This window comes from Fibrobacterota bacterium, assembly GCA_019509785.1.
GTDB lineage: Bacteria > Fibrobacterota > Fibrobacteria > UBA11236 > UBA11236 > Chersky-265.
Genome location: JAEKLQ010000036.1, coordinates 61,974 through 119,644 on the forward strand (window position 1 = coordinate 61,974; position 57,671 = coordinate 119,644).

General features: G+C 63.3%; 44 protein-coding genes and 1 riboswitch (2 of these 45 cut by a window edge). Of the genes, 27 read left to right on the top strand and 17 right to left on the bottom strand.

The window, feature by feature from the left end:
* A protein-coding gene (locus tag JF616_10070) for a fibro-slime domain-containing protein (protein MBW8888088.1) crosses the window boundary here: on the bottom strand, positions 1-32 show its start. The gene continues 1,948 nt to the left of window position 1, outside the view; 32 of the gene's 1,980 nt are visible here — the first part of the coding sequence; the start codon lies at positions 30-32; its stop codon lies beyond the left edge, outside the window.
* Between JF616_10070 and JF616_10075 the strand changes: the two genes are divergently transcribed.
* Complete coding sequence (locus JF616_10075) at positions 3-1,352, top strand: peptidylprolyl isomerase (protein MBW8888089.1); 1,350 nt, start codon at positions 3-5, stop codon at positions 1,350-1,352. The two genes, JF616_10070 and JF616_10075, sit on opposite strands and share 30 nt — an antisense overlap.
* A 238-nt stretch (positions 1,353-1,590) precedes the next feature.
* Here the strand turns inward: JF616_10075 and JF616_10080 are convergent, their stop codons facing one another.
* On the bottom strand, positions 1,591-2,517 hold the full coding sequence (locus JF616_10080) for a hypothetical protein (protein MBW8888090.1): 927 nt from the start codon (positions 2,515-2,517) through the stop codon (positions 1,591-1,593).
* Between the two features lie 564 nt (positions 2,518-3,081).
* Here JF616_10080 and JF616_10085 point away from each other — a divergent pair.
* A complete protein-coding gene (locus tag JF616_10085; GenBank protein ID MBW8888091.1) occupies positions 3,082-3,183 on the top strand; it encodes an FKBP-type peptidyl-prolyl cis-trans isomerase in 102 nt (33 codons plus the stop codon).
* A gap of 64 nt (positions 3,184-3,247) precedes the next feature.
* Here the strand turns inward: JF616_10085 and JF616_10090 are convergent, their stop codons facing one another.
* A complete protein-coding gene (locus tag JF616_10090; GenBank protein MBW8888092.1) occupies positions 3,248-4,315 on the bottom strand; it encodes a methyltransferase in 1,068 nt (355 codons plus the stop codon).
* A 106-nt stretch (positions 4,316-4,421) separates the two neighbouring features.
* Entirely contained in the window at positions 4,422-5,024 is a 603-nt protein-coding gene (locus JF616_10095) for a Crp/Fnr family transcriptional regulator (GenBank protein MBW8888093.1), read from the bottom strand.
* A 126-nt stretch (positions 5,025-5,150) separates the two neighbouring features.
* Here JF616_10095 and JF616_10100 point away from each other — a divergent pair, with 126 nt between their 5' ends.
* The 3 genes from JF616_10100 (at position 5,151) to JF616_10110 (ending at position 9,342) form a co-directional block, all read left to right on the top strand.
* Positions 5,151-6,197 carry a hypothetical protein gene (locus tag JF616_10100; protein MBW8888094.1) on the top strand — a complete coding sequence of 349 codons (1,047 nt, stop codon included), beginning with the start codon at positions 5,151-5,153 and terminating at the stop codon, positions 6,195-6,197.
* A gap of 40 nt (positions 6,198-6,237) precedes the next feature.
* The gene (locus JF616_10105; protein ID MBW8888095.1) at positions 6,238-7,815 is read left to right on the top strand and encodes a hypothetical protein; all 1,578 of its coding nucleotides are present in this window, start codon (positions 6,238-6,240) and stop codon (positions 7,813-7,815) included.
* Positions 7,816-8,022: 207 nt separating this feature from the next.
* The gene (locus JF616_10110) at positions 8,023-9,342 is read left to right on the top strand and encodes a hypothetical protein (protein ID MBW8888096.1); all 1,320 of its coding nucleotides are present in this window, start codon (positions 8,023-8,025) and stop codon (positions 9,340-9,342) included.
* Positions 9,343-9,393: 51 nt separating this feature from the next.
* Here JF616_10110 and JF616_10115 read toward each other — a convergent pair whose 3' ends face one another.
* Positions 9,394-9,786, bottom strand: coding sequence for a response regulator (locus JF616_10115; GenBank protein ID MBW8888097.1), 393 nt, complete (start codon positions 9,784-9,786; stop codon positions 9,394-9,396).
* A 149-nt stretch (positions 9,787-9,935) separates the two neighbouring features.
* On the opposite strand from JF616_10115, the gene JF616_10120 reads away from it, so the two are divergent.
* Both JF616_10120 and JF616_10125 read left to right on the top strand, forming a co-directional pair.
* Complete coding sequence (locus tag JF616_10120) at positions 9,936-10,784, top strand: TIGR02147 family protein (GenBank protein ID MBW8888098.1); 849 nt, start codon at positions 9,936-9,938, stop codon at positions 10,782-10,784.
* Positions 10,781-12,658: a carboxypeptidase regulatory-like domain-containing protein gene (locus JF616_10125; protein ID MBW8888099.1), complete on the top strand. Its 1,878-nt coding sequence runs from the start codon at positions 10,781-10,783 to the stop codon at positions 12,656-12,658. The genes JF616_10120 and JF616_10125 overlap by 4 nt, the downstream gene beginning before the upstream one ends.
* A 35-nt stretch (positions 12,659-12,693) precedes the next feature.
* On the opposite strand, the gene JF616_10130 is transcribed toward JF616_10125, so the two are convergent.
* Positions 12,694-13,215, bottom strand: coding sequence for a hypothetical protein (locus JF616_10130; GenBank protein ID MBW8888100.1), 522 nt, complete (start codon positions 13,213-13,215; stop codon positions 12,694-12,696).
* A 152-nt stretch (positions 13,216-13,367) separates the two neighbouring features.
* Here JF616_10130 and JF616_10135 point away from each other — a divergent pair, with 152 nt between their 5' ends.
* The gene (locus JF616_10135; protein MBW8888101.1) at positions 13,368-14,219 is read left to right on the top strand and encodes a GTP cyclohydrolase I FolE2; all 852 of its coding nucleotides are present in this window, start codon (positions 13,368-13,370) and stop codon (positions 14,217-14,219) included.
* Between the two features lie 143 nt (positions 14,220-14,362).
* On the opposite strand, the gene JF616_10140 is transcribed toward JF616_10135, so the two are convergent.
* Complete coding sequence (locus tag JF616_10140; GenBank protein MBW8888102.1) at positions 14,363-17,293, bottom strand: PAS domain S-box protein; 2,931 nt, start codon at positions 17,291-17,293, stop codon at positions 14,363-14,365.
* 199 nt (positions 17,294-17,492) lie between these two features.
* Positions 17,493-17,729: riboswitch (cobalamin riboswitch) on the top strand.
* Positions 17,730-17,902: 173 nt separating this feature from the next.
* Between JF616_10140 and JF616_10145 the strand changes: the two genes are divergently transcribed.
* From JF616_10145 to JF616_10155, 3 genes are all read left to right on the top strand, one after another.
* Positions 17,903-20,020 carry a TonB-dependent receptor plug domain-containing protein gene (locus JF616_10145; GenBank protein ID MBW8888103.1) on the top strand — a complete coding sequence of 706 codons (2,118 nt, stop codon included), beginning with the start codon at positions 17,903-17,905 and terminating at the stop codon, positions 20,018-20,020.
* A gap of 25 nt (positions 20,021-20,045) precedes the next feature.
* The gene (locus JF616_10150; protein ID MBW8888104.1) at positions 20,046-21,149 is read left to right on the top strand and encodes a hypothetical protein; all 1,104 of its coding nucleotides are present in this window, start codon (positions 20,046-20,048) and stop codon (positions 21,147-21,149) included.
* A 147-nt stretch (positions 21,150-21,296) separates the two neighbouring features.
* A complete protein-coding gene (locus JF616_10155) occupies positions 21,297-23,126 on the top strand; it encodes a DUF2341 domain-containing protein (GenBank protein MBW8888105.1) in 1,830 nt (609 codons plus the stop codon).
* Here the strand turns inward: JF616_10155 and cobD are convergent.
* Positions 23,051-24,028, bottom strand: a complete 978-nt coding sequence (gene cobD, locus JF616_10160; protein ID MBW8888106.1) for a cobalamin biosynthesis protein CobD — start codon at positions 24,026-24,028, stop codon at positions 23,051-23,053. The two genes, JF616_10155 and cobD, sit on opposite strands and share 76 nt — an antisense overlap.
* A gap of 31 nt (positions 24,029-24,059) precedes the next feature.
* Positions 24,060-25,247: an adenosylcobinamide amidohydrolase gene (locus JF616_10165; GenBank protein ID MBW8888107.1), complete on the bottom strand. Its 1,188-nt coding sequence runs from the start codon at positions 25,245-25,247 to the stop codon at positions 24,060-24,062.
* Positions 25,248-25,639: 392 nt separating this feature from the next.
* Here JF616_10165 and JF616_10170 point away from each other — a divergent pair, with 392 nt between their 5' ends.
* The 3 genes from JF616_10170 to JF616_10180 all read left to right on the top strand — a co-directional run bounded on the left by JF616_10170 (position 25,640) and on the right by JF616_10180 (position 27,845).
* Positions 25,640-25,960 carry a hypothetical protein gene (locus JF616_10170; GenBank protein MBW8888108.1) on the top strand — a complete coding sequence of 107 codons (321 nt, stop codon included), beginning with the start codon at positions 25,640-25,642 and terminating at the stop codon, positions 25,958-25,960.
* On the top strand, positions 25,957-26,955 hold the full coding sequence (locus tag JF616_10175) for a cadherin-like beta sandwich domain-containing protein (protein ID MBW8888109.1): 999 nt from the start codon (positions 25,957-25,959) through the stop codon (positions 26,953-26,955). Before JF616_10170 ends, JF616_10175 begins: the two co-directional genes overlap by 4 nt.
* A gap of 128 nt (positions 26,956-27,083) precedes the next feature.
* Positions 27,084-27,845: a hypothetical protein gene (locus JF616_10180; protein ID MBW8888110.1), complete on the top strand. Its 762-nt coding sequence runs from the start codon at positions 27,084-27,086 to the stop codon at positions 27,843-27,845.
* A gap of 4 nt (positions 27,846-27,849) precedes the next feature.
* On the opposite strand, the gene rlmD is transcribed toward JF616_10180, so the two are convergent.
* The 4 genes from rlmD to JF616_10200 form a co-directional block, all read right to left on the bottom strand.
* Positions 27,850-29,058 (bottom strand): 23S rRNA (uracil(1939)-C(5))-methyltransferase RlmD, encoded by a 1,209-nt coding sequence (gene rlmD, locus JF616_10185; GenBank protein MBW8888111.1) that lies wholly within the window; start codon positions 29,056-29,058, stop codon positions 27,850-27,852.
* Between the two features lie 106 nt (positions 29,059-29,164).
* Positions 29,165-30,247, bottom strand: coding sequence for a fibro-slime domain-containing protein (locus JF616_10190; protein ID MBW8888112.1), 1,083 nt, complete (start codon positions 30,245-30,247; stop codon positions 29,165-29,167).
* Positions 30,248-30,403: 156 nt separating this feature from the next.
* Positions 30,404-32,353: a response regulator gene (locus JF616_10195; protein ID MBW8888113.1), complete on the bottom strand. Its 1,950-nt coding sequence runs from the start codon at positions 32,351-32,353 to the stop codon at positions 30,404-30,406.
* 161 nt (positions 32,354-32,514) lie between these two features.
* The gene (locus tag JF616_10200; GenBank protein MBW8888114.1) at positions 32,515-35,127 is read right to left on the bottom strand and encodes a hypothetical protein; all 2,613 of its coding nucleotides are present in this window, start codon (positions 35,125-35,127) and stop codon (positions 32,515-32,517) included.
* A gap of 202 nt (positions 35,128-35,329) precedes the next feature.
* On the opposite strand from JF616_10200, the gene JF616_10205 reads away from it, so the two are divergent.
* Together JF616_10205 and JF616_10210 are read left to right on the top strand one after the other, a co-directional pair.
* Positions 35,330-36,100: a flagellar motor protein gene (locus JF616_10205; protein ID MBW8888115.1), complete on the top strand. Its 771-nt coding sequence runs from the start codon at positions 35,330-35,332 to the stop codon at positions 36,098-36,100.
* 21 nt (positions 36,101-36,121) lie between these two features.
* Entirely contained in the window at positions 36,122-36,988 is an 867-nt protein-coding gene (locus tag JF616_10210; protein ID MBW8888116.1) for an OmpA family protein, read from the top strand.
* A gap of 38 nt (positions 36,989-37,026) precedes the next feature.
* Here the strand turns inward: JF616_10210 and JF616_10215 are convergent, their stop codons facing one another.
* Both JF616_10215 and JF616_10220 read right to left on the bottom strand, forming a co-directional pair.
* Positions 37,027-38,517 carry a response regulator gene (locus JF616_10215; protein ID MBW8888117.1) on the bottom strand — a complete coding sequence of 497 codons (1,491 nt, stop codon included), beginning with the start codon at positions 38,515-38,517 and terminating at the stop codon, positions 37,027-37,029.
* Between the two features lie 92 nt (positions 38,518-38,609).
* On the bottom strand, positions 38,610-42,572 hold the full coding sequence (locus JF616_10220; protein ID MBW8888118.1) for an immunoglobulin domain-containing protein: 3,963 nt from the start codon (positions 42,570-42,572) through the stop codon (positions 38,610-38,612).
* A gap of 248 nt (positions 42,573-42,820) precedes the next feature.
* Between JF616_10220 and JF616_10225 the strand changes: the two genes are divergently transcribed.
* From JF616_10225 to JF616_10240, 4 genes are all read left to right on the top strand, one after another.
* The gene (locus JF616_10225; protein MBW8888119.1) at positions 42,821-43,786 is read left to right on the top strand and encodes a DMT family transporter; all 966 of its coding nucleotides are present in this window, start codon (positions 42,821-42,823) and stop codon (positions 43,784-43,786) included.
* A 181-nt stretch (positions 43,787-43,967) separates the two neighbouring features.
* Positions 43,968-44,648: an OmpA family protein gene (locus tag JF616_10230; protein MBW8888120.1), complete on the top strand. Its 681-nt coding sequence runs from the start codon at positions 43,968-43,970 to the stop codon at positions 44,646-44,648.
* A gap of 205 nt (positions 44,649-44,853) precedes the next feature.
* Entirely contained in the window at positions 44,854-45,591 is a 738-nt protein-coding gene (locus JF616_10235) for a hypothetical protein (protein MBW8888121.1), read from the top strand.
* Between the two features lie 138 nt (positions 45,592-45,729).
* On the top strand, positions 45,730-46,896 hold the full coding sequence (locus tag JF616_10240; protein ID MBW8888122.1) for a hypothetical protein: 1,167 nt from the start codon (positions 45,730-45,732) through the stop codon (positions 46,894-46,896).
* A gap of 33 nt (positions 46,897-46,929) precedes the next feature.
* Here the strand turns inward: JF616_10240 and JF616_10245 are convergent, their stop codons facing one another.
* Positions 46,930-48,372 carry a methyl-accepting chemotaxis protein gene (locus JF616_10245; protein MBW8888123.1) on the bottom strand — a complete coding sequence of 481 codons (1,443 nt, stop codon included), beginning with the start codon at positions 48,370-48,372 and terminating at the stop codon, positions 46,930-46,932.
* A 407-nt stretch (positions 48,373-48,779) separates the two neighbouring features.
* Between JF616_10245 and JF616_10250 the strand changes: the two genes are divergently transcribed.
* The 7 genes from JF616_10250 (at position 48,780) to JF616_10280 (ending at position 56,579) form a co-directional block, all read left to right on the top strand.
* Positions 48,780-49,037: a hypothetical protein gene (locus JF616_10250; protein ID MBW8888124.1), complete on the top strand. Its 258-nt coding sequence runs from the start codon at positions 48,780-48,782 to the stop codon at positions 49,035-49,037.
* A gap of 334 nt (positions 49,038-49,371) precedes the next feature.
* Positions 49,372-49,875 carry a hypothetical protein gene (locus tag JF616_10255; GenBank protein ID MBW8888125.1) on the top strand — a complete coding sequence of 168 codons (504 nt, stop codon included), beginning with the start codon at positions 49,372-49,374 and terminating at the stop codon, positions 49,873-49,875.
* Positions 49,865-50,401, top strand: a complete 537-nt coding sequence (locus JF616_10260) for a hypothetical protein (protein MBW8888126.1) — start codon at positions 49,865-49,867, stop codon at positions 50,399-50,401. Before JF616_10255 ends, JF616_10260 begins: the two co-directional genes overlap by 11 nt.
* 93 nt (positions 50,402-50,494) lie before the next feature.
* On the top strand, positions 50,495-51,658 hold the full coding sequence (locus tag JF616_10265; protein ID MBW8888127.1) for a hypothetical protein: 1,164 nt from the start codon (positions 50,495-50,497) through the stop codon (positions 51,656-51,658).
* A gap of 164 nt (positions 51,659-51,822) precedes the next feature.
* Positions 51,823-52,464: a hypothetical protein gene (locus JF616_10270; GenBank protein MBW8888128.1), complete on the top strand. Its 642-nt coding sequence runs from the start codon at positions 51,823-51,825 to the stop codon at positions 52,462-52,464.
* A gap of 175 nt (positions 52,465-52,639) precedes the next feature.
* The gene (locus JF616_10275; GenBank protein ID MBW8888129.1) at positions 52,640-55,084 is read left to right on the top strand and encodes a VCBS repeat-containing protein; all 2,445 of its coding nucleotides are present in this window, start codon (positions 52,640-52,642) and stop codon (positions 55,082-55,084) included.
* 13 nt (positions 55,085-55,097) lie between these two features.
* Positions 55,098-56,579 carry a sigma-54-dependent Fis family transcriptional regulator gene (locus JF616_10280; GenBank protein ID MBW8888130.1) on the top strand — a complete coding sequence of 494 codons (1,482 nt, stop codon included), beginning with the start codon at positions 55,098-55,100 and terminating at the stop codon, positions 56,577-56,579.
* 57 nt (positions 56,580-56,636) lie between these two features.
* Here the strand turns inward: JF616_10280 and JF616_10285 are convergent, their stop codons facing one another.
* Positions 56,637-57,671, bottom strand: partial view of a PD40 domain-containing protein gene (locus tag JF616_10285; protein ID MBW8888131.1) — the 3' portion only. Its footprint extends 2,046 nt past the window's final position; 1,035 of the gene's 3,081 nt are visible here — the last part of the coding sequence; its start codon lies beyond the right edge, outside the window — the gene reads right to left on this strand; it ends in the stop codon at positions 56,637-56,639.

Sequence of the window (57,671 nt, forward strand, 5' to 3'; positions counted from 1 at the left end):
GGATGCCCCCCCGTGGCCTGCCCTTCTTGCAACTCCGCGAAATCCCGCACCACCCCGGTCAGGGTAAGCGCATCCTGCCCCCAAGCCGCCGCGACCATCAGAACGGCCGTCATGAAAGCCCGCCCACCGAATCCAGTCCTCATCCTCTTCCCCTATTCCGTCCGGCCGAAGTTGCTAATTTCACCGCTCATACGTCCCGGATCCGCCATCGGAATCCGGGCCATGCAAAGGAGCATCCCTTGGCCATTGGCAAATCCAGAATCCCCTTGGCGGCGTTACCGCTCGTCTTCGCAGTTTGCGTTCCGGGCCTATCAACTGGCGCAGGTTCCGCGGGAACCCCCTCGTCCGAAGCCGCGCCCGCCAGCGACACGGCCCATACCGCGGCCGTAGCCAAGGCCGCCCCCGAATCGAAGGGTCCCTTGGCTCCCGGCCTCTATGCCGCGATTTTCACGGCGAAGGGAAAAATAACTACACAGTTGGAGCCGGAGAAAGCCCCTCTGACGGTAATCAACTTCGTCGCCCTCGCCGAAGGCGCCAAGTCGACCAATAAACCCGCGGGAACGCGTTTTTACGATGGATTGACCTTCCATCGGGTCGTCCCTAATTTCATGATTCAAGGCGGCGACCCCGATGGGAACGGCTCCGGCGGGCCCGGGTACCAGTTCGCCGACGAGTTCGACCCCTCCTTGAGGTTCGATCGCCCGGGCATCCTGGCCATGGCCAACGCGGGTCCCGGCACCAACGGCAGCCAATTCTTCATCACCCACGTGCCCACCCCCCACCTCAACGATCACCACACCATTTTCGGCCACGTGGTGGAAGGCCAGGACGTGGTGAACGCGGTGGTGGTCGGCACCGTCATCGATAGCATCCGCATCATTCGCGAAGGCGCGAAGGCGAAGAAGTTCAAGGCCGATGAAGCGGCCTTCCAGGCGCTGGAGAAAAAGACGGCCGCCCTGAACGAGGCCAAGAAGAAGAAGGCCGTGGCGGGAGACGAGGCCTTGCGGAAGAAGGCAATCAAAACCCCTTCGGGCCTCATGTACGTCGTGACCCGCCCCGGGGCCGGTCCCAAGCCCGCTCCGGGCGCCAAGGTAAAGGTCCACTATGCCGGCCGCCTCACCGATGGTACCGAGTTCGACAACAGCTACACGCGCGGGCAACCCATCGAAATCCAAATCGGCTCGGGCATGGTCATTCCCGGCTGGGACGAAGGCATCATGATGATGCAGAAGGGCGAGAAGCGGACCCTGTTCATCCCGGGCGAACTCGGCTACGGCCCCCAAGGCTATCCGCCCCGGATTCCCCCGAACGCAACCCTCGTGTTCGACGTGGAGTTGGTCGACTTCCAATAAGCTCGGAAGGTGCGATATCGGCTGACGCCCGCGCGGACGCGGGCGTCAGCCCGCAGAGTTCGCGCCATGGCGAAGCGGCTTTTCAGGGCTGGCCTGCTACGCGAGGACAGGCGCGAAGTGGAGAGGGCCGACTCCCGGAGCGCTCGCCCGCAGCGTAAAGCGAAAGCCCATTTCAGAGCAAGCAGGGCTCACCAGAGCAGATTAAGGAATTAATCCAAGGGTGCGTTTGGTTCGGAAATTAGAGCTTCGTCCTTTGTTTTTTTTGCTTTGATTCGTACTCCGCGCGTGCTTTATATGCTACAGCATTCTCGATGAGCAATACGCCCCAGGCCTGCTCATCGTCCTGCTTCTGATCGAGAACGAATTGCACGTGCAGGTCATTGGATTTCCACTCCATTTCAGGGGCTGTCCATGCTTTACCATATGTGTTCCGGAACGAAGTCTTTATTTCCCGGGTGGGAGGACCGAACTTCTCGACGAGGTCCTCGCGGAAATTTGCATCTCTTGCCGATGCTCGCACTTGAACCGCAACGAGCATGGAATTCCAAATCTGACCCACCATCGGGGTGGCCGACGCGACCCAGTCCGGAACGGAAACTCCGACGAGTTTTACCGCGTCGCCGAGCAAATCCGGCTGCCATGCGCCCGCCGCGGCCGCTAGGCTCCCGAATAACATATTGGAAAAATCATCGCCTTCGCTGGAGTTTTTATTTCGCATCTCCTGGAAGCAAAGTCCCGAGCTCTGATTTGCGCAATTCGGCATCTGCTCGATAAGTTGGCCCCCTAGGACCAGGCCAAACACCTTGGGCAAATCGCGTTTGGCCTGTTCTGCCTCCATAACAAGGCGCGTTAGTGACTCGTGGAATTGGGGCGAATTGCGGTAGAATTCCACCGAAGCAGGGGTTAAGAACCGTGATAAAACCTCAATGCGGAACTTTTCGTCGTCCACATATCGTCCCGCAGGCGAGGAAGATGGTTCCTTCCAAACCTTCATCCCGCCGCCGTACTCCATCCAGTAATACCAAGCCTGATCTCCGTACGCAGGGATCCGTCCGCAGCGAGAATAGAGGTAATGTTTCATCACGCCGAGCGCAGCCAATAGGTGGACCGCTTGATCCGGAGCTGCTTCCGCAGCGTAAGCCGCCGCGATGGTTTCCTTCTTCATGGGAAGCTCTTTGATCCAAGGAAGCGGGGTTATAACTCTCTTCTGATTGTCAGCAGTCGAGCCCGTGTTCCCTTGGTTAGCTTCCGTTTTGACCTGCTGTTTTGGTTCAGCTAAAGCCGACCGCGGAACCGAGAGGAACGTCAATGTGGCTAGTCCAGCCGCGAACCGAATTCTGACAATTGTATTCATCAAGTTCGAGGTCTCCTAGACCGCCCTGGGGTTGATCCTCAGCCGGGTAGCCTTTTTACGGGAAAGCAACCGAATTAGCAAAGTGAGCACATGAAAAAGCGTAAGTATTTTGAAGATTTTTTCCAAACTCGCCGGTACCGCCAAACGTCGATCCGCAATAAAAAATGGTCAGGGTGGAGGTTCGATCGGGGACCGGAAAAACTTGCCGACTGTGTGTTCGAAAACCAATTCCAGCATTTATCGTCGTCCGGAGACTAACAGCGCGGGCTTTAATAAGTATTCAATATTCGACTATTTAAATTTTACATCTCCGCAGCGCACGATGCGCTGCGGCTCGTATATCCGCACCCCCCATAGAACACAACGGGCGCGAAGGTGAAAGTCCATTACGCGGGCCGCCTCACCGACGGCACCGAGTTCGACAGCAGCTACGAGCGCGGGGAACCGATCGAATTCCAATTTGCACGGGCATGGTGAAACCCGATCGCCCGGCGCAGCGCTCGCAGCGCCGGGCGCCCCTCCCCTTTTTTCCGGATCGGGTTCAGCGGAAGGCGATGGCCGCGCTGGTAGGCCCGGCCAAAGGCATCCACTCCGTACGGGAGAACCCCGCTTGATGCGCCAGGCGGTCGAAATCGTTGAAGGTGAAATCCGCTCCGGCCTTGGTCTCGATCAGCATGTTGAGGGACATCAGCAAACCGAAGGCGTTCACGCTGCGGTCGTTGTCGATGATGTTCTCGACGCAGATGAAGGCGCCGCCCTTGGGCAGGGCTTCATACGCCTTCCGCATCAGCGTCAGCTTTTCCTGGTCGCCCCAGTCGTGGAGGATGTTGCCCATGGCGATCACATCGCTCTTGGGAAGCGCTTGCTTGAAGAAATCCCCGGCGGCGGTCTTCACCCGGGAGGACAGGTTGCGCTTGGCGATATGGGCCTGCGCGATGGGTTCCACGGCGGGCAAATCGAAACTGGTGCAATGCAGGGAAGGATTGTTCATCGCGACGGCGATGGAAAGCGAGCCGTTGGCGCCGCCCACATCGCAAAAAGTGGCGTAACCGGAAAAATCGAATTTGCCGGCCAGGGCCATGAAGGCGCCCATCTGGATTCCGGACATGGCCTGCAGGAACTCCTGCAAGGCTTCCGGATTGGCGTATACCGCATCGAATATGTTCCCGCTTACGGAGGGATCCTTCACTTCATTCTGAGGCAAGCCCGTCTTGAGACCCGTTTCCAAGTCGCCCCAAAACCGGTACAGCCGGTTGTTGGACATCTCCAGGACTCCGCCCAGGTAGGCGGGCTTGTTCTTGTCCAGGAAGAAATCGGAATCCGGTGCGTTGGCGTAGACGCCTTCCGCGCCGATCCCCTCCCGCTTCAGGAAACCCAAGGCGACCAGCGCGTCCAGGAAATCCAGGTAAGCCCGGGGGTGCAGCCCCAGGGTTTGGCGGATCGCCTCCCCCGTCAGGGGTTTGCGCGCGAGCAAGGTGAACAATTTCAGGTTTACGGCGGTAAGCACGGTCTTGGATGCCCAGAACCCCATGCCGATTTTCAGGATGTGCTCGGGATTGGGGTGATGGGCGGGGGCTTGGGCCGGGGCGGATTGGGTCAAGGTTTCCATGTCGATTCCTCCATTCACGTTCGTGGCGTTACGAATCGTACAGGAAAGGTACGCCTCCGCGTGGCGGATTCCCTTGACTCGGGTTAGGATCGCTCCTTGACTTGGGTTAAGATTTTTCGGGGTTTCCCGCCAGGCGCCTCCGGATGCGGCTGAGGGACTCCGGTTCGATGCCGAGATAGGATGCGATATAATGCAACGGGATGCGTTGGAACAGGCCGGGCTGCTCTTTGAACAACAAGAGATACCTGTCCTCGGGCGATCCGGTTTTGGAGATGGACATCCGTTTCAGCGTCGCGAAATGGTTACGCTGGATTTTTTCATCATGGAATTGCCCGTACTTGGGGAAAGCCTCCTTAACGCGCGCGAACTCTTCCAACGGCAGGGTCAGCAACTCCGAGTCTTCCAGGGCCTGGACATAGTAGATGGTCGGCTTCTGGAAAAGGAAACTTTCCAAATCGCCTACCCACCAGTCTTCCGTGGCGAAGTTGACGATGCTTTCCTTGCCTTGGTCATTGATGACGTACCTGCGAAAACATCCCTTGTTGACATAGGCCTTCGCGCGGCAGATTTCCCCGGCCTGGAGGAAATGATCCTTTTTCCGGACGCACCGGCTTTGCCAGTACCCCAGGAAAGCATCGATCTCCCCTTCGCTTAAGCCTACCTTATCGCGCAAGAGATCCACGAAGCGCGTATCGGGCCGGATTGCCATGTCGTAAAACTAACACCTGTTCCGGTGGAACTTGCCTTCCCTCCCCGCAAAGCCGTAATTATAAAGGTCGCCGTCGCGCCGGCGCGCTTAATCTGACCCGCAATCACGAAACCAAGCAGGTCCCCCATGCTTACCAGGGAATCCGCCATCCCGCGCCTCGGCCTCAAGGCCGGCGAATGGGTCATCGTCCGCCCAAAGGAAGAAATCCTCGCCACCCTCGATTCGCGCTCGCGACTGGAAGGCATGCCCTTCCAACCAGAAATGCTGGTCTATTGCGGCCGGCGGTTCCGGGTGGGGAAGGTCGCGCACAAGACCTGCGATACCGTGAACAAGACAGGCAGCCGACGGGTCGCCAATGCCGTCCACCTGGAAGGGATCCGCTGCGACGGGGGGGCGCACGGAGGCTGCCAGGCAGGATGCCTGCTATTCTGGAAGGAAGCCTGGTTGAAAAGGGCCGACGGGCCGGCCCGGACGATTCCTATGCGCCGTCCGGCCGTGGAGGCTAAATCCGCCCCCTGCGCGGAGGCGACCGTATGGGCTTCCGCGGTCGCGCCCGGATCCCAGCCCGCCGATGCCAACACCATCTGGGTCTGCCAGGCCACGGCCCTCCCCGAAATGACCCGGCCCTTGCGATGGTGGGACATCCGGCAATACTTGATGGATGTCTGGACGCGGAACCATTCCCCCGGAAGAGTCCTCAAGATGCTCGCTTTCGGGACCTTCCGGAACCTGCTTCGCTTAAGATCAATGCAAGGCTTTCTGTTGCGCGCCTACGATGGCTTCCAACGCATCCGGGGCGGAAGGCCGTATCCCCATGCCAAGGGGACCATCCCGCTCGATCGCGCCACGCCCCATCAAGAGTTGGGCCTCAAGGCCGGGGACACGGTCCGGGTGAAATCCCCGGAGGAGATCCGGGCGACACTCAACGTGCAAGGCCGCAATCGCGGCATGTGGTTCGATCAGGAGATGGTGAAGTATTGCGGCAACCGTTACACCGTGGAAATGCGCGTGGAACGCCTCATCGACGAAACCACCGGGAAGATGCTGGCCATGAAATACCCGTGCATCCAGCTGAAAGGGGTGACCTGCGCGGGGGAGTGCACGGCGGATCGCCTGGGTTGCCCGCGCGGGATCAACGCCTATTGGCGGGAAATCTGGCTCCAGCGCGCTTAGAATCCGTTTTCGCCCTCGCGCATTTTTTAAATATTACCCCATGCCCAAAAAGCTCTGCTTCCGCCTCGCGCTCGCATGCGCGGTTTTCCTCGCCTGCGCCTCCGCCGCCCGCGCCAACGCCCTGAAGGATCATCTCTCCGTGTTCTTCGAGATGGAACCCAGCGATTCGGTCGTGGCCCTGGAACAACTCTCCGCCACCACCCTTAAGATTACCGTAGCCGATCCGGCCACCGGCCAAACGCGCGCCTTGAAAGAAGAGATCGGCTCCAAGCCGATGCAAAAGCTTTTGACCGAAGCCAACGATCTCGGCCTCAAGACCATCCACTGGTCCTCTGCAGATGAATCCGCCCTGCCGCCCGTCCAGGGAACCGGGGGGGCCGGGAAATCCTCCGCCTCCGATCCGCTGTCGACTACCGGCCCCGCCGCTTCGGCCCATCCCGCGGCCGATAGCGGATCGTCACCGCGATCCCTTTCCGCCGAAGCCGACGCGGGACCGTCACCGGCCCAAGCCCGCAAGCCGGAACCGGGCTCGCGCCGCAGCTTGTCTTCGCAGCGCAAGAACCGCATGTATTACATCGGCAGCCAAACGCTCCTCAGCACCTACGTATACGGGCTTTCGGTGCCGCTCGCCTTCGACGTGCAAAGCACGCGGGCCAAGGTCGCCGCGCCCATGATCATCGCCCCCTTCGCCTTCGGAACGCATTTCTGGTTCGCCAAGAACCGCCCCTTCGAGGACGCCCATGCCAAGGGCACCTCGTACTTGTCCCTCGCGTCCCTATACGCGTCGCACGCCCTGCCCTTCGCGCTCATGTCCTGGGACGATGCGGAGGCCGCCTGGAAGGTGGCCGCCACCGCCACCCTGTTCACCTATCCCTTGGGCATCTACGGCGGGTACATGCTGGGCGATGCGCATGTCGATCAACCCGGCCGCATCGATATCGAATCCAAGTTCGCCCTCGGTTTCGGCCTGCTGGGTTTCTTCTCGCCCTTCATCTATTACGAAAAGGTGAATGAGCGTACGCAAGAGCCCATCATCCGCTTGGGGTTGGGGCAGGCGGTGGCGCTGGCGACTGCCGGGCATTTCCTGGCCGATCAATATCGCAGCGGGGAGAACATCCCGGACGGGGTGAACACCGGCATTCTCGATCATACCGCCTTGGGCGGAACGCTGGGCCTGGAAATCGCCGCCCTCTCCGATGCCGGCTCGGTGCGGCCCTGGTTCGGAGCGGCCTTACTGGGCGGAACCTTAGGTTTCATGGAGGGCTTGTTCTACTACCGCGACAGTTACGACAGCAAGGAGCGCGGCCTTTACAACAGCCTCGGGGCCCTGGCGGGCACCATGGTGGGCGGCGGGATCGCCGTCCTCGTCTTCGATGGTGGGCAATCGGATTACGCCATGAAGGCGGGCATTACCTCATTACTGGTGGGAGGCGCCTGGGCCGGCTACTGGATCACCGACATCCTGACCATGGGAATGGAGGACCGCGGGGCGGCGAGGCCGGCGAAATGGACCGATCGCCTGGCGCTGAATCCCTTTCCGCTGCCGGAGCCGGTGGTTCTGAACCACCATGTCTCGGATGTACGCTATCGGGTGCCGGGCGTGACCTTCACGTTCTGAGCCGGCTCCGCTGATAGGAACGCCGGCGCTTCCGACGAAATTAGGGAAAGGTTTTCCCCACTAGTTTATCCGGATCCCGCCGAACAATTGGCCTTCGGAACCCGTTAAAACAATCTATTATAAAGACCTACACCGATTTGAAACACCGGCAGACTGTCGTTTCGCCGGTTTCGGGAGAGGGATGCAGCAGATACCGGGTCGCGCCGCATGAAGCTGGTCGAGGTCATCCAGCCCGCTCCAGACGTAATCCGCCTGTTCCTCGAGCCTCGCATGCAGGCCGGGAACTTCGTTTTCGCCCTCTTGCAATCCCTCGGGCAAGAGAAGGCCCACAACTTCACTAATGTCAACAGCTACCTCGAGTCGTCCCTGGGCGATGCCCATCTGACCTTGGAGGCCATGGGATCTTTCCAAGGGCGCTTGGAACGATCCTCGCCGCAAGGGGCCAAACCCGGCTTCGAGCGCGTCCTGGCCGAAGAGTTCGTCGATCTCCGCTCGCGCGCCCAAGGCAGCCTGGTGGATTTGCATCGCGCCAAGATCAAGCTGAACGATCTCAAGGCCGCCTTGTGCCGGTTCATCATCCAATACGAATCGCCGAGCCGGTCCGTGGGACGGGTCTACCATTCCATCGAGGAATGGATGGACGCGGCGGCGTTGGCCGAGATGCGGCTGACGCGCAATCTCGCGCCCGAGTCCGATCGCAACCTGCAGAGGCTGCTGGCCCTCTTCATGACCTTCCGGTCCATCGTGTGCAGCTACGACGGCCCGTCCATGTACATCCGCCAGATCGAGAATTCGCTGGCCTCGGTGGACGCCATCTACGAGAAGATCCGCCTGGAGATGGAAGTCATGCGGGCCACGCGCACCCTGGTGGAGACGCGCCGCGAGTTGAGCACCGCCAAGAACGATCTCTCCAGCCTGCGGCATCAACTGGAGGAGACGCGGACCAAGGACGAGCAGCTGGCGCGCCTGGTGGCCTTGCAGGAGAAATCGTCCTTCCCCCAGATCCTCGTAATCGGGATGTGCCTGGTCATGCTCTCGGGGCTCACCGGATTCTGGCTCATCAAAGGCGCCCGGTCGGGCGGGAAAAGCGGCCAGTTGCTTTCGCAGCGGAGCTGCCAGGAAATCGAGCGGCAATTGGAAAAGTCGCCGCGGTACAAGAGCCAAGTCCTGATCTTCCGGAAGTTCGGCCGGGAAATCTTCTTCCGGGCCAGCGCCCCCACGTGCGAGAAGCTATACCGCCTCGACTCCCTCCAGATCCGCTCCTTGTCGGACGTGCTCCAAGCCGATTACGCGGCGGGGTCGCAGGGAGAGGCCAGCTACAATGGCCGGCGCGTATTGCAGGTGAAAGACGTGGGACAAAACAAATTGGTGGTGAAACTCCAGAACCGCACCGCCGCCAGCGTTCCCTTCAAATTGCAAGTGCTGGAAAAAGCCACCTTGCTGCGGGCCGTGCTGCAGCCCGACCCGGACGGCCGCGCGGAAGACTTGCTGATAGTGGATTTAGGCCGGCCCTTACCGGCGGAGTGAAGGGGTCGAGGCGGGCGCTTAGGAAAGCGGGCGCCCCGGAATACCGGCGCCTCAGAGGGCGGGCGTGCTTCCCAGGACTCGTTCCAAGGTCTCCCGCAAGGTCTTGATCTCGTAGGGCTTCCCGATCACGTCGAGGAATCCCGCCGCCGTGCGCGCCGCCGCGTCCTGCTCGGGATACCCGCTGGAAAGGATCCCCTTGGCGTCCGGATCGATGGCCCGCAGGCGTTCCATGGTCTTGAATCCGTCCATGCCCCCCGGGACCATCCAATCGAGGATGACGGCATCGAAGGGCTGACCGGCCGCGCGATGGGATTGATAAAGCGATATCGCATCTTCACCGCTCGCAGCCATCACCGCCTGGTAGCCGAGGTACTCGAGCATTTTCCCGACCACGGATCGCACCAAATCCTCGTCGTCCATGATCAGGATTTTGCCCTTCGCCACCAGCGCCTCCTTTTCAAATATAGCTTTCGTGCCCTCCCACCCCCCGAAATTCCAGGAAAAACGAGGCTGTTGTCTGATAAACCGACCGGGATCGAGAAATGTCCTTGTGGTTGTCACGGGTTGCGCTTATGCTTGCGGGGATGCCGGCCATGGAACCGCTCTTCGCCTATACCGACTACCGGTGTTTCTTGGCCGATTGGTTCGCCCATAAGAAGCACATCAACGGGCATTTTTCCCTGCGCGTGTTGGCGGAGCAGTCAGGATTCAAAGCTCGCGATTACTTGATGCGGGTGATGCGGGGCGAGCGCAACTTGTCCGACGATGGCATCCGTAAGTTGTCTGAATATTTCCGGTTTTCCGAAAAACAGGCAGAGTACTTTTCCTCCCTGGTCCATCTCAATCAGGCCCGCACGCATTCGGAAAAGGAACGCTACTACGCCCGCTTGGCGGAAGTCCGCAAGTACGGGGCCCATCAGCGCCTGCGGCAGGATCAGTTCGAATACCTCACCGCCTGGTACCATAGCGCGCTGCGTTCGCTTCTGCCGGTGCTGGAGCCCTTCCCCAAGGTCGGCGGGGAAGAGGATTGGGAACGGCTGGGCAAACTGCTCGATCCGCCGCTGACGGGCAAGCAAGCGCGCGACTCGGTGGAATTGCTGCTCCGATTGGGACTGCTCGCCCGCGATGCCCACGGCCGGTATGCGGTGCAGGAAGCGGCCTTGACCACGGGGGACGAAGTGGCGGCGCTGGGCGTGGCCACCTTCCACCGCGCCACCATGGAACTGGCCAAACGTTCCATCGATAAGCATCCCCCGCCTGCGCGGGACATCAGCGGGGTCACCATGAGCATCTCCCAGGAGGGCTTCCGCCGCATCAAATCGGAGCTGCGCGCCTTCCGCAAAAGGATCCAGGCCCTCGCTTCGGCCGATTCCGGCGAGGACATGGTGTACCAACTCAACCTCCATCTTTTCCCGCTCACGCGGACGCGAGGCAAAACATGATGACCGCAAGGGTACCCGCCTTCCTCCCGCTGGCGGCGGCAATATGCCTCGCTTTAGGCCTCGGCTCATGCCTGCAAGAAGGGCCGTCCACCGAAACCGGCAATCCCAATCTGCGCGGCACCCAGATCGACGCGCAAGGCCGCCCCGCGCCCGGCGTGGTGAAATTATTCCTTCTGCCCGCCGCCGCCGCGCCCGGGGCCGGCGATACCCGGCCCCCCATCGGCCCTCGCCTGTTGGACTCCGTAATCGTGGGGACCAACGGCGGCTACCGCTTCGACGGCCTGGCGGCGGGAACCTACGCGTTGGAAGGCCGCGATCGCGCCCAAGCCGCCTTCGCGCTGGTCGGCGGACTCGTGATCTCCGCCCCGGGAGATACCTTGCTCCGGGATTTACCGCTAGCCCCACCGGGCCGGATCACCGGCCGCGTGACGCGGGGGCCGAATGCGCGGCCCGCCGGCATCCGCGGCGACGAGAAAATCCTGGTGCGCTTGGCGGATGCCGATCGCTCCACCGAGACCGACACGGCCGGCCTCTTCTCCCTCGAGAAAGTACCGGCGGGGACCTATCGGCTTGCCTTCGCCGCGGAGGATGGGCACTACCTTACGCGCTACCTCGATGGCGTGGCCGTGGCTTCCGGGACGGAGACGAAACTACCCTTGGTAGAACTAGAATGGAGCCAGTACGGGGAACCTCCTGCGGTGGCCGGGTTGCGCATCGCCATCGATTCCTCCGCCGGCATCGCCCGCCTTTCCTGGCGGGCGGTACCGCTTTCGGGCGGGGCTTCCGTGCTGTATGCGGTAACGCGCGACGGCGTCGAAATCCATCGCGGCCCGGATACGGTTTTCGTGGACACCTTGGCGGGCATCGCGGCCGGGACGCCGATCCGGTATGCGGTCCAAGCCATCAATCCTTTGGGCCAAGCCGGCCCCGCGGACACGGCGGCCTCCTTGGCCCCGGGCCCGGGCGCTCCCCCGGACGGCGAAGGGGTGCTGGAAGGCGCGGTTCTCCAGGGTAACTCCCCGGTTACGGGGGCGCGCGTGGCCTTATACCTCATCCCCTCCGCGGCGGGCTCTCCCGATTCGCTTCCCCTGGGCGTGCGTTTGCTGGACAGCGCGACTTCCGACGCGGCCGGGAGATACCGCTTCGACCGCTTAGGCGCCGCTAAGTACACCGTGGTCGCCCGCGTCCTTTCGGGAACGGACATCGGTATGGCCATGGGGTTGGCTCCGCGCAATGCCGGGGCGCGCTTGGATACCCTTCGACCCGCGGCGACCGGCGTGGTCGCGGGCGCCGCCTCCCGGGATTCCCTTTGGATCACCTCCCCTTTCAAGGGCGATGAGAATATCCGCGTAGGTTTGGCGGGCACGCCGTTCACGGGCCTCACCGATTACGGATCCCCGCCGGCGGGAGGGGCCTTCCGGCTGAACGGGATCCCGGCGGGATCCTATACCCTGGTCGTATACGCCGTTCCCGAAGGCTATTTCCTGCCCGACTCCCTTCCGATTATCGTGCGGGCGGGGGATACCGCCCGGGTGCCGACGGTGGTGAAAGCGCGCTACAACCCCATGGCTCCGCCGCCGCGCATCGCTTCCTTGAGGTTGGCGGGCGCGACCCGCGACCGCATCAACCTGTCCTGGGACCCGGTTACGCGCTATCCCCTGCTGGCGGGCTATCGCGTCCTGCGCCTTTCCCCGGAGCGCGTGGCCCTGGATTCTTCTTCCGTGATCTCCGTTACGGAATATTCCGATGACGTTTCGGGCCTGGCGTCCGGGACGCGCGTGGAATACGTGGTGCGCGTGGTCGGGACCGGCGGTCGCGAAGGCACGAACGGCGGCGATTTCTCCGGGGCCTCCGTGGAGGCAACCATCCCGTAGGCGGCCTTCAGCGGGCGCGCCCGAATGAGCGGCCCTTAGCGGATGGCCACCTGGGCGGAAATGGCCGCCAGGATCAAAGCGACGAAGAGGCCGGGCAGGTAGACCAAGGCCCAGGCCCAACGGCTCCAGTAGCGCGCGGCGTGGACGGTGAGGAAGGCGTGCAGGACCATCCACACGGGAACGTGCAGGCTCAGGACGCGGAGGAAGTCGCTGAGCTGATCCTTATCCATCTCCGGATTCATGGCCGCCAGCTTATCCAGCCCGACGTACTTCTCGGCCGCGTCCAGGAGCATGGCCTTGTGCAGCACGACCCAGGCGAAGAGCATGATCGCGGCGGTATCGTCGTGGGTACGCAAGGACATGGCGATGAAGACCGCCATGATGATGAAGCTGGATACGGTCAGGTAGTCGATGCCGGCGACGGCCAGGCTATAGCCGAGCTCCAGGGCCCCGAAGGCCAGCGCGCCCCAGAGCGCCCGCCGTTGCTGGCCGCGCCCGCCCAGGGCCAGGAATCCGACGACCGGCAGGATGCCGAACCAAATCAGGAAAGAGTTCATAACGGTATCATTCCGGAAACGGTGGCAATATAGCCGCAATCGCGCGCGCCGTGTAGCCGCGCGGACCACTGTAGTCCCTCGGGGAAGTTGTTATTTTATTTCTTCCCTATCCCATTTCGCCGCCAAGCCCGGCGGCCAGCCGGAGAATCCCCATGGTCAAGCCCTCTAAGAACGCCAAGGTCGCCCCGCCCCTGAACGGGACCGCCATCGCGTCCATCGCGGACGTACAGAACCTGGAAGATACCCGGCGCATCGATATCGACAAGGTGGGCATCAAGGCCATCCGCCATCCCGTGCGCGTGAAGGATCGCACCGGCGGCGAACAGCATACCATCGCCACCTTCAACATGTACGTGTACCTGCCCCACAATTTCAAAGGGACGCATATGTCCCGCTTCGTCGAGATCCTGAACGCCCGGGCGCAGGAAATCACCGTGGAATCGTTCAAGGAAATGCTCCCCGAAATGATGGAGAAGCTGAACTCGGAGTCGGGCAACATCGAGATGACCTTCCCCTACTTCGTGAACAAGGCGGCCCCGGTTTCGGGGGTGAAAAGCCTGATGGATTACGAGGTCACCTTCAACGGCGAGATCCGCGACGGCAAGCCCTGCATGGAGCTGAAAGTGGTCGTCCCCGTGACCAGCCTTTGCCCATGCTCGAAGAAGATTTCCGCGTATGGGGCCCATAACCAGCGGTCGCACGTAACCGTGACGGTCCGCATCGCCCCCGGGAAGCACTTCGTCTGGATCGAGGACATCATCGATTTGGTGGAGTCGGTAGCTTCTTGCGAACTGTACGGCCTCTTGAAGCGGCCGGACGAGAAGTACGTGACCGAGCGCGCTTACGATAACCCGAAGTTCGTCGAGGATATGGTGCGCGATGCGGCCCATCTGCTCAACCAGGATAAGCGCATCTCGAAATACGTCGTGGAGTCGGAGAATTTCGAATCCATCCACAACCATTCGGCGTATGCGATGATCGAGAAGGACAAGGCGAGGAAGTAGAGCTTGGTCGATCGGGGTTAGGGTACAGCTTGGTCGATCAGGATTAGGGTAAAGGGGTAAGGGTTAAGGGTACAGGAAAACCAAGATAGGCTCTACGCCTAACACTTAACCCTTAACCCTTTACCCTGTACCCTTTTTCTTCGTCAATCTCCCGTCTTCACCTTCGCGTCTACCGCATCCAGCACATCGCGCACCTTCGCGGTCAGCGACACCGGACTGAAGGGCTTGCCGATGAAGGCCGCCTGGGCCGTATAGACCCCATGGCGGATGATGGCGTCCTCCGTATACCCTGACATATAAAGCACGCGGGTTCCCGGGCGCTTGGCCCTGAGGCGCTCGGCCAGTTCCCGGCCGCTGATGCCGCCCATCACCACGTCGGTGAGCAAAAGGTGGATGGTCCGGTCCTTGAGCCGCTCGGCCAACTCCAGCGCCTGCTCGCCACCCGGCGCCTCGTGCACCGTGTAGCCGGCCGATTCGAGAACGTCGCGCGCCAGGCGCCGCACCGCATCCTCGTCCTCGACCAACAGGATGGTCTCGGTCCCTCCGGCCGACCGCAGGGCTTGGCCCCGCAGATTGTCGCGGCCCGTCCTATTCGCGCCCTTGGGGGCCTCGGGAAGGAAAATCGAGAATTCCGAACCGGTTCCCGGATCGCTGGTGACGATGAGGGTTCCGCCCGCCTGCTTGATCGCGCCGTACACGGTCGATAGCCCCAACCCGGTCCCTTTATCCTTGGGCTTGGTGGTGAAGAAGGGTTCGAATAGGCGGGCCTGGGTCTCCGCATCCATACCGGTACCCGTGTCCCGCACGCTTAAGCTGGCGTAATCCCCCACCGGCACGTCCAGCACGGCCCGATCGCGGTCCTCTTCCCGCAAGGCGCGGTTCGCCGTGACGACGCGCAATTCCCCGCCGCCGGGCATCGCGTCGCGCGCGTTCAAGACCAGGTTCAAGATCACTTGTTCCATCTGGTTGGAATCGGCGACCACTTTCTTAAGCTGGGGATCGAGCTCGGTGATGAGGGTGATGTCCTCGCCGATCAGCCGGCGCAGCATGGTCTCCATGCCCTTGACCACCCCGTTCAAGTCAATCAGGCGCGGGGCCAGCACCTGCTTGCGGCTGAAGGAGAGGAGCTGGCCGGTGAGGGCCGCGGCGCGCCCGCCGGCCTTGCGGATCTCTTCCAGGTGCGCGCGGCGCGGGTCGTCCTTGGCGATGGACATCAGCAGCAGATCGCTGAAGCCGTTGATGGCGGTAAGCAGGTTGTTGAAGTCGTGGGCGACGCCGCCGGCGAGGCGCCCTACGGCCTCCATCTTCTGGGCTTGGCGCAGTTTCTCTTCGCTCGCCTTGAGGGCGTCCTCCGCGCGCTTGCGATCGTTGATGTTGCGGACGATGCCTTCGTAATAAGCGATCTCGCCGCTCTGGCGCTTGATGGCCTGGGCGTTCACTTCCGCCCATACGGTCGCCCCGTCCCGGCGAGGCAGTTCCACCACGAAGGTCTCCCCGCCATCGCCATGGGCCGCGGCATCGCCGCCGGCCGGAAGGAGCAAGGATTGCCGGGTTCCGATCAGCCCAGCGCGATCCGCGTAACCGAGCATGGCCACCATGGCCGGATTTGCGTCGAGGACGGAGCCGTCCTGGGCGATGCGGAAGATGCCGTCCAAGGAGCGTTCGAAAAGGGTGCGGTGCTTTTCCTCGCTGCGCCTGAGATCCCGATACAGGATCATGGACGCCAGCGCGGTGGCGATGCGCGCGGCGATGTCCTTGAACATCGCGAAATCCTCGCCGCGCCAGGGATCGGAAGCGGGCTGGCGCAATAGGCAAAGGATCCAGGGAAGCCCCACCTGGGGCCGCACCGAGATCGCCTTAAGGGATCCCACGCCCATGGATTCGCGCCAGAATCCCGGATTGGGCAGGGGCCGCTCGCGGCCGAACACGAGGGGCTCTTCGGTGGCCGCGCAAGCCGCTGCGATTTCGCCGAAGCCGGCGCCATCGGAGAGCATTTTAGGAGCGGCGCGGAGCGGGACGGCCTCAGAGCTTTCCGCGGAAAAGGGGATGCGATAGCTCCCGTCCCCGTCGGAACGTTGGATCAGCCAGACGCGATCGCAATTGAAGACTTCGAGGAGGCGGGAGAGCGAGGCAGGTAGCGCATTTTCCACGTCCAGGGTGCGTTGCAGGGCGCCCGAAACCCGGTTCAGCCCGTCCAGGTAACGCATGTGCTTTTCCACCGAGGCCTGGGCCTTGCGCATCTCGGTGATGTCCGTGAAGACGTTGATGGCCAGGCGCACCTTACCGTCCTCATCGAAGAGCGGCGAGGCGTTGATCATGGACCAATGTTCCTCGCCGGTGGCGCGGACCCGGTATCCCAGGATTTCCCCGCGCACGGTTTCCCCCTGCAGGGCCCGGCGGCCGGGCAGCCGTTCCGGATCCATTACCTTGCCTTCGTCATCCAGCAGTTCGAAACGTTCGTTCACGAAACGGAGATCGCTGCCGAGCAAGGTCTCTTCGTCGGGGAAGCCCAGGTAACGGACGGCCGCGGCATTGGCGTATACCAACTTGCCGGTCGCGTCCTGCGCCGTGCAGCCGGTCTCCATCAGGCGCAGCATGGCGGCCTGATCGTCGCGCATGCGGGCCAGGTCCACTTGGGCCTGCTTGATGGCGGTGACATCCTGCATGATGGTGACCACCATGCCTGGGCCGCCGTTGGCGGCGGGGATGGGAGTGGACTTGACCAGCGCCCAACGGAGTTGCCCGTCGGGCAACATACGGTGGCCCACCAGGCGCGCGGGCCCGGGGCGGCCCGCCAAGGCCTGGTTTCCCGGCAGACGATCGACGGGCAGCGGCTCCATCGCTTCGTCGAAGAACTCGAGGCGGGACATCGCCTCCTGGTTGGAGACGGCGAGGTATTCCGCCGCCGAGGCGAATCCGATCAGCCGCGCGGCGGCGTCATTGGCATAGCGCTTTTCGCCGTCCGGCGCGAAAACGATGAAAGGGGAGTCTATTCGTTTCAGGATTTCCCCAAAGGCGATCGCGGACAATTCCGCGGGAACCTGGGGATCGGAAAGCTTCGGGTCTCTTCCCATTGCGCCTTAAAAGTGCCGGTAAGCGGCCGGTTTCCTCCAATATAGGCATATCCCGAAACGGCAAGTAAAGAAGAGGCGAAGATTCCGGAACCTTCGAACTAGACAGCCGGCTGCCGCGCATTATACCTTTCCCTCCGCCTTGCAGGGAGCGACCCGGAAAACCGGGATCGTGGAGGATCGGCCTCGCGGCCGATGCTCCTAAATGAGCAGTCACGCAGTGATTGCTCATCGCATAACGAGGAATTCCGTGCGAATCGGAAGCGAGCTCGTCGCTGTAAGCGGTACGAAACTTCAAGGAGCTGGCGCGTAAGCGACAGCGCCCACCCACTGGTCACCGCCCCAAAGGGCGGCCGGGAAGGGGAAGGAGTAGGTTGGCCCGGATCTTCCGGGCCTGGACCCGCGAGCCAGAAGACTCACCTGCAAGGGATCTGGTTGACCTGCGCTGTCAAGGTCGACGGAAATCCCGGGGTCCCCCTTTTCGGCCCCGCGTTTCCCGTTTTCTTGTAGGCGCCGGCTCCGGGAGCCCATGGGCATTGAAAGCCCTGCGGTTCCATCATCCCTTCGCGGTGGCCTGGCGCAGATCCCGGTCCCCCGTCGCAGGAGCTCTTCATGGCGTGCGTCCCGCGCGTCCGGACATCGCGTTCCATTCCGGGTTGGCGCATTCCCGCCCTCCTGGCGTACGCATTTGCCGCCCTAGGTTTCGCCCAGGACGGGACCGGCGCGTCGACCGGGTCCATGGGGCCCAACGCCCTGCGCGGCTCCGATACCGCCCGCCCCATCGATACCCTTACCCTACCCGCCTCCCGATCCCAAGCCCTGCGTAAGCCCACGGCCTCCAAGGCCGTGATCATCCCCACCGACGTGGATCGGCAACTGGGCAATCTGGGGGACATGCTGCAACGCCTGGCCGGCGTGCACGTGATGCGCGCGGGGGAACTGGGCGATTACCTCGGGGTCTCCTTGCGCGGAGCCTCGGAGTCCCAGGTGCAGGTCTATGTCAACGGCGTGTTGCAGAACCAAGCGAGCGACGCATCGCTTTATCTCTCGGATTGGGACCTGTCGCGCGTGGAACGCGTGGAAGTCTATAAGGGCCTGGCCCCGGAAGATCTGCCCGGCGCTCCCATGGGCGGGGCCATCAATATCATCACCCGGGATGCGGCGCCCGGCGGGCCCGGATTGCGGGCGGCCATGGGGGCGGGATCCTTCGGGTCCTTCAAGGCCAACGGGACGGCCGAGCTGGCGGCGGGCGCCTGGCGCGGCCGCTTGCAGGCGGCCCGCGATCAAGCCGACGGCGATTTCCCCTTCTACGACGATGGCGGGCTGGAATACAAACCGGGACGCCATCCCGAGGGCGCGGAAAGGCTGGGCCCGGATGATTTGATCCGCAAGCTCAGGACCAACAACGCGCATGCGCTCACCGATGTGGCCGGCGATTTGTCCTGGCATCCCAACGCCGAGGCGGAGTTGGGCTTGCAAGCCGATCTTTCCGACCTGGACAAGCGCATCCCGGCGCCCTACGCGGGAGTCGATTCCACCGTAAGCATCAACACGGACTTAACCACCGACAAGGCATCCCTGCATGGACGCGGACGCTGGGCCCGCGGGCAGGACGAAGCTTCCTTGGATCTGTCCGGCTCGTGGTTGCGGCAGGTTTATCTCGACACCGGGCGCGGGGCCATCGACCTAGGGGATAACGAGGATCGCGATCTTTACCTCGATGGCCGCGCCGATCTGCGGGCCCGCCTCGATCTGGGCGGAGGCTGGGGATTGGCGGCCCTGGGCGGCTACGGCGCCGGCGCCTACTTCTATTCCAACCGCATAGCGGACCGCGCCTATCCCGGGGTTTTCCGGTACACGGGCGAAGGGAAGTTTACGCCCTCCTTCACGCACGGGAGGCATGCCTGGCAGGCCTCCCTCGATATCGTCCTCAACCTGGATGAGCAGAATGCGGCCCGCGTCTTCGCGTACGACGGAAGCTTCTTGCCAGGCGAAAGATGGGACCGGCGAGCGCTTCTGCGGTTGGGTTATCAGTACCACCTCGACGAAAACCGCTGGCTCTTCGCCGAAGGCGGGCAGGCCGCGCGGCAACCGACCTTCCTGGAATTATTCGGGGACCGGGGAACGGTGAAGGGCAACGCCTTCCTGGGACCGGAATCGGGATACAACGGTTCGGCCGGGGCGCATGCGGGCGGGAGCAAGTGGTCGGCGGAGTTAAGCGTTTTCGCCGCGGCCCAGCGCAACCTCATCACCTTGGAACAGAACTCGCGCTACGTGCTGGTCTATAAGAACACCGGGCGGGCCCGCATCTTGGGCGCGGAGGCCCGCGTTTCCGCCGCGCCGGTACCGTGGTCGCGCAGCGAAATCGATCTCACCCTGCAACGCGCCGCCGAGGGAAGCGAATGGTTGGGCGACTTGCGGATCCCCTACCGTCCCGACTTCCAGGCCTCTTTCCGGCAGGTCCTGACCGCGCGCGGCTGGGCCTTGGGAGCTTCCGCCTACTATCAGGGGCTCGCTTATCCCAACGCCGCCAACCTGCCCAGCCTGTTCGATAGCTACAGCCATAGCACCCAGTGGCAGGCGCGTTGCGATCTCGACCTTTCCTGGCGCCGGAGCCGCTGGCTCCTGGCCGCCGGCGTCCGCAACGTATTCGATCAGCACGAATTCGATTTCTTCAACTTCCCGCTTCCGGGCCGTAGCTTCGCGGCGACGGTGCAAGCGGAACTCTGAATTCCCAAACCCGAAAGGATCCCTCATGTCCCCCAGCCTCTCACTCCGAACCCGGCTCGGCCTCCTGGCCGCTGCCGCCTCCGTTATGACAGCGTGCCTGAGCAAGGACGAAAAGGCCGATGCGGCCCTTCCGGACGCCGCATACGTATTCGCCGCCACGTCGGATTATAAAACCGGATCCTATGCCGCCTACGGGCTCACCAGCGGGACGGCGCTGCCGGATATCCAGGCCATCCATTCGGACGTGGCCGTCCGCTTCCATGGCGGTTCCGACATTTTCGTGATCAATCGCCTGGGGCGCGATAACCTGATGGTGGTGGATAAGACCATTTTGAAGGTGGTCCTGGCGGTGAAGTTCCCGACGCTCTCCAACCCGCAAGACGTGGAAGCGAAAGACGGCTTGCTATACGTCAGTTTCCTGGCCTACGACTCCATCCTGGTTTTCGATCAGGCCAGCGGGAACCAGGTGGGCGGCATCGATATCCACGCCTACGCCGACAGCGACGGCTTCGCGGAAGCCGGTGCGCTAAGTTTCGCGGGAGACGATCTGTATGCCGTCGTGCAAAACCTCGATACCCAGGATCCGCTGGACAAGCCCCATGCCGATCCCAAGCTCTTGAAGATCAACGTCCAGAGGCGCGCGGTGGACAAGGCCATCACCCTGCCCTTTGCGAATCCGCAGGGGATCACCTATGATGCCGGGACCGGCAAGTTGTATGTGCCTTGCGTGGGGGAATATACGGATGAGACCTACCAGCCGAAGCTCGATGGCGGCATCGTCGCGTACAATCCTGCTTTAGGAGACGCGACGATACTGGCGACGGAAGCGGATCTGGGCGGCAACGTGGGCCGGCTCGTGCTGAACGACGGCAAGCTGATCTTCAATCTGGGAATGACCGCGGCCGATCGCGTGGAGGCGTTTTCCTTGTCCGACAAATCCGTTACCTCCATCGTCGATCTGGACCCCTATGCGGGCGGAGGGCTGGCCGTGGATGCGGGGACCAATACCCTGTGCGTGGGCGATCGGAAGAAAGGGCTGAGGCTTTTTGCGCTGGACACCTTCAAGGAGAAGGCCGCCACGGCTATCGATTTGGGTCTACCCCCGATGGATATCGTAGTCGTCCGGTAAAAAGGCCGCAGGCATTACGTGGCGGAGGGAAGGGGGCCTAAAAATGTGGTCAGCCCTCTAACACCTCCAGGTTTCGGGAGGGATGGCCGCATACCTTGAGGGCCGAGGGGGCGATTCCGGCACCGCATGCGGGTATCGCCAATACATATGGAAAACCGGTTAACCCGCGCCGTCTTCCGTGCCGCCTTCGCTTTCGCTTGCCTCGCTTACCGCCCTGCCGCCGCCGCCGAAGATCTTTCCGCATGGGCGGACGTTACCGACCTGACGCTCAACACTTCCCCGGCGGGAGCCGGGGTCCCGTCCACCGTGATCGGGTTCCCGCTCCTGGTGCGCCTCACGGCGTCCAATTTCGACTTCACCCAGGCCCGGCCCGATGGCCGGGACATCCGCTTCGCCAAGCCGGACGGTACGCCGCTTCCGTACGAGATCGAGCGTTGGGATCCCAACCTCCATGCCGCGGAAGTATGGGTGAAGGTGGACACCATCCGCGGCGGCGATGCCGCGCAAGCCATCCGCATGTACTGGGGCAATGCCTCGGCCGCGGACAATTCGAATCCGGCCGCGGTGTTCGGCGCGACGAACGGATATCTGTCCGCATGGCATCTGGGCGGGAGCGCGAGCGCTGCGCGGCCTAACGCCACGGGAGGGAACCCGGCCGTGCCGTCCCGATACGACGGGAACGAGGCCACCGCGGGCGTGATCGCCGGGGCCGATAGCCTGAACGGGAATGCCGACGGCGATTACCTCGACGTGGGCGCAGGCTATACCGGATTGACCGGAGGCATGACCTTCACGGCCTGGGCCTACCCTACCGCCGCCAAGCAATGGTCGCACCTGCTCGATCTGGGCAATGGCGAGAGCGCGGATAATATCGTGTTGGGGCGTTGGGACACGACTTCCGGTTTGGCCTTCCACAACTACGCGGGGGCGAACCATTCCGCCGTGAACGCGCCCGGCCAACTGGTCCTGAACCAATGGCAGATGGTGGGCGTAACCGTGATCGGCAAGTCCGTGAAACTTTATAAGGACGGGGTTCCGGTGATGACGGATACCATCGCCGACGCCATTACCGGCGTGGTCCGGAGCCTCTGCTACCTGGGCCGCTCCAACTCGGCCCGCGGCCAATATTACCAGGGCAAGTTGGACGAACCGGAGATCTCCACGGCAGCCCGCTCGGGTGATTGGATGAAGCTGTTGTACCAAAACCAGAAGCCCGGGCAAGCCATTCCCGTCGTGAAGAAGACCTCGGCCTGCATCATGCGCTACTCCGTTTCGCCGGACACCTCCGCGCCCGAAAGCGGCATCATCTCGCTCCGGGCCCAAGCCGATTGCGCGTCCAGCTTCGCCTGGTCCCTGGTCTCCGGTCCCGCGGTGCGCATCCTCGATCCGGAGCAAAAGGATTTACGGATCGCTTTGCCGCGCGTCGCGGGCGATACCGGCATGGTCTTCCGCTTCACCGCCGTCTATTCCGATTCCACCCGCGTCCGCGATGTCCATGTCACGATTCAGGAGGCCATTCCCGATCCCCTATTCAGCTTGCCTTCCGATTCCGTTTGGGACGGGATGGCTCCCCTCGCCTACCGGCCGGCCATCGCCAACGTGGCCGCCTTGCGGGCTTCGCCCGATTCGACCTTGCATTGGCTCTGGACCTTCACGGGACCGGGCCTGGACACGGCCGTCCTCGCCGACGGGATATTGCTGAAGCACTCGGAGTCGGGCAACCTCGTCATCCGGCTATGCCTGGACAATGGGGGCCAGGCCGTTTGCCATTCGCGTTCCTTGCGCGTGTCGGTTCCGGGCACCACGGGCCTCATCGCGCCGGTTCCGATTACCGCTGCCGAGCTACCCGCGGGACGGGACGCCCTGGGACGGGCCTCCATGCGCGGGGCCGATCGTTTCATTCAGTATGCGCGAGGCATCCATCCCGCCCAGCGCCAGGCCGCCGCCAAGAGCAGGAACAATGCCGTGGACAAATAGGCCAACCGTATCATGCGTGTTACGTCTCCCGGACGCCCGCCTTCGGGCGCTTCCGGCGGCCCGATCCATAGATCATTGACCTGCTTCCCGTCCTTCCAGATCGGGCCCGCCAAGCGGATCCGCAACGCCCCGGCCGCCGCCGTTTCGCTCCAGCCCTTGTTGGGCCCGGGCAGCAAGGCGTGCTGGGCCAAGGCGCTGCGCCAACAGGCGCGCGGGGAACAACCCGGCACCAAGGCGGCGGCCGCCGACAGCAGAGGGACCGACAATCGGGCCGGGATCCAATTCATAACGTCGTCCAGGCGCGCCCCGAACCAACCGAATCTCAGGTAACGCTCGTTCTTATAGCCGACCATGGAATCCATGGTGCTGGCGATCTTGAAAGCCACCAGGCCGGGCAGGCCCAGGAGCGCGAACCAGAACAAAGGGGAGATCACCCCGTCGACCAGGTTCTCGGCGATGCTTTCCACCGCCGCCCGATCGCAAGCGGGCGCATCCATCCTATCGGTATCGCGGCCCACCAGCATGGCGGCCGCGACGCGGGCCGCGGCCAGATCGCCCCGGGCCGATGCCCGCGCGATGCGCCGCCCATGGGCGGCCAAATCGCCCAAGGCCAGCAGGCTGTAGGCCAGGAACAAGGCCCATGCGAAGGCGCAGGCCTCCGCGCCGGCGGGACCGAAGGCGCGCGCGCCTAGGGCGCGCAAGGCCGCCCCTATCAGCCAGGCGCCGCCGCCGCAAACGGCCGCGAGCCAAAGGAAGAGCAGGAAGCCTCCGAACCGTCCGTCCACCTTGGCCGCCCGCAGCCCCTGCTCGCCCAGCGCCAGAGCGCGCCCGATCAGGCGGACGGGATGCCAGGGATAGGCCGGATCGCCGAACCCCAAGTCGAGCGCCAAGGCCAGTAGCATGAAAACATAAGGATCGCGCAGCCAGGCCATCTCATTTCCATTTCGCGGCCCAACCCAGGGCCAAGGCGCGCGCGATCAACTCCGGTACGCCGGATGAGGCCCAGGGAAGCAAGGCCGAGCGGAAGGCGGGAAAGGCTTCGGGCTTGGCCGCCAAACCGGCGGCGAAGAGCGCCGCCTGGGATGCGCACTGCTCGGCTCCCGCCGCTTCCGGCAGGGTACCGTGCGTGATACGGTCCACGACGGCGGCCAGGGCGTAGGCGGCGCCGGCGGCCTGCGGCTGGTGCACCACCGCTTCGAAGTTGGCTTCCAACAACGCCCGGTCCGATTCGGATAGATGCGCGCCGGCCCGTTGGCGCAGGTCCGCCGCTTCCACGCCGAAACGGCCCAAGGCATGGACCAGATGCCGGGTACGCGAAGGATCGAGTCCGTTCTGCCAACGCAGGGCTTCCTTCACGGCGTCGATCACCGCGGTCGCCAGCAATTCGCCCAGCTTGGCGTGCTTTCCCGTCCAAGTGCGCGGCGGCGTCGTGCCATCGATCGGAGCGGCCAGGCAATACTGATCGGTCCCGGTCCCGGTCGCGAGCCCCGCGGAATACCGGCTAGGCACGGCCAGGTCCAATAAAGCCGCGGTCTTGGCTTCGGTCAGGGTGGCCACGGCGCGCGTCAGCGCGGCCGGAAGCAGCGGCGCATCGAAGAAAAGCATGATGTTGATGGTGCCCGGGACGGCGTGGACGGGCTTCCAGGCGCCGCCTACCTCGTCCCACTTGGCGGGATCTCCCGCACGCCCCGCGTTCCCCTGCACGCCCGCGGTGGCCGCCGCCCACACGCGCGTCTCGCCGAAGGCGGCTTCGCGCACGGCCGCGTACTGCATATCCGCCGCGGTGCCCATCAAGGCGGTCTGCCCGGGCGGCGCTCCCGCTTCCGCGCATGCCACGCCATGGTAATCCGCCTGCCCGCGCGAGGTCAGCGCCTCATGGCGTTCCATATGCCCCTTGCCCTCGCTGCTCTGGTGGTTGACCAGCCAGGAAAGGTCCTCCCGCTGGCCGCCGTTCACATGCGAGGTGGATAGGACCAGATGGGGTTTTTTGAAGCGGGCTCGCAGGAACCGGCCGCTCCGATCAAGAACGAAGCCGGGGGTGTCGAGCAGAACATGGGTCCCGGCAAGCTGAGAAGCGCCATCGGAACGTTCGGAAGCGATAGAAGGCGAAGTTTCGGACATGCCGGAAAGGTAGAACCCCGCCGCAATTGGCTTTAGGGGACCACCAGAAATGTCTCCTTGCCCCCGGTTTGGCGCCGGTTCGACCGATTTTTCCGGGATTCTGTTCCGTTTCCTCAAATTCCTCGAATTCGAAATCAGGGACCCGCATTATCTTATAATCCCGGAGGGATCGAGGCTTTGGCCTGGAATCCCCGCGGGGAAAGCGCAAAGAGATGAAAAAAGGATCGGGCATCGGCTGGCTGGCCGTTCTGGCTGTCGCTCTATGCGGATCCCCCAGAGTAAGAGCCCAAAACCTGGGTCTCGGAACCGGCTCGCGACCCGCCCCATCCGACAGCGCCCAAGCCGCCCGCCCGGGATGGAAGGATGAGGGCTCCGCGCCCCGTAGCTCGCAGATGGCCAAACGCTTGGGTCTCTCCTCGCGCCGCGCCGGCGGTTTCGATCCCAAGGTATTCGAAGCGCGGGGGCGCGAACTCCAAGGCCAGTTTTACGAGATCGGCGGCCCCATCGACACCAAGCGCGAGCGAACGGCGAAATCCTTCGGGGATACCGATAACGTGGGCATAGAGCGTAAGAGCGGAACGCAATGGATGATTTGGGCCGGCGTGGCTGGTTTGGCCGGGGCCTCGGCCGGCGCCGTTGGCTACCTTTATATGTCCAAAGCCCATCCCTCCGCGCCTCCTCCCAATCGCATCGTGGTGACGGACAAACCATGAAAGCGCGCTTGTCCGCATACGCTTGGTACGCCTTGCTGCTGGCTGCAGCGCTGGCTTATGCCGGTTGCCAAACCGTCGATCCCCCGCCGGCGCAAAATCTGCTGTACTTGCAGCTGGACGATTCCCTGAAGCGATATGACCTCGTGCAAGTGGATGTTTTCGACCGCGACAAGCCGGACAAATTCCTGACGACGCTTTGGAACAATCGCCTCCTCGCGCCAGCCTCGGATATCCCGGCATATGACATCAATGCGTTAGGGACGAACCGGTTCATCATCCGGGTCATGGGCATCAAAGCGAACCAGATAGCCCTGCAAACCCGGATCTTTTACGCCCCTCCGCCCGATCGCCCGTCCGTGCTCCACGATTCGGTCGGTCCGCTCGTTCCCCAGAACTGGCTTAAATCCCTGACCCCTTCGGTTGGCGCCATGACCCCGGACTTCGAAAAGGATTCCCTGAATTATCAGGTCAAGATGCCGGAGAAGATGGACTCCTTGAACTTCATCTTGGTGACGGCGTACCAGGGCGCCTCTATCGACTTCAATGGCAGCCCCGCGATTTCGGGCCAAGCGACGAAGTTCGTAAAGATCGGCAATACCCCGGAAACGATTATCGCCCACGTCACCGATACCAGCACCGGTACGCCTTCGACCCGCGAATACCGCATCGTCGTTTTCCCGACCTTGCCGCAGGGAGTCTCGCTTCTCTCGCTGGTCCCTTCGACGGGGCGCCTGGGCACCGAGTTCACCCCCCAACAAACGTTCTACAACCTCTACATGGATCCGGATAAGGATACCGTTTCGTTCCTCGCCACCGCTTCCCAAGGTACCACCCTGGTTACCATCGACGGGTTGGCGGTTTTCCAAGGCCAGCAATCGCAGGTCATCACGGTCGCCAAGGGAACCACCGATACGATACCGATCACCGTTCACCGCGGCTCGGATGTGGGCTATTACCAGGTCACTCTCGATCATACCCAGGGCAGCCACCACTGACGGAATCGCGCGCAATCGCGGCCCGCGCGGAAGGGAATCCCGGCATTCCGTAAGGGAAATCGACGCCACTTTTCCTGCCCGCGGGAAAAACTGTTATTCGGATTAACATCCCTTTCGAGGAGGATCCGATGACGCGACCCATAACCAAGACCATCTTTTCGGCGGCTCTGGCTGTTTCGGTCCTGTGCCTGGGCCATGCGGCCGGACAGAGCCAAACGAACATCACCGTACAAGGCGACGGCACGGAATCAGGAGCGCCAGGAACCGTGCGGACTCCGGGCGTTGCGCCGGACACCGTCAAACACGTAGTGCCGCCGGCGGGGACCGGGGCCACCCCGAGGGAACCCGTGATCGGAGGCAGCAGCACAGTGATCAAGGATTCGACCTATGCCCCTCCGGACACTTCCCATGAAGTCGGCCGCATCGCGCCCGAAGACACCAAGGTGCTGCAGAATCGCCGGGAGGCCAAGCGCTTTTCCACGGCCGGCTTCGGCCCCGCGGGATTCGGCAATATCGACGAGCGTACGCCGGCCTATGACCTCTACGTGGGCCGCCTCTGGGAGGTGAACAAGTTCGCGGCCATCAAGGCCCTAGGCGAGGTCGCCTCGGATTTCGATCGGGCCACCTTGGGCAACGTGTCGATGGGCGCCAATCTGTACGCGTCCCCGACCGACTTCTCGCCCTATGTCGGCGGCGGGCTCGGCCTCGCCTACGGCGCCATTCCCGGCGATCGCAATTTCGGCTTCAACGTCGGGGCCCAGATCGGCGCTTTGCTGTTCCGCACGGCCAACGCCCAAATGAACCTGGAGGGTTCGGCCGAAATGATGGTCTCCCAGCTCGGCAATAGCGATCCGTCGATCTATTCGGCCCGCCTCGGCGTGCTGTTCTGAACCGTCACGCTTTCCCGAACACCGCCACGCATTCCACGTGGCGCGTGTGCGGGAAAAGATCCACCGGCCTAAGGGCCTCGAGACGCCAAGCGCCCGCGAGGGCCCGGGCGTCCCTGGCCAGGCTGGCCGGATGGCAGGACACGTAAACCAAACGGGAGGCGCTGGAACGTAGCAGGGCCTTCCTTACTTTTTCTTCCAATCCCTTGCGCGGCGGATCGGCCAGGATGGCTTCCGCTTCCCCGAATTCCGCGGGATCGATCCCGCCTCCGTGACCCGGACCGGCCGTACCGCTGAGGGCCTCACCCACGTCGGCGGCCAGGAAGCGCGCGTTCCGGATGCCGTTCTCCGCGGCGGCCTTGCGCGCATCCGCCACCGCGGCGGGATTCTCTTCCACGCCAATCACGGAGACGGCCTTGCGCGCGGCCCATAGCGAAAGCGTTCCTACGCCGCAGTAAAGATCGAGCACCCGCGCCCCGTCCGGAAGCGCGGCGACGGCCAAGTCATAAAGGCGCGGCGCCTGGAACGGGTTGACCTGCAGGAAAGAAGACAGTCCGGCGCGGAAGACGAAAGGCCCCAACTCTTCGCGCAGCGCGGAACGGCCCCACCAGAGTATCTCGTCCTCGCCCAGCACCACATTGGTGTTGCGGGCGTTCACGCTTTGCACGATGCCGATCAGCTCGCCTCCCTCGGGCCCGGCGCCGATGGCTTCGCGTACGCGCGTCAGCAAGTCCGGCAGGAGCCCGCGCGGATCGAAGCTCTTGATGCCCGCGCCGTTGCTGATCAGCCCTAAGAGGATTTCCCCGGAACCGGCGCCGCGGCGCAGCAGGATATGGCGCAGCCATCCGGTCCCGGTGGCTTCGCGGTAGATAGGCAAGCGATGGGCCGCGGCCCAGGCGCGCACCGCCCAGGCCGCGCGTGAAAGCGACGGCTCTTGGACCAGGCACTCGTGCTGATCGATCACCGCATGCGATCCTGCGGCGTAGCAGCCTAGGATGGGATGGCCGTGCGCGCCGGGCGCGAATCCGAAAGGCAATTGCACCTTGTGCCGATACCCCTCGGTACGCGGGCTGGGCAGGACGGGATCGATTGCGAGATCGGGCCATTCCGCGAACAGACGGCGCAGCTCGGCATGCTTGTCCGCGAGCTGGGTAGCGTAATCGCGATCGAGGGTCTGGCACCCGCCACAGGCGGGAAAATGTCGGCAGTGAGGCATTGGGGGGAACCGCCATGCAAGATGCAAAAGACGGCTCGACCCGGCAATGTTGAGGACGAATGCCGGGTCGCCCGACACGACAGTCAGGGCCGGGCGGGGGCCGAGATTAACGAACCACTAATATGCCCGCTTGGCCGGGAGCGGCATCGACAGCGCGCCAGAGATAAACCCCCGGGGCGGCAATTCGTCCCGCCTCATCCCGGCGATCCCAAGCGGGGATGGAAGCCCCGGCGGCCCAGGCGGATGCCTGCGGCAAGGCGCGCACCAGACGGCCCATGCGATCGTAGATGGAGACCGGGCCCTCGGGGGCCGCGCGATGGAAGGCGACGGGGCGGTTGATGGGCGTTACCGGGGCCACATTGGTCGTAATGAGGACGGAGGAAGAGGCTACGTGCCGCTCCGCGAAGAAGAAATCGAGGGGATAGGTCTTGCCGTCCTCCAGCCCCAGTCTCGTCTTCACGGAGTCCATTATTACGGAATCCTTCTGGGTCTGATGGACGCCGCCCAGGTCGATTACGCGTTTGCCGTTGATGAATACCCAGATATCGTCGTCCCCTTGGAACCGCAGCACCTCGCCGGCATGATAAGCCACCTGGGTATGCAGTTCCAGGGTGAAACCATAATTATGCTGGCTGAGATCCTTACCGTCCAGGCTGTCCTTCTGCAATTGCCCGAAGGGATCGGGATCGGTCGTATGGATCTTGCGGAAGGCCTTGCCGCTGTCGATGGGGAAAAAGGCGTCGCTCTTATAGGTGTAAAGCCCACTGGCGTCCCGATCGAAACGCAAATCCACCAGGAAGGCTCGATTGATATCGGGGCCTTTGTCGCTGAACCATTCGGGGAAACGCGCGACCGGATCGTAACAGGGGGCGATGGAAGCGGGGAGAGGATCCATGAGCATGGGATTGCGGTTGTCGCCGGGGAAGGCCGCATCTACGGCGCCGCTGGTATCCAGGTTTTCCTGGATGGTATTGACGCCCAGTTCCTGGGCGCTGCATCCGTTGTAATTGTTGAATTGCGAATCCACCTTAACGCTGTCGGTCGGATTCAACTCCTTGAAGTCGCGGACCTTGGCGGTGAGGGTGAAGGAAGCGGGCGGGCTTTGGGACCAGGCCGCGAGGGCGCCCAATGTCAGGAAAAAAGAAAGGAATAGCAAGGCCGGTACCGGCGAAGGCATACGACTTCTCATGGTTGTGCTCCGTTTGCGGGTCGGCCCCCGAGGGGGTCCCTGGGTTGGCGGGTCCGGAGATGGCCGCTCCGGATCCGCTGTAACGTCGAAAATAAATTCGACGCATATAGGGAAGGGAAAAAAGAGAGAGGAAAACCGACTCTTTGCGGACGGGGCTTAATGCGCCTCGCGGGCGACGTTGAGCAAGGCGCGGACTTGCGCGATCAATTGACCTGGCGTGAAAGGCTTCTCCAGGAAAGCTTCGGCGGGTATGCGGATGCCCCGATCGGCGAGGATTTCCAGCGGATGCCCCGAGATGAATAAAGCGCGCAAGCCCGGCTTCCGGGCCTGCAACCGCGCCGCCAATTCGTCGCCCCCTTCGCCGCCGCGCAGCATCACGTCGGTGAGGAGTAAATCAACATCCTCGCGCGCGGCGAATATCTCCGCGGCCTCTTCCGAGGAATTCGCCGTCAACACGGTGAACCCTCCCAGCCCGAGGATGGCTTGAATCATTTCGCGCAAGGAAGGTTCGTCCTCCGCGACCAGGATGGTGCCGCCGCCCTTCCCGGCCCCTGCGGGCGCGGTCGCGGAGCCCGTATCCGACCCGATCGCGCGCGCGCGCTCTTGAGCCGTAATCGGTTCCCCCCGTGGCAAGACGATCCGGAAACGGCTTCCCCTTCCGGGAACGCTCTCGACCGATATTCCGCCGCCGCCCCTTTCCACGATGCCGAATACCGTCGCGAGGGCCATCCCGCGGCCGCGCCCGCCCCGCTTCGTCGAATAGAAGGGTTCGAACAGGCGCTCCAGGACTTCAGGCCCCATGCCGATGCCTTGGTCCTCCACCGTGATGGCCACCGCCGCTCCCGGTCCTGCCGTCAAATGGGTAAAGGATGTTGATGGGACTAACTCCATGGCTTCCGTCGCCACGCGTAGGACGCCGCCTTCGGGCATGGCGTCGCGGGCGTTGGAACAGAGGCTCATGATGATCCGCTCCAAGCGGCCGGGCTCCAAGGTAACCGTCGCATTCCCTGCCTTTGGTTCCAGGCGCAAATCGATCCCCGACCCCAGCATGCGCAGCAGAATCGGTTCCAGATCCAGCAAGGCCGCGTCCACGGCGACCGGCGCGGATTCGCCGCTTTCGGACTGGGTCATACCCGCGAGTTGGCGCGCAAGATCCGCCGCGCTTTCCCCCGCGCGCAGGATGGCCCGCAGGCCTCCGGCCATCGGCCCCGAATCGCCGGCTTGGCCCAACAGATGCTCGCTATAGCCGTTGATGGCGGTGAGCAGGTTTCCGAAGTCGTGGGCTACGCCTCCCGCGAAACGTCCCAAGGCCTCCATCTTGCGGACCTGCAGCCCGGGGGCTCCCGCAGGGGCGGATTCGGTTCCCCCCGCTTCGGCATCCCCTTCCGCGGCTTCGGCCAACGGAGTCAAGAATAAGGCGATAACGGGCGCATCGTTGAGAACGGCCGCGGCCACGTGCACGCGGCAGCGCACCGACGCGCCCCCGGGACGGGAGAGATCGGCGGTAAAGCGCGCATCCGGCGGGGCCGGCGCGTCCAGCGCGCCTTCCAGGAGAGGCCGAGCCGCAGGAGGGAAAGGGGCGAGGATGGAGAGCGAGGCGAAGCCGGCTTCATCGTAGCCCAGCAGCTCCTGGGCGGCGGCATTGGCCATCAGCACGCGCCGCCCGGCCGCCAGCAGGATTCCCATAGGGGCCGCGTCGAAGAGGGAACGGAAGCGGCGCGTTTCCGCGCGCCGTCGCAGCACCGCCTGGCGGATGGCCGAGGCCAACGCTCCGCCATCCAGGCCCTCATGTTCCAGGCAGGCTTGCGCGCCTGCCTGGATCAAGTCTTCGATCAGGGTCGCGTCGGATTTGCGGAGCAGCGCCACGATGGGGGTGCCCGGCAACAGGGCGGCTGCCCGGCGATGGGCTTCTTCGTCCTGGCAATCGGCTAAGGCGAGATCGACAAGGATGGCGTCGAATCCGCCGGAAGCGCGGGCCGGAGCCGCCAGGGCTTCGGCCTTGGCCATGCGCTCCGCATGGATGATCTTGAATCCCGGTCGGGATGCCATCAAGGCGCGGGCGATCCCGCCTTTGCCTTCGATGATGAGGATGCCCAGCGTTTCCAAATTCGCTCCGCGCGCTCTTCCGAGCCCCGCGGCTTACGGTTCGACCGCAAGGGGAGCGGAATGCGCGCTGGGCTACGATATCATATCACGGATCGCGAAGGCAACGGGTCCGGCACGGTATCCAAAGGTACCTGAAACAACCGTGCCTTTCTCAACACTCGTTAGGGCCAGGGATGCTTGGGATACCTCCGCTTCAATTCTTTTTTCACTTCCGGATAGGTGTTTTTCCAGAAACCGGACAGATCCGCCGTCTTCTGCACGGTCCTGTAATTGGGGGCGAGGATATCGTAAACCACCTCCACCTTCCCGTCCAGGATGGCGGTCTTTCCTTCCATCCCCAGGAAATCCCCCAGACGCGCCGCGAGCTCGGGCGGGCCTTTCTCCGTATAGGTGAGGCGGCCCATGCGGCCGTTGGGCAACTTAAGTCCGGTGGGCACCGCCTTGTCCACGAATGCGGCCAGGGAGTCCCCGAGGTACTCCCGTAACGCGCGTGTTACCGACGCCCCTTCCAGCTCCCGCGCCGACGATTTGCCTTCGCACATCTCGCCGTAGATCAGGCGCCAATCATCCTCGTCCAGCTTGGGAAGGCCGTATTCGGGATAATGCGCGGCGGCCAGCTTGATGCGCAGGATCATCTGCTTCGCGTCATCGTTCATTCCCGGCAAAACGATTTCGCCCGCGACCAGCTTCTCGACCAGCAGGCGGGCCGATTCCCCGGCATCCTGGGCGCCTTCGCGTAGGGGCCGGCGATCCAGGATCAAACCGCGGAAGAGGAACTGCTCCTCCTGTACGACGCGGCCCTTGGCCGCATCCCAGCCGCCCACCTTGGCCCAACGGCATTCGCCCAGAAAGGCGGCGTCGATCCAGGCGGGTTCGCAGGGCAGCAGCATGGGAATACCCACCTGCCGGCTCTGGTTGGCCCCGCCGGTTTCATGCAACTCCAAAGCCAGGATCACGGCGATGCCCGCCTGCAAGCCCCCGGCTTCCACCGTGCCGCGGCGCCCGTCGGCCAGGGCGAAGCTGTTCCCCTTCTCCACGCGGGCGGCGATGCGATCCTGGAAAGGCACGATCCAGCAGCGGGTGGCGGCCGCTCGGAAGTCATCCGGTTCCGGCGGCGGGGCGGGTACGGTGGGGCCAAGGGCGGAGGGGACGGGAGCGGAGGGCGCCTTCTCCAGCAGCCGCAGCAACTGCTTGTACGCTTCCCGCGTCTCCCGATCGAAATAGCGGGCGTCCGCATCGCCGGCCAGGTCCTGGCCCAGGGCGAAGAGATCGGGCGAGGCGCCTTTCGCGCGGCGGGATTGCGATTCCAGGATGGCGGCCATGGCCGCCGCCTGCGGGCCCACGCCGGCCTTGCGGGCGTCGAGCAGGACGCGGGCCAAAACCGGATGGGCCGGGAAACGGGACAGGGCCCGGCCCAAGTCGGTGATGCGGCTTCCGCCGGATGCCGAGGGAGCCGAGGTTCGGCCCGCGCGCGGCGAAAGGGCCCCGATGCGTTCCAGTTGGACTTCGGCGCGTTCCCAAAGCGCGGGCGCGGGCGGGGTGAGCCAAGGGATAAGCCTATCCTCCGCGGGGGGCGCGTCCCGGCGGATCCGCCCGAAGCGATCGGTCAATGCGTGCAGGGATAGGACCATGGACGTCGGTTCCACCCGGAGGACTTCGGGATCGAGTGCGGGGGCCATGCCGCGCTCGCGGTCGGCCGACCAGAGGCGCACGCAGACCCCCGGCGCCGTGCGGCCCGCGCGGCCGGCCCTCTGGCGGGCGTTCTGCAGGCTGATCGATCCCAGATACAGGGTGTTCAGATCCCGTTGCGGGCTGTAGGCGGCGATGCGCGCCTGGCCCGAGTCGATCACGGCGGTAACCCCGGGGATGGTGAGGGAGGTTTCCGCGACATTCGTGGCGACGATCACGCAAGTACCGGAAAGCGGCGCCCGCAATGCGCGCTGCTGGGCCTCCATCTCCATGGAACCATGCAATTCGAACAGCCCGATGCCCTGGGGCCGGCAGATGGGATCGAGAGCCTCCAAGGTGCGGCGGATCTCCCCTTGTCCGGGCATGAAGATGAGCACCGATCCGGAAAGCCCCTGGGCCAGCAGGCGCTTCAGGGCGCGGGCCGCCTGCTGCGCGAGGAACTCTTGCGCGACGGGCGGTTGATGGATGATTTCCACCGGATAGGTGACGGCCTCCGCCACTATGGTTTCGGCCGCTCCGCCAGGGGCGGGGCCACCAGAGGCGGGGGCCGTCCCCCGGGACGGGGCCAGATAAGCCTGCAGCCCTTCTAGTTCCAGCGTAGCCGACATGACGACGAGGCCCAGGTCGGGACGGGCCGTCGCGCGTAGGCGCTTGCACCAGGCCAAGGTGGCGTCCGCCTCCAGGGTGCGCTCATGGAATTCGTCCAGGAGCACGGTCCCGATGCCTTCCAGCAGCGGATCGGAAAGCAGTTGCTGGAAGAAGACGCCGTAGGTCTGGTAAAGGATGCGGGTATCGGCCCCGGCCTTGCCTTCGAAGCGGACCTGGTAGCCGACCGTGCGGCCCACCGGTTCGCCCAGCTCTTCGGCGACGCGCAGGGCCAGGTTGCGCGCGGCGATGCGGCGCGGTTGCAAAACCAGGATCTTACCCGGCCGATCGAGTAGGAAGCGCGGCACCTGGGTGGACTTGCCGGTGCCCGGCGGGGCCGCCAACACGAGCGCACCGGAGCGCGCCACCGCCCGCACGATGGCTTCGCGATGCGCGAGGATGGGAAGCGGTATCGAGCCGATAGGCCCTTGCGGTGGCATCCCCGAAATGTCCTAAATCGGATAAACCACTGCAACTTTTACCCTAACTTGATGGCGCTTATCCGTCGCTCCAGGGCTTTACCATACCGTCCTATGGTTGTATTCGCGGAATCCCTATTGCGATAATGGAGGCGAGCTCGAAAACCCGCGCCAGGGGTTTTGGGGCCGGCCGCGAAGCCCTTGGGAAGGACGGAAAGCGCACGTGGACATAACAACCATTCTCGGTCCCGTCATCGCCATCGGCATGGTCCTGGCGGGCATGATCATCGAGGGCGGCAACCCCATGGCCCTGGTGCAATTGACCGCGGCCATGATCGTGGGCGGCGGCACCCTCGGGGCCACCCTCGCCAGCTTCCCGTTGGAGCACACCATCGCGGCCCTCAAGGCCGTGAAGATCTGCTTCTTCCCCCCCAAGTCCGACCATGAAAAGGTCATCAACGAACTCACCGAACTCTGCCAGTTCGCGCGCAAGAACGGCATCATGGCCCTGGAGTCCAAGGCCAAGGCGCATACCGACCCTTTCACCCGCAAGGGCCTCACCCTGGTGGTGGACGGCATCGATCCGGCCATGCTCCTTTCCATCATGGAAACCGAGCTGGAAACCTTCGAAGAGCATTCCAAGGTCCCCATTCCGGTGATGGAAGGCGCGGGCGCCTACGCGCCCACCATCGGCATCATCGGCGCGGTGCTGGGCCTCATCCACGTGATGGAAAACCTGGACGATCCCTCCAAGCTGGGCGGCGGCATCGCCACCGCCTTCGTGGCCACCATCTACGGCCTTACCCTGGCCAACGTGATCGCCTTGCCGCTGGCCAGCAAACTGAAGCAGCGCGTGGCCGCGATGGTGCACGAGAAGAACATGATCCTGCAAGGCCTGGTGGCGTTGCAGAACGGCGAGAACCCCCATTTCCTGGGCCAGCGTTTGCGCGCCTTCCTGCCGGGCGGCGGGCACGGCAAGGAAGCGGCCCACTAGCCCTCGGGCGCGGGGGCATCCATGGCCAGGAAACACAAGCATCCGGAGCACGTCAACCACGAACGTTGGTTGGTCTCCTACGCCGATTTCATCACCCTGCTGTTCGCCACCTTCACGGCGCTCTACGCCCTCAGCAAGGCCGACGCCAGCAAGGCCAAGGTGGTGGCCGACGGCCTGCGCGAGGCCTTCGGCGTAAGCGGGGCCAAGATCGTCCAGATGGAAGCCCTCGACGTCAACGGCATCCCTTCCGACAATGCGCGGCTGCCCACCGGCCAGGGCAACCAGAACGCCCCGCCCGCCTCCACCAAGGAAGCCGGTAAGCCGGAGTTCGAGGAGATCAAGAAACAGGTCGAGGAATTCCTCATGACCAAGGGCATGTACGACAAGGTATCCGTCGATCGCCAGGAGCGCGGATTGGTCATTTCCCTCAAGGAAGGCGGCTTCTTCGAATCGGGCAGCGCCGACGTGAAGCCCGAGGCCAACAAGGTCCTGGAAGAACTGGCCAAGAAGATCCTGTCGTACCGCAACCCCGTGCGCATCGAAGGGCATACCGATAACGTGCCCATCCACTCGCGCACCTTTCCCACCAACTGGGAGCTATCCTCGGCGCGCGCCACCAACGTGGTCCGGCTTTTGACCGAACGCTTCCGCATCCCGTCCGGTAAACTCTCGGCTACCGGCTATGGCGATTCGCGCCCCAAGACCCCCAACGATACGCCCGCCGGGCGCGCCCGCAACCGTCGCGTCGACATCGTGATCCTGTCGGAATCCGGCGAAGCCTCCGAACCTGAGACCATCCTCGACGATGGCGGAGGCGGCAGCCTGCAGGGGGGCGCGGGCGGCCAGAGCGGCGGAATCCCGCCGGACCCGTCCCCTCCGGGCCAATAGCCTTCCACGCATTTCCGCCCGCAGGGCCAGAGGCGCGGTCAGATCCTCAGTGAGCTTTCTTCCTTGAGCCGCCAGGCTGCGGCCAGGGTCTCGTCCAGCGCTTCCCGGCGCAAAGGCTTGGCGTAGAAAGCGTCCATGCCGGCCGCGAGGCAACGCTCCCGTATTCCCGGCCCGGTGTTGGCAGTAAGCGCGGCGATGTAGGCGCGCCGGCCCGTTCCTGCTTCCCGTTCCCGGATGGCGCGGGCGGCGTCCGGCCCGTCCATTTCCGGCATCTGGCAATCCATCAGCACCAGATCGTACGCCGCGCGGGCGCAAGCCCCGACGGCCTCCTTGCCGTTGGCGGCCAGATCGAACTCCCGGCCCAGCCGTTGCAACATGCCCGTCACCACCACCTGGCTGACGGGATTGTCTTCCGCCACCAGGATACGCAAGGGCCCGGCCGCGCCGGTTCCGCCCGGATGCCCGGCCTCGTACCGCGAAGCGGGTCCCGCGGGGCCGTCCTCCCCGGTCATGAGGCGCAGATCCGCCGGGGCTTGGGCGCGTAATTCTTCTTCACCTTGGCCGGCCCGGCTATGCAGGTCGGACAAACGCCGTACCGCCTTCGCGAGCATCTCCGCGATCCGCTGCATATCGCCGTCGCCGGCCGCTTTCGCCAACATTCCCGCGATCCGCTCCAAAGCGCGCAGCGGAAGGCGCATCCTGAGGTAGGCGGCTTCCAAGCGGCCCCGTTGCAGTTCCAGGCGCGCCGCCGCGGCCTCGATTCGCTTGCGTCCGGATACGTCCTTGGCGAACACGGCCACTCCCGTGACCTCCCGCGCCGAGAGGATGGGATTGAAGCCGAACTCCAGGACGTAGCGCTTGCCCAGCCATTCCAACTCCTGCTCTTCCATGAAGCGTTCCTGGTCGCGCACGCGCGCCACCGCTTCCCGCCAACGCGCCTGTTGGGCCGGGGGCAGGAGGTCCAGGAAGCATGTGTCTTCCACCATGGGGTGGCCGGTCATCTTCATGCATAGCAGGCTAGCCGCCGAGTTGAAGGCCAGCACCTTGCAGTCCATGTCCATCGACCAGATGGCGTCCAAGGTATTCTCGATGAGGCCGTGCAGGTTGGCCCGGTCGCGGCGGATGCGCGCCTCGGCCGCGCGCAGGGCGGCGGTCTCGCGGAAGGCGTTGAGGGTGCGCACCACGGTGGGGATAAGGCGCGACATGTTGGACTTGAGCACGTAGTCGACCGCGCCGTTCTTGAGCGACTCGACCGCCAGTTCTTCGCCGAGCCGGCCCGATAGGAAGATGAAGGGGACGTTGGGGCATTCGCGCCGGCATAAGTCCAATACCTTCAGGCCGTCGCCCCCCGGGAACTCGTGATCCGAAAGGATGAGGTCGTAGTTCTGGCCGCGAAGGGCGTCGCAGAATCCGGAAAAGGTTTCCGCCCGCTTGATGGCTACATGCATGCCATGGGCGGCGAGCATGGCTTCGACCATGTCCGCGAAGAAGGGATCATCTTCCAGATGCAGGATGCGCAGGGCCGCCATGTACGGGTCTCGCCAGCAATTATAAGCAGGCGAATAGGCACTTATGGGCCGGGACGGACCCGGCCGTACGCACAGAGTGTGCGTGAAGCGAACTACGGCAGGATTTCCAGACGGGCGCGTCCGCGCAAGAGATCGCGCGCGGCCGCTTCGGGCAGAAGGGCGCTGGCGCCGGCATCCCGCCGTTCTTGCCACAAGATGCGGCCCCGGAAGTCCCAGATCCTCACCGAAGCCTTGGTGTTCCAGGCAAGCATGCGCCCGCTCAAGCTCACCGGGCCGAAACGGGCCGCGCGTAACGCCAGGCTCACCGAGGTCAGATCGATGTCCACCGTATGCACCAGGCATAGGGAAGCGCCCCCGTTGTCCATGCATAGGGTAACATCTAGGTTACCTCCTTGGGTGGGATTGGATAGCTGTAGGGAATCCCCTCCCAAGGCCGTGTCCGCGGACTGGACGGAGAGGGACCATTGGTATCGCAAGGGAGGCGAGTACTTGGAGGCCTTGAGGGCGGCGGAGTTGGTCACGGTGGGCCGGACCACGTAGGTCTTGGATCCCTTCCATTTCCCGGGCGCGGGTAGGGTGAACTTGGGATCGGGAATGGCTTCGCGCACCTTGATGCGGATGTCCTTCACGGCGGGGCCGCCGAAGTACTGGGCGCTGAACCGGAGTACGATCACGGAATCGGCGGAAACGCGGGGCGCGACGAAGCTCAGGGTATCGATCTCGGGATCGAGGATGCGGGGGCCGGGGCCCGAGACGACGCTCCATTGCCGCTGGGAAGCGCATGCCGCCGTTCCCGCGAGCTTGACCGGCTGGCCTTCATCCACGGTCAGGGACTCGGGGGCGATCTTGAAAACCGAATCGCAGGCGACTACGGAGAGCTTGGCCTCGCGGCTGGTATCGGCCCCGTAGGAGTTGGAGACGGTGAAGATGAAGATCGTCCCGTTGTCGGCCAGCTTGGCCGAATCGATGACCAGCAAGGTATCGGTGCCGATGACGGTGGCGCTACCCTTGCGCCTCCAGGCGTAGGTGAGGGGCTGGGCGCCCGCGACTCCGGCGATGAAGTACGCCCTACGGCCGGGGCCCACGGACATATCCAATGGTTCCCTCACGATGGTGGCGGCCTGCACCACGGTCAGTTTGGCCACGCGGGAATCCATGCTGCCATAATTATTAGCCACATGGCATTGGTACGAATTGCTATCGGCCATGGCGAGAGGGCCCAAAGTGAGAAGGGAATCCTTCGACAGGACCGTGGTGTCGCCCACGCGCGTCCACGCGAATGAGAAAGGCGCCGTGCCCGCGGCGGAAATGGATAGGGTGGCCTTCTGCCCCAAGGTGCCCACCACGTCGGCGGGTTGACGCGCGATCGTGGCCGGGTACTTTACGGTCAGAAGCGCGGCCCGGGTGACCGCGGCGCTTCCGAATCCGTTCGTGATGGTGCAGATAAAGGTGCCCCCATCGTATTTGCGGACCGAACCGGAGTCGAGGGAAAGCGTGGCCCCCTTGGGCAGGACGGCGGCGTCCCCCACCTTAGTCCAGGTATAGACGAGAATCCCGGATCCGTGCGCGGTTACGGTAAAGGAGGCGGTATTGCCCGCCACCACCGTGGTATCGGCGGGTTGGACGTCGATAACGGGAGGCACGTCCACGGTCAGTACCGCGTCCAGGGAAGGCGCGCTGCCTACGGAGTTGGTGGCCACGCAGTAATAATGGACCCCGTTCTGGGAAGCGTCGACCTTGTCGAAGTGAAGGCTATCCTCCTTGCTTAAAGTGGCGGTATCGCCCTGCACATGCCAGGCATAAGTGACGGGAGCCGTTCCGGTGGCCTTGGCCTTGAAGACAACGGGCAGCCCGGCGACGACCTCCTTGGAGGCCGGTTGCAGGGTAAAGGATGGGCCCGTCGGCGGGAAATTCCAATGGGTGTTGCCGCCGAGATCGTTGCAATTGGCTGTGGCCGTGCCCGCGGCCGCGCTTAGGCTGGCATCGCTTTTTCCGAGATCGGCCCAATCGGCATTGAGCGTACCGGCTGCCGTGGCCTTCCAGGTCGATCCGGGATTCAATCCCAGGCGCGCGGCCGACGTGCCGGACAATGAAATATTTCCCGCGGACTTGAGCTCTTTCCCAGCCAAACCGACAATGGAACCGGGAGCTCCATTGCGGACGATCAAGGAGTCGGTCGTTTGCAGATTGGACCCGTTCAGGTTCAGGACCCCTGCGGATTGCACGAAAGAGGCGGCGCTCAAGGCCACGCTGGATTGGGCCAAGTTCAAGGTGCCCGTTCCCGTGTGCTTGATGGGGCCCAGCTTCCAGGTTCCGACCGTGAGGTTCTGCACCTTGGGGGAGGCCGCTTGGAAATCCAAAGTGGCGCTATCCGCCGTCAACCCGTTAACCGGGTTTACGTTCAGATCCCCTTTGATGGCCCAGGTTCCTTTGCCCATATACAGATGGAGCTTATTGGTTCCGGTCCCGACGTCGGTGCGCAAGAGGCTGTCAGCAAGGGTAACGTCAGGGTTACCGATCCGGAAATCGACGATCCCGTCGCCTACTGTCCCGCTGAACTTTTCATCCCTGAGGATAAGGTTACCGGCCAAATTGATCGCTCCAGCGCCCACGGCGATGACGGCGCCGCTCGCGGTCAAGGGACGCGGCCACAGGATCAATTTGTTGAATGCCGCGGCCGGGGCGGTCGGGGGCGTGAAGTTCAAGGTCGTCGATGCCGCGCGCAACAGGATGGTGCCAGCCGCCGGGAGCGCGGCGACCCCGGAGAAATTCGCGTCCGCGGAAAAGGTAAGGGTATCCGCCGCGTCCAATCCGGTGATGGCGACTCCCGCTGTGGCATTCAGCCCAGCGAACTCCTGGTTGACGTTCCCGCAATTCAAGGACCCGCCGCTCAAGGTCAATAACCCGGCAGTCGTGGAAGTCCCGGCAAGGGTCAGGATGCCGGTCCCAGATTTGGAAATGGCCGGAAGCGTATCGCCCGCCAGGGGAGCCAGTTTCTGCGCGCCGTTCCCGGTAAATACGATGCTGCCGGTTCCCGCCGCAATGGACTTAGCCGCGGTGAATATGGCGCTATCCGAAACCGTCAGGGCCGAGGTCAGGAAATCGAAGGCCACCTTCGAGCTCTTGAAGACAACGCTCTTGGCGGCTAAAGGAGCGGTCAGATGGGCGTCCGACCCGGCTTGCGTCCCGGTACCGCCGCCGAAATTGAAATCCAAGGCCGTCGAGGTGATGTTGCCGCCGCCGGTGAAATCGTCGAACACGGCGGTGGAGGTTTTCGTCGTGGTGTGGGCCGTAACGAACAAGGCGATTTTGGAATTCGCCAGGGCGCCGGTCACGGTCTTCGCAACATCGATCTGGGTCCAGGCATTATTGAGGGCGGTCTTATAGTAGGCCGTTACCGAAGCCCCCTTCTTCGCCAGCCGCAGCCAGCAGGGGTACGATGCAAGGACCGAGGTGAGGATCTTGGTGTCCTTTTCGGAGTCTAGATTGCCGTTGTTGTCCGAATCCCATTGGAAAGTGAACCCATTTCCGGGCGTAACCGCCACCATCGCGAAGCCACCGCTGTCCGTCGTGGGAGCGAAGTTGTTCCTCATCAGGATGCCCGCTTTGGCCCAGACATCGGAACTGGTCGAATCTGTTTGGGAAAAGACCTCCACCGAAACGTCGAAATCCCCCGTAATATCGCTGCGGGTAATGCCCACGAACTGGTTGTCCGCCAACCAGACATCCTTGCCGCTGGCGCGCATGGTCAATTTACCCGGGTTGTCCGTGAAGCTGACGTAAGGATTTTGCGTATCGGTGAAATTATCCTGGTCCCGAGTCGTCCAAGCGGCGCCCAAGGTGGCGGCGGAAAAATCGTCATCGAGGGTTGAAGCCGGATAGCTCCCGCCTCCCGCGGCGCTGCTCCAATTGTACGCCTTCAACACATCGCCGCTGCCGCTACTCAGCAACGGCGCCGAAGGATTCCAGAAAAAGGTTTGGGCCGCCGCCAGCCCGGTCAAGATGAGCGGGAGGATTATGAAAAGGCGTGAAGCCGAATGGCCTTGCATCCGCATGAGAAAACTCCAAACTCCCATGTACTGGGATGCGCGCTCCGGCGCAAGCGAAACCCAGCGGCCGGCTAAAGCCCATGGATGGGTCTTGGCCGATCGCTCTCCGTGCGGTCCAGTGCACGGAACTAACGGTCAAATATAGATTTGCGGCCTCTCCGGAAGAAAAAAGATCGCGATCCGATGGCCCAATCCGTACGGGTCCGGGAAGCTGGGTTCCGAAATCGGGAGGTTAATACTGCTATAATTGGCCGATGCTTTTTTCTATCCGACCCGCGCCGTTTCTCTTCCTCGCCGCCTGCCTCTGGGGCCTTTGCATCCCGGTCATGAAGGCTTTGGCCGCCGAACAGGATTGGCTCGCGCCCGGCCATGGGAGCGCGGCCGCCTCCTTGGCTTCCCTGGCCGTCCGCTTCGGGATGGCGGCCCTGGCCCTGATGGCCGCCCTCCGCATCGCCCCCTGGCATCTCCGCCGGAAGGAGTGGGCCCATGGGGCCGCGCTGGCGGCCTTCACCACGGTGAGCATGTTCCTGCAAGTGGATGGCATCAACTATACCTCCGCCTCCACCGCCGGTTTCCTCATCGCGCTCTACTGCGTCCTGGTCCCGCTCTTCGCTTGGGCGGCGCGCATCCGCCGCATGACCCCGATCCTCGCCATCTGTTGCATGCTGGTTCTGGCCGGCATGGCCGTGCTCACGGATTTCCATCCGCGCGAGATGCGCCTGGGCCGGGGCGAATGGGAGAACATCGCCGCCTCCGGGCTGTTCGCTGGCCAGATCCTGTGGGTCGATCGCGTGCCCGCGGGCGAAGCCGATCCCTTCAAGGTTACCATCGCCCTGATCCTCCTGGTGGCCCTGGCTTCCGCGGCCTGCCTCCTCTTCATCCCCGGCGGGATCTCATTGCCGATGCGATTGCATGCATCCCCCCGGTCCTTTTTCCTGGAGGCGTCCTTGGCCCTGCTGGGCACGGCGCTTCCCTTCGCGCTGATGAACCGCTTCCAGTCCGGGGTGGGATCGGTGATCGCCGGATTCATCTACTGCTGCGAGCCGCTCATGACCGCGCTGGGCGCGTTCTGGCTGCCCGAGCTCTTGGTGCGCACCCCCGACTTATATCCCAACGAGCATCCGACCCCGCGCTTGCTCGCAGGAGGCGCGCTGATCCTGGGCGCCAATCTTCTCTTGTGGAAAGATCGCGCCCGACCCTTGGCCGAACCGGCGGTTTAGGCTCGTTCGGTTCATCCCTTTCAGCCAAAACCGCCGCTTTCCGGCATTAATCCGTCTCTTTCCGGCAATCCCGTCGGTTTTTCCTTGTCATGCGGCATAGGAACCTTTTTTTCGTAAATGAAAGACCGGGATCCGATTAATGGAGCCCAAGAGCCCCTTTATAATGGGGCAAGGAGGAAACATGAACGCAATTACCATGAAGCGAGCCGGAAGCTTGGCCGTTTGCCTGGCGTTGCTCGTCGGGTGCGCGGACATGAACGATGCCGGTAAAGGCGGCCTGATCGGCGCCGGGGCCGGCGGCGTGGTGGGCGGACTCATCGGCCACGCCACGGGCAATACCGCGGCGGGCGCCATCATCGGGGCGGCCATCGGCGGCGCCGGGGGCGCGGCCATCGGGCACTACATGGACAAGCAGGCCGAAGAGCTGCAGCGCGATCTGAAGGACGCGAAGGTGGAACGGGTCGGGGAAGGGATCAAGATCACCTTCAACTCCGGCATCCTCTTCGACGTGAATTCGGACCGGCTCAGGTCCGATGCCGAATCCAACCTGAAGAACCTGGCCAAGGTGCTGAATAAGTATCCGGATACGGAGATCATGGTGCAAGGCCATACCGATAGCACGGGCAAGGACGATTACAATCTCTCGCTTTCGGAGAAGCGCGCCGGCTCGGTGGGAAGCGAGCTCGTGGGCTCGGGAGTGAAGCGCGGACGCATCACCGAATCGGGCATGGGCGAAAAGAGCCCCGTGGCCGATAACGGCACCGCCTCCGGCCGCCAGGCGAACCGCCGCGTCGAAGTCGCCATCTGGGCCAACGACAAGCTCAAGAAAGCCGCTGAGGACGGCAAACTCGCCAAGGGATAACTCCCCCTCCGCAAGGATGCCGTCCGTCAGGATGCCCATCCCTCTGTCCACCCTCTGGACGGCGGCGCCCCCGGCCGCCGTCCACCTGCTAGCCTCCCGCCGCTCCCCGTTCGCGATTCCTGCCTGATTCGAACCTTCCTTCGATTGGCCCGCCTTTTGTTTTAGCCTCCTCGCGGGCATATCCCCAAGCGAAAGGAGGTCCCATATGTCCATTCCCACCCTCCCCCACGCCGCCCCGCAAGGTTCGCGGCCGGTCCGGTCGGTCGTCCCAGCAGCAATGCTAGGCGTCGTCGCGGCCGGCCTGCTCGCCTTGCCGGGGCAGGCGCGGGCGGATTCCTACGGCCATGCCGAGATCAGCCTCGGGTTCCCCCACGGTGCCGTCACCGTGGGACGAACCTGGGACGAACATCCCCGGCAAGTCGTGGTCGAGGAAGTCACGCACAAATACCCCGAGGCCGATGACGAGGCCGAAGCGGATGAGGACAACGGTGCCGTTTACGATAGCCAGTCGGATGACCCCGACGTGGTGATCGAAAGACACATCGTACGTCCCGCTCCGCCGCAGGTCACCGTCGTCGAACGCTACGAGGATCCCGAACCTTGCGATCACGTCCGCGTGATCCGCCGGGTCTACGTGGACCCTCCCGAATGCGATCGGCATGTCGTGTACTACGGGCGCCCGGCGCGCGTGGTGTATGGCGGCTCGACCGTGATCGTGGCCCATGGCGGCTTCGGCTGGCATGGGGGCGGCCATGAGGGCGGGCGCGGTTGGCATTCGGTCAATCGCGTTGTCGAGGGTTCCCATGGCTGGGGCGGTTCCCGAGTCGAGGGCGGCCCCCGAGGCGGAGGCCCACGCAACCTGTTCCCCGAGGATGGCGGCCGTCCCGTGCGCATGCGCGGCGTCAGCCATTCGATGGTACAGGTCGGGGCGCGTCCCCATTGATTCCTTGGGGCGGGCCTCCGGCAACGGGCGCCCGCCCCTTCCCTAGCGAACCGAGAGATTGACCGCCCCGGAACCGTTTCCTCCGGGGCCCCGGCCGGAGGCGCGGCGGGACGATACGAAACCGAAAGGATGGAGGATATGCGAAGCAGGATTGGGTTGGGCGCCTTGGCGTTGGCCGCGGCGCTCTCGACGGCGGGAGCCGAAGTGACCGGGGAACTGGTGTCCTTGGGGAAGAAGACCGGCGTGGGGGCGAGGGCCATCAGCTTGGGCGAAGCCTTCACGGCCGTGGCCGATGACTATTCGGCCTTGTATTACAACGCGGCGGGCATGACCCAGCTATCGCGTTCCGAGGTGGCGGCCAACCTCAGTTACGGTTTTTCCGAGAACCAGGCATCGCTGGACGGGGAAAGGTCCTCGCCGACCAGCCTGGAGACCACCAAGCTGAACGCCCTCACCATGGTCCTTACCGATGGGGGCCGGTGGGCCCTGGGGCTCGGCTACTACGTTCCCGTTTCTTTCGACGACCCGCTCGCCTACCGCGATGCCAACGGGAACGAGTACCTCTACGACGCGGAAGGCCAGATGGATCATTACCGCTTGGGTTTGGCCTACATGGTCAGCGAGCAGGTGAGCCTGGGGCTGGCGGCCAGCGCCGTATCGGGCCGCGAGCAATTGGAGATCCAGGACGGGAGCACCGCGCGTTACCTGGAAGATTACACCGGCTATAACCTGGAACCTTCCTTCTTGATCCATCTCTCCGACATGTTCAGCGTGGGCGGATCGGCCGTGGTGATGGAACAATTGCAACTCGAGGACACCTACCAGGAAAAGGGCGGCAGCCCTTTGGAATCGCAGTACGACATCCATCATCCCTTCCAGGCCAAGCTGGGCCTGGCTTTCCAGTCTGGGCTGACCCAGGTCTCTTTCGATTGGCACGGCGATTTCTGGAGCAGCTACAGCTACAATTCGGCGGGCGAAGCCTTCGTGCGCCATGACGTGCATTATCCCAACAAGCACACCTTCAACATCGGGCTGGAGCAGTACCTGGATAAGCATGGGCCCGCCCTGCGCCTGGGCTATACCTGGGAGAACCAGGACGACGAACGCCCGCAGCCGAACCAGGCCGATCCCTTCCGCATCAGCGCCGGCATCGGGTTCATGCCCACGCGCCGCGTAGGCCTCGACTTCGCCTACCAATACGCGAGCGGACATACCGTGCAGAACTCCCAGCCCGGAGGGCCGGAGAATTTGGCCATCGAATCCGAGGACCATCAGGTGATGGCTTCCTTGCGGTTGCGCTGGTGATGTCCCCGCTTCACCGACTTCGCGGGTGCGGCCTCAACCCTGATTGGTAAGGGAATCGACCAGGTCCTGCAATTGGCGGGCCTGGGAGGAGAGTTCTTCGATGGAGGCGGCGGTTTGCTCCGCGTGGGCGGCGTTTCCCTGGGTAACCGAATCGAGGTCGGTGACGGCCGAGTTAATCTGATCGATCCCTTGGGCTTGTTCCTTGCAGGCCGCGGCCACTTGCTGGACCAATTCGTTGAGCTTTTCCACGTTCCCGAAAATCCCGAGGACGAATTGCACGGCTTCGGAGGATGCGGCGACGCCGCCTTTGGCGTACTTCCGGGACTCTTCGATCAGGGCCGTCGTTCCCTTGGCGGCCTCGGCGCTCCGGCGCGCCAGCCCGCGCACCTCTTCCGCGACCACGGCGAAACCCTTCCCCGCGTCGCCGGCCCGGGCGGCCTCCACGGCGGCGTTCAGGGATAAAAGGTTGGTCTGGAAAGCGATCTCGTCGATGGTCTTCACGATGCGGGCGGACTCTTCCGAGGAAGAGCTGATGTTGGCGATGACCTGGGACATGCCTTGCATGCTATCCCGGCTTTTCTCCGCCGCCTTGCGTGAATCTACGGCAAGCCTCCCCGCCATCCCCGCGTTTTCGGCGTTGCCCTGGGTCATGGACGTGAGCTGCATGAGGGATGCGGAAATCTGTTCCAGGCTGGAGGCTTGGCGTCCCGCGCCGTCCGCCAGGGATTTTCCGCTCGCTTGCAATTGCATGGCCGCCTTGGTGATTTCTTCCGAGCTGGCCCGCACCCCGATCACGACCCGGGAAACCTTCGCCTCGATTTGGCGGATGAGGATCCAACTGATGAGCGAGAGCGCCAGCACCAACAATAGGCCCAACGCCACCTGGCCCGCGGTGCGGCCGTGCACCACGGCGGCGGCCTGGGCCTCATCCTGTTGGTTGCGGGCCGTGGCCATCTCGACCACCTTGTCGATTTCGGCCCGGTGATCGGCGTACTCCTGGCTGATTTTCCCATGCAGGATCGCCTCCGCCTTGGCGCGGTCGCCCGCGCGCAGGGCCGGGATGAAATCCTTTTCGATGGCATCGAGCATGCGCAGGGCAGGTTCATAGGAGGATCGTTGCAAGGTATTCTTGAGTTCGTCATCGGGAAGATTGGTCGCCCAGTAGGCATGCCGGTCCAAGTAGTCGGCCTTGAGATGCGCGGCCTTTTCCGAAAGCGCGGGAAGCCGGCTGCCGGTTTTGTCGTCGAACATGAGGAAGGCGGTGAGGTAAGCTTCCAACAGGTATTCCGGAGGCGGCAGGATATCGGCGATCACGTCCTTGTCTTGCACGATACGCTGGTAGGCTACGCCATTGATTTTCACTTGCCGCACGGTGTCGTAGCTATAGAGCCCGTACAGGGAAAAGAAAACCACGGAAACCCCCACTATGGTGGCGAGTTTGGAATTCGTGCTCGCGTTGCGTGAGAATCCCAGCATGGTTCGCCTCTTGGATCGGGGTCCGTCCGCGGGGAGTTACCCGCGTGTTACGGGCTGCTTGTATGGCAAGGGCCGTGCCAGCGGGCGGAATGCCGTGAGGAAAGGCCTCCGATGCCTTGGAAGAGGCCCGTCGAGGCGGAACCGGGACGATACGAGCCCATCGGCGGCCTTTGCCGTTGGCGAGGTTTGGATGGGAAAGGGGTGGCCAATTCCGGTTCCGACGGAAGCATGCTTGTGCTAAGGCCAATAGGCGCGGAAGATTGCGTGGGTTCCGGAATTGGCCGGTAACCGCATTTGACCAACCATATACCTCGATTCCGAACCCAATCGGGCAGCGGGAGAATTAACACGGTCCCCGGATACCGTATAGGTTAACTTCTACCTCTACCTTCCCCGCCGGAGCGCCCATGAATCCCGAAGACATCGCCCATTTGAAAAAAGCCGCCGCGGGGCTGGAAAGCGCACTGGAGATACTGGAAACTTGGCTCCAGTCCTCCAACGGGCGATCGGTCTACCAAGCCAGCCTCTCCATGGCGATCGCCATGCGACATCTCCACGATGCGGATCCCGAAATCCTGACCGCGAACGGGCGCAAGCGTATCGAGGAAGTCCTTCTCGAAGAGAAGCAGAGGGTGAAAACGGACCGTTTCCAGACCGGATTCTAGATCGGATTTAGGGCCTCGGACGATTCCCTGGAAGGCCATGATGGTTTTTTGGGAATGCCGCCGGACGCTAAGCAAAAGCAAAATCGGCGCATCGCGTTTGTCGGGCGATCTTACACCTGATCTCCTTTCCGGCATCGGATCGGCGGAAATCGCGGATATGGCCCGGTCGGGACCCTGCGCCGAAGTAATACATATTACATACGACGTCTTCCAAGATCACAAAGCAAGATCAGCATAGGGATTCCGGACCGGAAAATAAAAGCCGCCGCCGCGTTTTAAGCGATGCTAACGAGTTACGTTTGCGGCTCCTTCATTCCGGAAAGAGGTATCGGGGATGTTACATAGATTTTTTGGCCTCGCGGTCCTGGCGGGCTTGTCCGCGAGCTTGCTGGGCTGCGCCACGATGGCCAAGCAGCATGGTAAGGCGATATTCCTGCACGGTACCGAGGGCGAATTGAACGCCGCGAAATTCTACCTCGACGGCAACCCCGTCACCTGGTCCTACCTGCAGTATTCCGCCAGCGAGGTCTCGCGGACCTCCACCACCGTGACCTACAACGTCACCTCGCTACCCGCGATCGTGGTTCCGACGGAAAAGCAGTACTATACCCTCAGCGTCCAAAACGGCGCGGGGGAAACGAAGTCCGTACTGCTGAAGAGGGATTTGATCGGCGGATACAAGTTCGTCCTGTACATCGATCTGTTCATGACCATGGGCATCGGCGACGTAGTCGATACTTATTCGGACAATCTCTTCGGCCTTCCCGAATTGGACATGGATAAGGTGGCGAGTTCGCAAGCCACCCAATATGAAATCGGGGCGAATCATGGCAAATGATTCCAGATCGGAAAACCGTTCCAGCTCCCGGATGCGATCGGGACCGCTCCGCGGCCTCGCTATCTACGCAGCCTTGGCCTTGCTGGGCGTTTCGCTTTCAGGATGCGCCACCCTGGTCCGGGGCCGGTACAACCAGGACGCGTTCTTCCCGACCAAGACGGGCGTGAATATCGTTTCGGATTCCACGGACAAGGATGCGAAGGTGATGATCAACGGCAAGGAAGCCGACGGCACCTTGATTTACGCAGGCAGCGAAAACGGCTCGCCGTTCTACGTCCGACGGTTCCTCTTGAAGAAAGCCTCCGACCCCATCAAGGTGGATATCACCACCGCGAACGGGACCCAAAGCGTTTCCGTGGAGCGCGAATCGGAATACGGCTGGTGGCTGGTGGGCGGTTTGTGGACCATCGTCGATTCGTTCACGGGCGCATTGCACACCTATGGCGACATCGTGGTGGATCCCGGCCCGGTCGCGGCTTCGCCCGCACCGCTCCCATCCGCCGCCCCGCAGGCGCCGACCCAGTAGGCGGGCCTCTTCGCGAGGCTGGCCTGTGCACGCCTTCGGCGCTAATGCCGGGTTTCGTCACGGCGCCCATCCGATTACCTAGCTTTTCGGGGCATGGGGCTTTCCGGACGCGTGCTCTTCGTCGCCGCCTTGGCCGTCGAAAACGCCATGGGGGCCCCTTCGCTGCTGGCCCCGGAAGCCTTCCGTTCCATGGCCAACTCCTCAATATCGGTTTTGCGGACCCAGCGCGAGTATCTGAGGGACTTCGACGAGGGCCAGGCGGACGCGACGGGGCATTGGTTCTTCTACTTCGATCTCCGTTATGCCTTGCCCGAAACCGAAGGCGCACGCATGCGGATTCCGACCACGGTCGGGGAAATGCAAGGCGAATTGAGCAGAGGCGCCTTGGGATTCCGCGTGGCCTACCTGCAAGGCGAATATGCCTTCGGCCTGTATGACATAGCGGAAAGCTTTTCCTTGTCCCCGCCGCGGGCCTGGAATCCGGCTTTTCTCCGTTACTACGGAAAGGATTCTTCCGGCGCCGCGGACGAAATCGCCTGGAGCCAGGAGTACCAGAATTTCGCCATCACGCTGGAACGCGCCGATCATTTCCGCATCGCCGCAGGCCTCTTCGATCGCAGCTTTCCGCTTTTCTCCGGCGCGGGGGAAAACGCGCAGTTCGCGCTGGTGCCCGGCCCCGACTCCGCTTCGGCATGGCAAGGATCGCGCGACCACTTGCAAGCCTTCCTCGACATCGACGTGCATGGCTACGGCTTCTCCACGCTCTACACGCTAGGGCAAAGCCTGGATCTCATCGGGCTGCGGAAACGTTGGCGCTGGGGCGAAGCCGAGTTGATTCCCGCGTTGAATTACTTCCGCTATCGGCGCCGTTCCCAGATCGGGGCGGAAGCCAAAGGCATTTTGCCCTACCCGGCCCTCGAACTGGGTAGCGAAGCGTACGCCGATTCCCGCCGCGCATCGGATGGGGAACGCGGTTTCTTCGGGCATGCGTCCGCATCCATAAGCTATCGCCTCTGGCCTTGGAACCTTCCCGCCGGGCGTTCCCGCTTCCAAGTGGCCGCCAACACCTCAGGCGGTTGGTCCGATGATGCTTTGGAGAAAGGCGTTTGGGGGCATTCCGAAGGTTTGGCCTGCGACAACCTCCTGAAGGTCCTGCATTTTTCCCTCGCGCATTCCCGCAACGATCCCCGCGTCTTGCAGCAGATGCCTTTGCGCGGGGCGGACGTGTGGAGCTTCGACTTCAAATTCGCCTGGTGAGGCGGATCCCCCCTGTCCACCCCGTGGATGATTCCTCCTCAACGCCCGTCCATCTCGTGGATGGTATAGAAGCCCGACACCTTTTTTAGCGTGGAATCGGGCTTTTTCGCCTTGGCACGGCCCTTGATTAATATCCAGACAGGAAACGAATCCTGGAGGCGAAAATGAAACTCACCAAAGTAACCCCTAAGCTCAATCTCAAAATCGCCGGACTGGCCCTGGCCGGCCTTCTGCCCCTCGCCGCCCAGGCCCACGACGGTTGGGACCGCCGCGGCCCCGGCGCCAACGTCTCGGGCGAAGTAGAGGTGACCCATCAAATCCCCGGCGGCGTCATCACGGTCGGAGCCGTATTCGGCCGCCAGCCGCAACCCCAAGTGGTCGTGGTGCAGCCGGAGCGCCGCCCCGACGTGGTGGTGGTCGAAAACGAGCATGGCCGCGGATGGGAGCATGGTCGCGGATGGGAACATGCCCACAAGCGCGATCGCCAAGTCACCATCATCCACGAGGAACCGCGCCGCGAGGTCACCATCATCCGGCATGAGGAACCCCGCAGGACGGTCGTGGTGGAGCAAGCCGCTTGCGGCCGGCCGGGCTACACCCAGTCGCATGAGTGGAGCGATGGCCGCCAGGTCTCGGTAGACCGTCAAGGACCCAATGGGAATTACCACTACTACAGCGATGGCAACCAGGTCTCGGAGGACAAGCAAGGGCCCAACGGGAACTACCACTTCTACGAGGACGCGCACCAGGTGAGCGTCCAAGACAACCGGGACGGGCATCAGCGGAACGTATACGTCCGCAAGTAGCGGGGCCCGAGGCCAAATCACCCGCTTCGGCGAGGGCTTCTCCCCGGAAGCCCGGACCGGAGGCCGGTGGCCCCGAGGGTCTAAGGAGACCCCGAGAGCCCGAACGGCTCTCAAGCTCAAACGCCCTTCCCTCCCTCCGCCCGTCCGGGGCGGGGGGTTTTGTTATGTTTCGCGCGTGCGGATCCTTTTCGTTACCGCCGCCACCGCCGCGCTGCTTTGGTCCGCCGCCGCCGCGGATAAGGCCCCCATCCCCGACATCCGCGACAGCTACGGGGTCGCCCTCGCCGATTTCGATCAGGACGGCCTGCTCGACGTCTACATCGTCGGCTTCCGCACCTTGAACCGGCTTCTCATCAACAATGGCGACGGCACCTTCCGGGACAAATCCATCGCCGCCGGCGTGGGCGGCAACCTGATGCCGCAGGGCATCCGCAACCTCGAGCTGGGAGCGAGCGCCGCCGATTTCGACAACGACGGAGCCATCGACATCCTCATCTGCGGCTGGGGCGAATCCCTGGACCTTTTGAAGAACCGTAACGACGGCACTTTCTATTCGGTGGCCCGCCGCATGGGCCTGCAACGCGACGTCGACGCCAACATGGCCGTCTGGGGCGACGTGGATCGGGATGGTTGGCCGGACTTGCTGCTGACCAATGAGCAAGGCCCGCCGCGGCTCTACCGCAACGATCATGGCCTTCGTTTGATCCCCGTCCCGCTCGACTCGGCCGGCATCCTCCCGGATCCCGGCTCGCAGGGAGCGCTTTGGTGCGATCTCGATCTGGATGGGGATCTCGATCTCATCATCACCGGATGGCATAGGCCCTTGGCCATTTACGAGCAGGTAGCCCCCTTCCGTTTCCGGCAGGTCCCGTTGGGCTTCGATCTCCCGCCCGGCGCCCGTTGCAATGCCGTACTCCCGGGCGATTTCGACAATGACGGCGACCCCGACCTCTTGATCACGGTGCGGCAAGGGCCCAACTTGCTGCTGCAGAACCTCGCCGATCCGCCCAAGCTGGCGGACCTTCCCTCCGATTGGCATCCCGTCCCGAAACCCATCGCCTTCAAGGAGGTCGCCCGCGAGCGCGGCCTGACCGATACCCTCGACAGCTATGGCGGCGGCTTCGGCGATTTCGATGGCGATGGCGATCTGGATCTTTTCATCACCTCCCGCTCGGGAAACCATTACTACGAAAACGCCGGTGGGATGTTCCTCGAGCGCGAGCTGGCGGCCGTGGGCTTGGATGACGACTCTTCCACCTATAACACCGGCTTCATGTCCGGCGCGCTCACCCCGGCCAAGGGGAACGCCTTGGTGATCGTATCGCGGGACAGCGCGTCCTCCATCCTGGACGGATCCCCGCCGCAGCGCCGACGGCTCCTGGTTTCGCCGCGCGGCGTCCGGTCCAACGTCTTCGGCGTCGGCAGCCAGCTCAGCCTGTGGGAACGGCGCCCGGGGATAGGCCCGGAGGAATGGGCCCTGATCCAAAGCACGGAACTCCACGATGGCGAAGGGTATCTCAGCAGTTACCTGGGCCCCGCCACCTTCTACCCGCCCGACTCCGCCGAATTGCGCGTGCGCGTGCGCTTTCCCTCCGGCAGGGTTATCACGCGCCGAGTGGTCCCGGGCGAAGGCTCCATGGAGGTCTGGGAGAGCGGCTTCCTGGCGGCCGCCTGGGAAAAGGCCGCGCGCGCGGCCTACCATGGCCTGCGCGATCCGGTCCGGCGCAAGCAGATCCTCCTCTTCATCGCGGGGGCGGTCGCGGCCGTCCTGCTTTTGCGCGCCATCCTCAAGGCCATGGCGGCCAACATCGCCCGCAAGCGCTATACGACCGAACTGGTGGCCAAGAACCGGGAGCTGGAAGATCTTATCCGCGAGGTGGAACATACCCAGCGGCAACTGATCCACAGCGAGAAGCTCGCGGGCCTGGGCCAGTTGGTGGCCGGCATCGCCCACGAGCTCAACAATCCCATCGGGTTCATCTACGCCAACCTGTTCCAGATCCGCAAGTACCTGGACGGCCTTTCCGCCGGGCCGCTGGACGCGAAAGCCCGGGCGGTCTTGGCCAAAATCGATCAGGCCTTGCGCGAAAGCCAGGAAGGTTCCATCCGCATCCGCGATATCGTGCAGAACCTGCGCGGCCTTTCGCGGGCGGGAAGTTCCGAGCCGGGGACGCACCTGCGTAAGCAGACCTGCGATTTCAACCGGCTCATCGAGAAGAGCCTGCTATTGGCCCAGACCAGCTTCAGCAAGAACATCGCGGTGGAAAAGGAGTACGGTTCCATCCCCCCGGTGGAAGCCGATGAGACCCAGATCCAGCAGGTGTTCCTGAACATCCTGGTGAACGCGGGCCAGGCGCTCGGCGAGAAAGGGCATATCCGCATCCGGACCCGGGCGGAGGACGGAAAGGCGGTGGCCTCCATTTGCGATGACGGGCCGGGCATCAGCGCCGAGAACCTGAAGCACCTGTTCGAACCGTTCTTCACGACCAAGCCGGTGGGGCAAGGCATCGGGTTGGGCCTGCACATCTGCTATCAAATCATGCAGGCCCACCAGGGGAACATCGAAGCGCGCTCCCAAGATGGCCATGGCGCGGAATTCTTGGTAACGTTACCCATCTAAGCCACGGGAGCCTATGGATTCCAGAAAGCCCGCCATCCTCGTCGTCGACGACGAGCCCGCCATCGTCAGTAGCATCATCCGCTCCCTGGAAGACGACTACGAATGCCTGGGGGCGGCCAATGCCGCCGAGGCCCGCAAGCTTTTCGACGGCCGCGAGATCACCTGCATCCTTTCCGATCAGCGCATGCCGGGCGAGTCCGGTTCGGAGCTTCTGGCCTGGGTGAGGCGCACCCATCCCGATACCATCCGCATCCTCATCACCGGTTTTTCCGATTTCGATTCCGTGGTGGCCGCCGTGAACGACGGCCAGATCTACCACTTCCTGCATAAGCCTTGGGAGCCCATCCATCTGGAGGTGGTCATCCGGCAAGCGGTGCAGATGCATCAGCTCACGGGGGAGAACCGCCGCCTGCACGCGGAATTGCAGGCCCGCAATCAGGTCCTGGAACGGGAGAACCTCACGCTCAAGGCGGGCACCATCCAGGAGGCGGCCGCCTTCCGCGATCTGATCGGCGTCTCGGCGCCCATGCAGCGCCTGAAGGATAAGTTGCAAGCCCTGCTGAATTCCCAGAGCACGGTGCTGGTGACCGGCGAATCGGGTACGGGCAAGGAATTGGTGGCGCGCGCCCTGCACTTCGCCGGCTCCCGCAAAGACAAATCCTTCATCGCCCAGAACTGCGCGGCCCTTCCGGAATCGATCCTGGAAAGCGAACTGTTCGGCCACGTGAAAGGCGCCTTCACCCATGCCACCGAGAACCGGGCCGGCATCCTCGAGGGCGCCCATGGCGGCACCCTTTTCCTCGATGAGGTGGGCGACATGTCCCTCGGCATGCAGGCCAAGCTGTTGCGTTTCCTGCAAGAGGGCACCTTCACGCCGGTGGGCGGCCGCATCGAGAAGAAGGTGGACGTACGCGTCATCGCCGCCACCCACCGCGACCTCGAAGCCATGGTGAAGGACAAGACCTTCCGCGAAGATCTCTATTACCGCCTGGCGGTGGTTCCGTTGCGTACGCCCGCCCTGCGCGAACGCCGGGACGATATCCCGGTCCTGGCCGAGCATTTCCTCCGCAAGAAAGCCGCCAAGTTCGGGCGCCCGGCCCCGCGCCTCGCCCCCGAAACCCTGGCGCGCCTCGCCGCGCACAACTACCCGGGCAACGTGCGCGAGCTCGAGAATGCCATCGAATACGCCCTCAACATGGTGGGCGACCGCACCGTGGTGCTGCCGGAAGATTTGCCGGATCGGATCCAAGGCGCGCCGGGACCCGCGGCCCCCGCTGGAACCGCCGCCACGGCGCCCATCGCGCAATTGCCCAAGGACCTGATGCTGGACGAAGCGGTGATGGCACTGGAAGTGGAGTGGATCAACCGCGCCATGCAAGCCAGCGGCGGGAACATTTCCCAATCGGCCCGGGCCTTGGGCTTAAGCCGCCAAGGCCTCCACAACAAGCTGGCGAAGTACGGCATCAAAGGCGACGGCGCCGCCGATGCGGCCTGAAAGGGCCGGGCGGCGCGCTAGCCAACATCGATCCGTTTACGGCGAGCCATCCGCCGATCAGGGACCGCGCCTGCGCGCATTGCCCAAGCCGGGAACGAAATCCGGATGCAGGGAAACCGTGAGTGGGATCCCGGAACTCTCGAAGCTAGATCGAAAGACCGTGGATTCGCGATTCAGATCATAGCCTACTTGGAATGAGAGAGCGAAGGGGAGCCGACGCATGAAATGGAAAAGCCCGGTCAATTTCGCCCCGACCACAATATCATCCGAATCGTCGGCAAGAAGCCGGTATCGGTTATCCACGATCTGCTCATCGTACTCCCGGTGATGGTAGGATCCGAAAAATCCTCCGCCCATGTAATTCCACAATCCCAGCACGGGGATTTCCCCTATAAAGCCCTTGTACAACGGGAAGTCCAAGCCCGCATATCCGTCCTCGACGTTACCGCTCCGTCCCCCTCGAAAAAAAGTCACCGGTCCCACCGCGGGCGGATCCGCATCCACCGCGTGAAGATCGTAAACCATGATCTCGCCTGCCCATCGCGCCGTTAAGGTCAACTCCCTCCACAGAGGCAGGGTCTCCCGCAAGTAATAGAAAACGTCAGGCCCGAAATCCTTGAAATCAACGCCCCCCTCGACATCGGACATCCACAAAGGGTGGACCTGGTCATAGGCGTACGGGGAGTTGTAAGTGAATCCAAGGAAGATTTGCTTATCGAGTTCTTGTTGCGAATCGGACCAACCCTGCAGCACCTTATAATCGTTGACGGTGTCTTTCCCGGCCAAACGGTATTCCTTGAAATAGGAGGTGACTCGCATTCCCAATCCCGCGAATGAATTCGCGGGCGCGGGAAAGGGAATGTTCACGCCGGCGGAGAATACGTCGGCGGTAGTGACCAGGTCGAATTCCTTCCAGCCTTCGGGCTTCGGCAACCCATCCGTATTGAAATAGGTATTGGTCGCGGAGAGAGTGATACCCGCCGGAGTTTGCTGGTTGAAGTAACTGATCCCGTAGAGGTCATGGCTCGGCCCCAAGGCGCCCATCACGCTCAAGGTATGCAACTCCAGGGGATCCTGGAGATAAACGCTCGC

What these genes read in the sequence shown, in the direction of transcription:
- JF616_10075 (MBW8888089.1), top strand. Translation starts at nt 3, where the DNA reads ATGCCCCCCCGTGGCCTGCCCTTCTTGCAACTCCGCGAAATCCCGCAC.
- JF616_10080 (MBW8888090.1), bottom strand. Translation starts at nt 2,517, where the DNA reads ATGAAGAAGGAAACCATCGCGGCGGCTTACGCTGCGGAAGCAGCTCCG.
- JF616_10090 (MBW8888092.1), bottom strand. Translation starts at nt 4,315, where the DNA reads ATGGAAACCTTGACCCAATCCGCCCCGGCCCAAGCCCCCGCCCATCAC.
- JF616_10095 (MBW8888093.1), bottom strand. Translation starts at nt 5,024, where the DNA reads ATGGCAATCCGGCCCGATACGCGCTTCGTGGATCTCTTGCGCGATAAG.
- JF616_10100 (MBW8888094.1), top strand. Translation starts at nt 5,151, where the DNA reads ATGCTTACCAGGGAATCCGCCATCCCGCGCCTCGGCCTCAAGGCCGGC.
- JF616_10105 (MBW8888095.1), top strand. Translation starts at nt 6,238, where the DNA reads ATGCCCAAAAAGCTCTGCTTCCGCCTCGCGCTCGCATGCGCGGTTTTC.
- JF616_10110 (MBW8888096.1), top strand. Translation starts at nt 8,023, where the DNA reads ATGAAGCTGGTCGAGGTCATCCAGCCCGCTCCAGACGTAATCCGCCTG.
- JF616_10120 (MBW8888098.1), top strand. Translation starts at nt 9,936, where the DNA reads ATGGAACCGCTCTTCGCCTATACCGACTACCGGTGTTTCTTGGCCGAT.
- JF616_10125 (MBW8888099.1), top strand. Translation starts at nt 10,781, where the DNA reads ATGATGACCGCAAGGGTACCCGCCTTCCTCCCGCTGGCGGCGGCAATA.
- JF616_10130 (MBW8888100.1), bottom strand. Translation starts at nt 13,215, where the DNA reads ATGAACTCTTTCCTGATTTGGTTCGGCATCCTGCCGGTCGTCGGATTC.
- JF616_10135 (MBW8888101.1), top strand. Translation starts at nt 13,368, where the DNA reads ATGGTCAAGCCCTCTAAGAACGCCAAGGTCGCCCCGCCCCTGAACGGG.
- JF616_10140 (MBW8888102.1), bottom strand. Translation starts at nt 17,293, where the DNA reads ATGGGAAGAGACCCGAAGCTTTCCGATCCCCAGGTTCCCGCGGAATTG.
- JF616_10145 (MBW8888103.1), top strand. Translation starts at nt 17,903, where the DNA reads ATGGCGTGCGTCCCGCGCGTCCGGACATCGCGTTCCATTCCGGGTTGG.
- JF616_10150 (MBW8888104.1), top strand. Translation starts at nt 20,046, where the DNA reads ATGTCCCCCAGCCTCTCACTCCGAACCCGGCTCGGCCTCCTGGCCGCT.
- JF616_10155 (MBW8888105.1), top strand. Translation starts at nt 21,297, where the DNA reads ATGGAAAACCGGTTAACCCGCGCCGTCTTCCGTGCCGCCTTCGCTTTC.
- cobD (MBW8888106.1), bottom strand. Translation starts at nt 24,028, where the DNA reads ATGCTACTGGCCTTGGCGCTCGACTTGGGGTTCGGCGATCCGGCCTAT.
- JF616_10165 (MBW8888107.1), bottom strand. Translation starts at nt 25,247, where the DNA reads ATGTCCGAAACTTCGCCTTCTATCGCTTCCGAACGTTCCGATGGCGCT.
- JF616_10170 (MBW8888108.1), top strand. Translation starts at nt 25,640, where the DNA reads ATGGCCAAACGCTTGGGTCTCTCCTCGCGCCGCGCCGGCGGTTTCGAT.
- JF616_10175 (MBW8888109.1), top strand. Translation starts at nt 25,957, where the DNA reads ATGAAAGCGCGCTTGTCCGCATACGCTTGGTACGCCTTGCTGCTGGCT.
- JF616_10180 (MBW8888110.1), top strand. Translation starts at nt 27,084, where the DNA reads ATGACGCGACCCATAACCAAGACCATCTTTTCGGCGGCTCTGGCTGTT.
- rlmD (MBW8888111.1), bottom strand. Translation starts at nt 29,058, where the DNA reads ATGCCTCACTGCCGACATTTTCCCGCCTGTGGCGGGTGCCAGACCCTC.
- JF616_10190 (MBW8888112.1), bottom strand. Translation starts at nt 30,247, where the DNA reads ATGAGAAGTCGTATGCCTTCGCCGGTACCGGCCTTGCTATTCCTTTCT.
- JF616_10200 (MBW8888114.1), bottom strand. Translation starts at nt 35,127, where the DNA reads ATGCCACCGCAAGGGCCTATCGGCTCGATACCGCTTCCCATCCTCGCG.
- JF616_10210 (MBW8888116.1), top strand. Translation starts at nt 36,122, where the DNA reads ATGGCCAGGAAACACAAGCATCCGGAGCACGTCAACCACGAACGTTGG.
- JF616_10215 (MBW8888117.1), bottom strand. Translation starts at nt 38,517, where the DNA reads ATGGCGGCCCTGCGCATCCTGCATCTGGAAGATGATCCCTTCTTCGCG.
- JF616_10220 (MBW8888118.1), bottom strand. Translation starts at nt 42,572, where the DNA reads ATGCGGATGCAAGGCCATTCGGCTTCACGCCTTTTCATAATCCTCCCG.
- JF616_10225 (MBW8888119.1), top strand. Translation starts at nt 42,821, where the DNA reads ATGCTTTTTTCTATCCGACCCGCGCCGTTTCTCTTCCTCGCCGCCTGC.
- JF616_10230 (MBW8888120.1), top strand. Translation starts at nt 43,968, where the DNA reads ATGAACGCAATTACCATGAAGCGAGCCGGAAGCTTGGCCGTTTGCCTG.
- JF616_10235 (MBW8888121.1), top strand. Translation starts at nt 44,854, where the DNA reads ATGTCCATTCCCACCCTCCCCCACGCCGCCCCGCAAGGTTCGCGGCCG.
- JF616_10240 (MBW8888122.1), top strand. Translation starts at nt 45,730, where the DNA reads ATGCGAAGCAGGATTGGGTTGGGCGCCTTGGCGTTGGCCGCGGCGCTC.
- JF616_10245 (MBW8888123.1), bottom strand. Translation starts at nt 48,372, where the DNA reads ATGCTGGGATTCTCACGCAACGCGAGCACGAATTCCAAACTCGCCACC.
- JF616_10250 (MBW8888124.1), top strand. Translation starts at nt 48,780, where the DNA reads ATGAATCCCGAAGACATCGCCCATTTGAAAAAAGCCGCCGCGGGGCTG.
- JF616_10255 (MBW8888125.1), top strand. Translation starts at nt 49,372, where the DNA reads ATGTTACATAGATTTTTTGGCCTCGCGGTCCTGGCGGGCTTGTCCGCG.
- JF616_10260 (MBW8888126.1), top strand. Translation starts at nt 49,865, where the DNA reads ATGGCAAATGATTCCAGATCGGAAAACCGTTCCAGCTCCCGGATGCGA.
- JF616_10265 (MBW8888127.1), top strand. Translation starts at nt 50,495, where the DNA reads ATGGGGCTTTCCGGACGCGTGCTCTTCGTCGCCGCCTTGGCCGTCGAA.
- JF616_10270 (MBW8888128.1), top strand. Translation starts at nt 51,823, where the DNA reads ATGAAACTCACCAAAGTAACCCCTAAGCTCAATCTCAAAATCGCCGGA.
- JF616_10280 (MBW8888130.1), top strand. Translation starts at nt 55,098, where the DNA reads ATGGATTCCAGAAAGCCCGCCATCCTCGTCGTCGACGACGAGCCCGCC.